53 protein-coding genes, 1 tRNA gene, 1 other RNA gene and 2 pseudogenes (1 of these 57 running past the window's edge) are annotated in these 55,348 nt (G+C 54.8%); 22 read left to right on the top strand and 35 right to left on the bottom strand.

Annotated features, from left to right (window positions below; all coding sequences use genetic code 11):
* The first annotated feature begins 144 nt into the window (after positions 1–144).
* Positions 145–951: a tyrosine-type recombinase/integrase gene (locus tag WMO46_RS11320; protein ID WP_349094396.1), complete on the top strand. Its 807-nt coding sequence runs from the start codon at positions 145–147 to the stop codon at positions 949–951.
* A 55-nt stretch (positions 952–1,006) separates the two neighbouring features.
* Here the strand turns inward: WMO46_RS11320 and mobV are convergent, their stop codons facing one another.
* From mobV to WMO46_RS11270, 10 genes and pseudogenes are all read right to left on the bottom strand, one after another.
* On the bottom strand, positions 1,007–2,557 hold the full coding sequence (mobV, locus tag WMO46_RS11315) for a MobV family relaxase (protein ID WP_349094395.1): 1,551 nt from the start codon (positions 2,555–2,557) through the stop codon (positions 1,007–1,009).
* 150 nt (positions 2,558–2,707) lie between these two features.
* The gene (locus WMO46_RS11310; RefSeq protein ID WP_349094394.1) at positions 2,708–3,736 is read right to left on the bottom strand and encodes a DUF6371 domain-containing protein; all 1,029 of its coding nucleotides are present in this window, start codon (positions 3,734–3,736) and stop codon (positions 2,708–2,710) included.
* Positions 3,729–5,228, bottom strand: a pseudogene (locus WMO46_RS11305) (DUF3987 domain-containing protein). The gene WMO46_RS11310 and the pseudogene WMO46_RS11305 overlap by 8 nt, the downstream one beginning before the upstream one ends.
* Positions 5,221–5,553: a MerR family transcriptional regulator gene (locus WMO46_RS11300; protein WP_009317663.1), complete on the bottom strand. Its 333-nt coding sequence runs from the start codon at positions 5,551–5,553 to the stop codon at positions 5,221–5,223. The pseudogene WMO46_RS11305 and the gene WMO46_RS11300 overlap by 8 nt, the downstream one beginning before the upstream one ends.
* Before the next feature lie 248 nt (positions 5,554–5,801).
* Complete coding sequence (locus WMO46_RS11295) at positions 5,802–6,479, bottom strand: hypothetical protein (RefSeq protein WP_349094393.1); 678 nt, start codon at positions 6,477–6,479, stop codon at positions 5,802–5,804.
* Positions 6,480–6,502: 23 nt separating this feature from the next.
* A complete protein-coding gene (locus WMO46_RS11290; protein WP_349094392.1) occupies positions 6,503–7,858 on the bottom strand; it encodes a tyrosine-type recombinase/integrase in 1,356 nt (451 codons plus the stop codon).
* A 278-nt stretch (positions 7,859–8,136) separates the two neighbouring features.
* Complete coding sequence (locus WMO46_RS11285) at positions 8,137–8,358, bottom strand: DUF2795 domain-containing protein (RefSeq protein WP_019150042.1); 222 nt, start codon at positions 8,356–8,358, stop codon at positions 8,137–8,139.
* A gap of 162 nt (positions 8,359–8,520) precedes the next feature.
* Positions 8,521–9,072 carry a cob(I)yrinic acid a,c-diamide adenosyltransferase gene (locus WMO46_RS11280; protein ID WP_129650153.1) on the bottom strand — a complete coding sequence of 184 codons (552 nt, stop codon included), beginning with the start codon at positions 9,070–9,072 and terminating at the stop codon, positions 8,521–8,523.
* Complete coding sequence (locus WMO46_RS11275; RefSeq protein ID WP_129650155.1) at positions 9,069–9,581, bottom strand: hypothetical protein; 513 nt, start codon at positions 9,579–9,581, stop codon at positions 9,069–9,071. The genes WMO46_RS11280 and WMO46_RS11275 overlap by 4 nt, the downstream gene beginning before the upstream one ends.
* A 5-nt stretch (positions 9,582–9,586) precedes the next feature.
* Positions 9,587–10,858, bottom strand: a complete 1,272-nt coding sequence (locus WMO46_RS11270; RefSeq protein WP_129650157.1) for a BaiN/RdsA family NAD(P)/FAD-dependent oxidoreductase — start codon at positions 10,856–10,858, stop codon at positions 9,587–9,589.
* 92 nt (positions 10,859–10,950) lie between these two features.
* Here WMO46_RS11270 and WMO46_RS11265 point away from each other — a divergent pair, with 92 nt between their 5' ends.
* The 5 genes from WMO46_RS11265 to WMO46_RS11245 all read left to right on the top strand — a co-directional run bounded on the left by WMO46_RS11265 (position 10,951) and on the right by WMO46_RS11245 (position 13,344).
* Positions 10,951–11,889 (top strand): transcription antitermination protein NusB, encoded by a 939-nt coding sequence (locus tag WMO46_RS11265; protein ID WP_129650159.1) that lies wholly within the window; start codon positions 10,951–10,953, stop codon positions 11,887–11,889.
* A gap of 12 nt (positions 11,890–11,901) precedes the next feature.
* Complete coding sequence (locus tag WMO46_RS11260; protein WP_129650161.1) at positions 11,902–12,315, top strand: DUF1573 domain-containing protein; 414 nt, start codon at positions 11,902–11,904, stop codon at positions 12,313–12,315.
* 76 nt (positions 12,316–12,391) lie between these two features.
* A complete protein-coding gene (yajC, locus tag WMO46_RS11255) occupies positions 12,392–12,712 on the top strand; it encodes a preprotein translocase subunit YajC (protein WP_044118595.1) in 321 nt (106 codons plus the stop codon).
* 73 nt (positions 12,713–12,785) lie between these two features.
* Positions 12,786–13,034 (top strand): TIGR03905 family TSCPD domain-containing protein, encoded by a 249-nt coding sequence (locus tag WMO46_RS11250; protein WP_019150035.1) that lies wholly within the window; start codon positions 12,786–12,788, stop codon positions 13,032–13,034.
* Positions 13,035–13,086: 52 nt separating this feature from the next.
* A complete protein-coding gene (locus WMO46_RS11245) occupies positions 13,087–13,344 on the top strand; it encodes a GlsB/YeaQ/YmgE family stress response membrane protein (RefSeq protein WP_019150034.1) in 258 nt (85 codons plus the stop codon).
* Positions 13,345–13,531: 187 nt separating this feature from the next.
* On the opposite strand, the gene WMO46_RS11240 is transcribed toward WMO46_RS11245, so the two are convergent.
* A tRNA-Gln gene (locus WMO46_RS11240) sits at positions 13,532–13,602 on the bottom strand.
* A gap of 143 nt (positions 13,603–13,745) precedes the next feature.
* Here WMO46_RS11240 and nhaD point away from each other — a divergent pair.
* A complete protein-coding gene (gene nhaD / locus WMO46_RS11235) occupies positions 13,746–15,092 on the top strand; it encodes a sodium:proton antiporter NhaD (protein WP_349094391.1) in 1,347 nt (448 codons plus the stop codon).
* A gap of 37 nt (positions 15,093–15,129) precedes the next feature.
* On the opposite strand, the gene WMO46_RS11230 is transcribed toward nhaD, so the two are convergent.
* Together WMO46_RS11230 and WMO46_RS11225 are read right to left on the bottom strand one after the other, a co-directional pair.
* Positions 15,130–15,957 (bottom strand): VanW family protein, encoded by an 828-nt coding sequence (locus WMO46_RS11230; RefSeq protein WP_349094390.1) that lies wholly within the window; start codon positions 15,955–15,957, stop codon positions 15,130–15,132.
* A gap of 2 nt (positions 15,958–15,959) precedes the next feature.
* Complete coding sequence (locus WMO46_RS11225) at positions 15,960–16,334, bottom strand: thioesterase family protein (RefSeq protein ID WP_349094389.1); 375 nt, start codon at positions 16,332–16,334, stop codon at positions 15,960–15,962.
* A 160-nt stretch (positions 16,335–16,494) separates the two neighbouring features.
* Here WMO46_RS11225 and WMO46_RS11220 point away from each other — a divergent pair, with 160 nt between their 5' ends.
* Together WMO46_RS11220 and ffh are read left to right on the top strand one after the other, a co-directional pair.
* Positions 16,495–17,073 (top strand): DUF4294 domain-containing protein, encoded by a 579-nt coding sequence (locus WMO46_RS11220; RefSeq protein ID WP_019150030.1) that lies wholly within the window; start codon positions 16,495–16,497, stop codon positions 17,071–17,073.
* A gap of 85 nt (positions 17,074–17,158) precedes the next feature.
* A complete protein-coding gene (gene ffh / locus WMO46_RS11215) occupies positions 17,159–18,490 on the top strand; it encodes a signal recognition particle protein (RefSeq protein WP_349094388.1) in 1,332 nt (443 codons plus the stop codon).
* Between the two features lie 335 nt (positions 18,491–18,825).
* Here ffh and WMO46_RS11210 read toward each other — a convergent pair whose 3' ends face one another.
* Entirely contained in the window at positions 18,826–19,041 is a 216-nt protein-coding gene (locus WMO46_RS11210; protein ID WP_129650169.1) for a hypothetical protein, read from the bottom strand.
* A gap of 269 nt (positions 19,042–19,310) precedes the next feature.
* Here WMO46_RS11210 and WMO46_RS11205 point away from each other — a divergent pair, with 269 nt between their 5' ends.
* A complete protein-coding gene (locus WMO46_RS11205) occupies positions 19,311–19,895 on the top strand; it encodes a hypothetical protein (RefSeq protein ID WP_349094387.1) in 585 nt (194 codons plus the stop codon).
* Positions 19,896–20,061: 166 nt separating this feature from the next.
* Here WMO46_RS11205 and WMO46_RS11200 read toward each other — a convergent pair whose 3' ends face one another.
* From WMO46_RS11200 to WMO46_RS11190, 3 genes and pseudogenes are all read right to left on the bottom strand, one after another.
* Entirely contained in the window at positions 20,062–20,373 is a 312-nt protein-coding gene (locus tag WMO46_RS11200) for a hypothetical protein (protein WP_129650173.1), read from the bottom strand.
* On the bottom strand, positions 20,339–20,674 hold the full coding sequence (locus WMO46_RS11195; RefSeq protein ID WP_242493073.1) for a hypothetical protein: 336 nt from the start codon (positions 20,672–20,674) through the stop codon (positions 20,339–20,341). Before WMO46_RS11195 ends, WMO46_RS11200 begins: the two co-directional genes overlap by 35 nt.
* Positions 20,675–20,703: 29 nt before the next feature.
* Positions 20,704–21,583: pseudogene (locus WMO46_RS11190) on the bottom strand (IS1595 family transposase).
* Positions 21,584–22,061: 478 nt separating this feature from the next.
* Between WMO46_RS11190 and era the strand changes: the two are divergent.
* From era to WMO46_RS11170, 3 genes are read left to right on the top strand one after another with little or no spacing between them, the layout of a single operon-like run.
* A complete protein-coding gene (era, locus tag WMO46_RS11180) occupies positions 22,062–22,943 on the top strand; it encodes a GTPase Era (protein ID WP_019150026.1) in 882 nt (293 codons plus the stop codon).
* Between the two features lie 46 nt (positions 22,944–22,989).
* On the top strand, positions 22,990–24,978 hold the full coding sequence (locus tag WMO46_RS11175) for a tetratricopeptide repeat protein (RefSeq protein ID WP_129650179.1): 1,989 nt from the start codon (positions 22,990–22,992) through the stop codon (positions 24,976–24,978).
* 18 nt (positions 24,979–24,996) lie between these two features.
* Positions 24,997–26,385, top strand: coding sequence for an MFS transporter (locus tag WMO46_RS11170; protein WP_026076373.1), 1,389 nt, complete (start codon positions 24,997–24,999; stop codon positions 26,383–26,385).
* Between the two features lie 68 nt (positions 26,386–26,453).
* On the opposite strand, the gene WMO46_RS11165 is transcribed toward WMO46_RS11170, so the two are convergent.
* From WMO46_RS11165 to WMO46_RS11155, 3 genes are all read right to left on the bottom strand, one after another.
* On the bottom strand, positions 26,454–27,599 hold the full coding sequence (locus WMO46_RS11165) for a glycosyltransferase (protein ID WP_349094384.1): 1,146 nt from the start codon (positions 27,597–27,599) through the stop codon (positions 26,454–26,456).
* Between the two features lie 280 nt (positions 27,600–27,879).
* Entirely contained in the window at positions 27,880–28,422 is a 543-nt protein-coding gene (locus WMO46_RS11160) for a ferritin-like domain-containing protein (protein ID WP_019150021.1), read from the bottom strand.
* Between the two features lie 72 nt (positions 28,423–28,494).
* Complete coding sequence (locus WMO46_RS11155; protein WP_349094383.1) at positions 28,495–29,223, bottom strand: acyl-[acyl-carrier-protein] thioesterase; 729 nt, start codon at positions 29,221–29,223, stop codon at positions 28,495–28,497.
* An 86-nt stretch (positions 29,224–29,309) separates the two neighbouring features.
* Here WMO46_RS11155 and WMO46_RS11150 point away from each other — a divergent pair, with 86 nt between their 5' ends.
* The 5 genes from WMO46_RS11150 to WMO46_RS11130 all read left to right on the top strand — a co-directional run bounded on the left by WMO46_RS11150 (position 29,310) and on the right by WMO46_RS11130 (position 36,081).
* Entirely contained in the window at positions 29,310–29,921 is a 612-nt protein-coding gene (locus tag WMO46_RS11150; RefSeq protein ID WP_276714534.1) for a hypothetical protein, read from the top strand.
* A gap of 144 nt (positions 29,922–30,065) precedes the next feature.
* Positions 30,066–30,779, top strand: coding sequence for a DUF2975 domain-containing protein (locus WMO46_RS11145; RefSeq protein WP_019150018.1), 714 nt, complete (start codon positions 30,066–30,068; stop codon positions 30,777–30,779).
* Positions 30,780–30,833: 54 nt separating this feature from the next.
* Positions 30,834–31,052 (top strand): helix-turn-helix domain-containing protein, encoded by a 219-nt coding sequence (locus WMO46_RS11140; RefSeq protein ID WP_026076372.1) that lies wholly within the window; start codon positions 30,834–30,836, stop codon positions 31,050–31,052.
* A 41-nt stretch (positions 31,053–31,093) separates the two neighbouring features.
* Positions 31,094–33,904, top strand: coding sequence for a M16 family metallopeptidase (locus WMO46_RS11135; RefSeq protein WP_349094397.1), 2,811 nt, complete (start codon positions 31,094–31,096; stop codon positions 33,902–33,904).
* A gap of 113 nt (positions 33,905–34,017) precedes the next feature.
* Positions 34,018–36,081 (top strand): LTA synthase family protein, encoded by a 2,064-nt coding sequence (locus tag WMO46_RS11130; RefSeq protein WP_349094382.1) that lies wholly within the window; start codon positions 34,018–34,020, stop codon positions 36,079–36,081.
* Between the two features lie 81 nt (positions 36,082–36,162).
* Here the strand turns inward: WMO46_RS11130 and WMO46_RS11125 are convergent, their stop codons facing one another.
* From WMO46_RS11125 to mltG, 10 genes are all read right to left on the bottom strand, one after another.
* Complete coding sequence (locus WMO46_RS11125; RefSeq protein WP_276759801.1) at positions 36,163–37,386, bottom strand: DUF5689 domain-containing protein; 1,224 nt, start codon at positions 37,384–37,386, stop codon at positions 36,163–36,165.
* Positions 37,387–37,404: 18 nt separating this feature from the next.
* Positions 37,405–40,251: a carboxypeptidase-like regulatory domain-containing protein gene (locus WMO46_RS11120; RefSeq protein ID WP_195496545.1), complete on the bottom strand. Its 2,847-nt coding sequence runs from the start codon at positions 40,249–40,251 to the stop codon at positions 37,405–37,407.
* Positions 40,252–40,269: 18 nt separating this feature from the next.
* A complete protein-coding gene (locus WMO46_RS11115; protein WP_281717387.1) occupies positions 40,270–41,304 on the bottom strand; it encodes an endonuclease/exonuclease/phosphatase family protein in 1,035 nt (344 codons plus the stop codon).
* A 24-nt stretch (positions 41,305–41,328) separates the two neighbouring features.
* Positions 41,329–42,552 carry a DNA/RNA non-specific endonuclease gene (locus WMO46_RS11110; RefSeq protein WP_278965702.1) on the bottom strand — a complete coding sequence of 408 codons (1,224 nt, stop codon included), beginning with the start codon at positions 42,550–42,552 and terminating at the stop codon, positions 41,329–41,331.
* A 122-nt stretch (positions 42,553–42,674) separates the two neighbouring features.
* The gene (locus WMO46_RS11105) at positions 42,675–45,146 is read right to left on the bottom strand and encodes a DUF5689 domain-containing protein (protein WP_276714539.1); all 2,472 of its coding nucleotides are present in this window, start codon (positions 45,144–45,146) and stop codon (positions 42,675–42,677) included.
* 244 nt (positions 45,147–45,390) lie between these two features.
* A complete protein-coding gene (locus tag WMO46_RS11100) occupies positions 45,391–45,858 on the bottom strand; it encodes a DUF4293 domain-containing protein (RefSeq protein ID WP_279190240.1) in 468 nt (155 codons plus the stop codon).
* A complete protein-coding gene (locus WMO46_RS11095) occupies positions 45,859–46,815 on the bottom strand; it encodes a glycosyltransferase family 2 protein (protein ID WP_349094381.1) in 957 nt (318 codons plus the stop codon).
* A 9-nt stretch (positions 46,816–46,824) separates the two neighbouring features.
* Positions 46,825–47,403: a DUF4199 domain-containing protein gene (locus WMO46_RS11090; RefSeq protein ID WP_349094380.1), complete on the bottom strand. Its 579-nt coding sequence runs from the start codon at positions 47,401–47,403 to the stop codon at positions 46,825–46,827.
* A gap of 22 nt (positions 47,404–47,425) precedes the next feature.
* Positions 47,426–48,028 (bottom strand): L-threonylcarbamoyladenylate synthase, encoded by a 603-nt coding sequence (locus tag WMO46_RS11085; protein ID WP_349094379.1) that lies wholly within the window; start codon positions 48,026–48,028, stop codon positions 47,426–47,428.
* A 90-nt stretch (positions 48,029–48,118) separates the two neighbouring features.
* The gene (gene mltG / locus WMO46_RS11080) at positions 48,119–49,132 is read right to left on the bottom strand and encodes an endolytic transglycosylase MltG (RefSeq protein ID WP_349094378.1); all 1,014 of its coding nucleotides are present in this window, start codon (positions 49,130–49,132) and stop codon (positions 48,119–48,121) included.
* 48 nt (positions 49,133–49,180) lie between these two features.
* Here mltG and ffs point away from each other — a divergent pair.
* Positions 49,181–49,278: signal recognition particle sRNA small type (gene ffs / locus WMO46_RS11075), an RNA gene on the top strand.
* A gap of 108 nt (positions 49,279–49,386) precedes the next feature.
* Entirely contained in the window at positions 49,387–50,328 is a 942-nt protein-coding gene (locus tag WMO46_RS11070; protein WP_349094377.1) for an NAD(P)H-dependent flavin oxidoreductase, read from the top strand.
* 3 nt (positions 50,329–50,331) lie between these two features.
* Here WMO46_RS11070 and WMO46_RS11065 read toward each other — a convergent pair whose 3' ends face one another.
* Positions 50,332–51,153: an NYN domain-containing protein gene (locus WMO46_RS11065; RefSeq protein ID WP_129650205.1), complete on the bottom strand. Its 822-nt coding sequence runs from the start codon at positions 51,151–51,153 to the stop codon at positions 50,332–50,334.
* Between the two features lie 45 nt (positions 51,154–51,198).
* Entirely contained in the window at positions 51,199–51,702 is a 504-nt protein-coding gene (locus tag WMO46_RS11060; protein ID WP_278818320.1) for a PaaI family thioesterase, read from the bottom strand.
* 166 nt (positions 51,703–51,868) lie between these two features.
* On the opposite strand from WMO46_RS11060, the gene WMO46_RS11055 reads away from it, so the two are divergent.
* A complete protein-coding gene (locus WMO46_RS11055; RefSeq protein WP_349094376.1) occupies positions 51,869–52,144 on the top strand; it encodes a putative quinol monooxygenase in 276 nt (91 codons plus the stop codon).
* A 182-nt stretch (positions 52,145–52,326) separates the two neighbouring features.
* On the opposite strand, the gene WMO46_RS11050 is transcribed toward WMO46_RS11055, so the two are convergent.
* On the bottom strand, positions 52,327–52,530 hold the full coding sequence (locus WMO46_RS11050; protein WP_129650207.1) for a hypothetical protein: 204 nt from the start codon (positions 52,528–52,530) through the stop codon (positions 52,327–52,329).
* A gap of 273 nt (positions 52,531–52,803) precedes the next feature.
* Here WMO46_RS11050 and WMO46_RS11045 point away from each other — a divergent pair, with 273 nt between their 5' ends.
* Complete coding sequence (locus WMO46_RS11045; RefSeq protein WP_129650209.1) at positions 52,804–53,289, top strand: hypothetical protein; 486 nt, start codon at positions 52,804–52,806, stop codon at positions 53,287–53,289.
* 45 nt (positions 53,290–53,334) lie between these two features.
* Here the strand turns inward: WMO46_RS11045 and rd are convergent, their stop codons facing one another.
* Positions 53,335–54,072, bottom strand: a complete 738-nt coding sequence (gene rd / locus WMO46_RS11040) for a rubredoxin (RefSeq protein ID WP_302587887.1) — start codon at positions 54,070–54,072, stop codon at positions 53,335–53,337.
* Positions 54,073–54,175: 103 nt separating this feature from the next.
* Positions 54,176–55,348, bottom strand: partial view of a TonB-dependent receptor gene (locus tag WMO46_RS11035; protein WP_349094375.1) — the 3' portion only. 540 nt of this gene lie beyond the right edge of the window; 1,173 of the gene's 1,713 nt are visible here — the last part of the coding sequence; the start codon falls outside the window, past its right edge; it ends in the stop codon at positions 54,176–54,178.

Raw genomic sequence — 55,348 nt, 5'->3', positions numbered from 1 at the left:
TACTTGGAATTGCAAACGGAATCTCCTCGTCAATGCACTTCTCCTCCCCTGTGGCGAGAAACTTCTCATAATAGGAACTCAAAACACTAACCACTCTCTACATTATTAGTGATAACAATTTGTTTAACTAATAATGTAAAGAATATGAACAACGAAGATTTTGAATTGTATTTGCGTCAGGAAAATATGGCGGAAAATACCATCAATGCTTATCTTTATGCCATTAAAGAGTATTATTCTAGGCATAGAGAATTGAATAAGCGCAATTTGCTTATATACAAAACTTATCTAATCGAGACCTTCAAGCCGAAGACTGTAAATTTACGCATACAGGCCATGAATAAGTATCTTGATTGTATTAAAAAGCCTCGTTTGCGATTAAAATCAGTCAAGGTGCAACAGCGTTCATATTTGGAAAATGTGATTAGTAACGCTGATTATATATTCCTGAAGAATAAACTTAGAAAGGAAGATAATCTGGCATGGTATTTTGTAATACGTTTCCTCGCTGCGACAGGTGCAAGAATCAGTGAATTGATACAAATAAAGGTAGAACATGTTCAGATTGGGTACTACGATATTTACACCAAAGGCGGCAAAATACGCCGAATTTACATTCCAAAGACATTACGCAAAGAAACAGTCGAATGGTTAATCAAGACCAATCGTACAAGTGGTTATCTTTTCCTCAATCGTTTCGGAGAGCGTATCACTACAAGAGGTATTGCCCAGCAGTTGAAGAACTATGCTGTGAAGTACGGACTAAATAAAAAGGTCGTTTACCCTCACTCGTTTCGCCACCGTTTCGCAAAGAATTTTCTAGAAAAATTTAATGACCTATCTTTACTTGCTGATTTAATGGGACATGAAAGTATAGAAACTACCCGTATATATTTGCGTCGCAGTAGTGCAGAGCAACAAGAAATTGTTGATAAGATTATAACTTGGTAGGACAACGAACCAGAGTATTGTCTTTTAGCGAAGACAGTACTCTGCTTCATTTTTGCTATCTCTTTCTTTGTCCATTTCTTTTTGTTGTAGCAAGCCTTGAAGCGTATAGCAGACACCTCCTCCTATACGCCTCTTCCTCTTCATCCGGCCTGCGATCATCCCAACGAAGGTCGGAGTCGGAATTGCCGCCACCTCCGCTACCGGAAGAGATTGCAGCGGGCATTCCTCCGGCAAAAGCATCGGCGATGGCAAATATCTTTAAGCGGAGAGAAGGGTTTGCAAACTGGTCAAGCATTGTTTCCAATGTAGATTTCAGGTCATAATTATTTTCGATAAGCGTTTTGACATCTTTTCGTAGTTGGTATAATTCTCTGTAATCCGCCAGGACATTGCGTTGGGTGGCTTCGACCTGTCGGGCTGCATCATTTCTGTATAGAGATTCTATCTTGCAGATAACCTCGGTGAACTGCTTGGCGATAAGTCTATTCTGACGTTCCACCCATTTGTCCGTGCCGAACAGGGGTACTTTCTCTGTAATTTGCGGTGGCGTGAAATCAACCTTGTGGTTACGAAATGGCTGTATAACAGAACTGGCCTTCGCCGCATCCTTTGTTATCTGTTCCAGTTCCTGCTCCTTTGCATGGAGTTTATTGGATTTGTCTTCAAGTTTTTCCTGATACTCGACAATGAGTTTCTGTATGCCCGTCTTCTGCGCTTCATACCTGTCAAGAGTTATCTTGCCGGAGGCGAGAGCTTCATCGATTTCTTTAAGCCGGTTCCTCCCTGCAAGCATTTCCCGTTCAAGTTTTCGTATCATTGTCTGAAGTCCCTTGACTGCTTTCTCCGCCTGTTTTGCCTCTTTAGCCAATTTGCGGATATAGTCTCGCTTGTGCAAATGCTGAACATTGCGCCCCTCAATACTATCACCACGTTCCAGTCCGTACTTGCTACCTACCTCTTCATAAAGTGAGGTATGCATTTCCCGAAGAATATGGCCATACTCATAACGGCTCTTACCGAACTTAGCCGACCACATGACACATTCACGTCCACTTTTGGAACGTTGTCCGACAGGAACGATCAAGGCATGGATATGCGGGCTGCTCTCATCGAGGTGAACCTGGAAGCCGATTATATTTTCCTGTCCGTATCGCCTGGCGCACCAGTCATAGATATCTTTTGCCCATTGTTCAATTTCCGGACATCGTTGGAGATGGCTGTTATCTGCACCCTTGTCCAGATTTACGGTTTGGGTTCCAAATGCCATCTCAAGTGTACGGTCATGATTGCCTCCGAAGATAAATTTCGCAAAACAATTCGGTTGAATCTTACTGTCCGGCTTGAAAGGCTTCCAACCCAACTCGGCCAGTCGTTCCTGTAAACGGACTTCAAGCGATTTCTCTTGATAGCCTAACGGATGAACTTTCCCATCGGGCCCAATCTCGAAATTCAACTTCATTCTGGTCTTGTCATAGTGATTAGTCAGATCCTGATTCTTTCTGTCAATCTTGTCGTCATTCCAACGTCGTTCGTTCTCATTCGCCTCTGCTGTGCCGAACGACTTTCCGGCTTCAACATGCATGGCCTGTTTAATATCTGTGTTCATATTGGGTATTCTTTTGATAAATGATTAATATTTGAGCTTGCTCTTTTGCCAGTCCGCTCTACGGGACAATGACCGGATTTTATTGCCACCAGGCAAAAAGTCCTTATTGCGTTATGGACTTTCTATAAATCCACGGAACAAGTCCCTTTACTATTCAATAAGTTCCAGATCCAGTTCATCAATGAGTAACTGCAATGCAGGATTACGTTGTATCATCTGGTGGAGTATCTGCCTCTTTGATGGTGAATACAGAAAGAAGTCTGCAATGTCCAATCCTTGACTGCGTTGCTCTTCATCGGATGTACATTCCAAAACATTGGACACAACAACCCGTTTGCATATTCCAGACAACAAAGCAGACTTTTCTTTCCATTGTTCGGTTACTCCTAAATCAGGGATGAGAGTAACCTCCCTGCCTTTGAGAACCTGCATAGCTTCACTATTGAAACAACCGTTCTTTCCACCTGTTGCCAGCCATATATAATCGGGGATAAAATGGCTCATTACAACGGCGGCCTTTTCGCTTTCCACCAGCATTACCGGAGATGATGAATTTTTCAGAAGATGTTCCCCATACAGGCACTGCTTCAAATGGAAATCCTGCAATTTTAATTCAGAGTGCGCCCAACTGACAAAAGCCTGAGGTTCTTTAACCCGGTGTCCTGTCTCCGCATTATAGCACATTACCTTACCAGTCCTTACCTGTCCATTTATATCTATCTGCCAGAAAACCGCTGCGCCTCCCCACTTTGAAGACGTCCCGATGCAATACATCTCAAACAATCTGGTTGCCTCATCTTCACCAAATACATGGCAGAAATATTGATACAAAGGGTTAATAGAATAATGCGACTGGCTTCTTAACAGAGAAGATAAAGGAATATACGAAGGGGCAATACATACGGATGTTTTATCTACCGTCTTATAATGAGCAGAAAGGAGTGACTTGTTAGATTCTTTATTCATTTCCAACACATCAGGATTATCCTTGAAGTATTCCTTAGGTGTGTAATGATAGCCACAACTGTTCTCGTGATCACACTTGCCGACATTACCGGGAAAGCTAATGCTGCCTTGTTCATCAATATACCTGACAAAACACCGGCTTTTACCACAGTTCGGACAAGTAGTCTTGCTTCCAGGACGGTATTTCTGTAAATGGAATCTGTATTCACTCATGGCCCTCTGATTTTAGTGTGGTTGCACTCTGCACTTTTGCACTTTGAGAAGATTGCACGGTATCTTGACAAGATGAAAGTGCAATAGTGCAAGGTGCATCAGTATTTTCTGTCATAAGTTTGCGATAGACCCCATGCTGAAGCTTTTCTATAAGAGGGTGCTTAAGCCGGCATAATTGATCAAGCGCATAATAGACGGTACGTCGGGACATATCAACTTTTCTACCGGCAATAACAGCATCTCCGGAAGTGAACCGATCTTCCAACAGAGAAAGCCACGCTTCCTTAGTTTCGCCGATACTGTTTATGACAATGGTTTCCTGAATCCTCCGGTATGTTTCCTCGTAATAATCAATCATACGGATTGCCGATTCTACGGAGTCCCGCTCAACATATTGCATATCTCCACTATCAGTAGCCCATTTCATTACCTGAAACAACAGGGCAAGACGAGCTACATGCCCATTGAGTTTCATCTTGCGGCTTTCAACATCCGCATCATCCTCAATGGCATTTACAGCATCGATAATTTCATTGTACCATTCATAAAAGTATTCTTCCGCATCATCAGACATTGTAAGGATACGGGGATTGACCGTTGTACCCTTGTCATCAAGAATACAAGGGATACTGAAAATTCTGTTGATTATTGTCCTCCATTGATTCATGATGTCAGGACGGACTGTATTCCGTTCTTCCCGTCTCCATCCGGATATCTTCCTGTTTTTGGGGTAGACAAACAGAAAACGGTCAAGCAATCCGTTGGCAAGGAACTCTGCACGGAAGACTTCCTGCAGCATATTCGTCTGTACTGAACCGATGACATTTATACATGGATTCTTGATTAGAACAGGACGTGATTCTGATTTGCGGATAATCTTTAACGGCTGTCAGCTATAGGCTGTCAGCAGATCTTCAATGAGATTGTTCTTGCTGTTGTACCTTTTGACGGAATTGAACAAAGCCAGAATTTCATCGACTACCAATGTTATCCCACGCTGATTATGCTGATGAATATTCATCATTGCCTCTGGAGTAGAATCATAAATGACAGTCGTTACAAAATGCGGTTTCTTAAGCAACTGTTCTTCCCCGTCACTTCCGTGCTTGCCTGCTGACATGGCTCTTTCATATTCGTCATATTCCTCGTTATATTTCTCATGCAGCCGGTCATCATACTCATTAATAGGCTTATATATAAAACCGAGGGGAGGAGTCTTACCAAGCCCGGGACGACCGACCAACATCATATAAAGGGATGGGCAAGTTTTCCACTCGCCCTTTATACGGATATGACAAGAGTTGCCTATTGCAGTAGCAACAGCGGAAAGAATAATAGACGCAGTATATTCCACATTGAAATTTTCGTATCTGGCAAGATTGAGGATAATCTCCTGTATCTTGTCCGGAAAGGCATCCAACGGAAGACCTGTTTCCGGAATGCCTTCTACTTCCGAACGAAGCATATTGGTCAAATGAATGGTGTCAAACATAGCCACCTCCTTCTTGTTGCGGGAGCTCATCACCAATAGCGAAAGCTTCATAATGGAAACGGCGCAGAAAGCGGTCCACGTCTTCCTGCGTATACCAGTATTTATCACCTTCACGCGAGTAGCCGAGATAACCGTTGTCTCGCAACTTTTTAAGATACTTATCTTTGATGTTCAACTTCTCCATCAAAGACTTGTTGTCATATAGACGGTGTTCGCCTTGGTGAGCCGGAGGCGGCAGTTTCTCCTGTCTCTCTACTATGCTGAGGATCTTTTCAAGCAGTTCCCTGTCGCATAGTTTCTTTTCTCCATTTAATTTTTGAGCCATAGTATATCGTCGTATTATGGCTTAACCTTCCTTATGCACACTCGGACTGTAAGCCGGGTTTACGTGCTATGATACGACTGTGCACATCGTACCAAAAGCACGGTGCAAAGGTTCAAACTCCTTAGGAATCTTGGTGTTAGAATAAATTAGATAATATGTTAGAGGTCGTGTTAGAGTTGTATATAACACGGAAGTGATGAATTTATAACCTGCTGCTTGTCAAACAAAAAAAAAGAGTAGCACATTGGCTACTCAAATAACTTGTCAATTTTTTCGGATCCTGTGGGCGCAGCTTTGTTTTTTCGAGTATGCCTTGATTGAGTCAGATCTTTCATGTTAAATAACTTATCTAATTCAGTACCCGGAAATAATTCCACCCTGCCAGGCATCCAATATGTCTTCTCATCATATATTGTTTTCTCAGGATAATCTTCGCAATAGATACGTCCGCACATATATGCAAGAAGAACTTTGTTCAAAGTCCACTCATAATGGTCATCGTCGATAATGATATATCCTTCTTCAATGGCTTTATCAAAGATCTTTCTTGCCAATTCAGTATCAAGCCGAGACGGTAAAGTCACTTTATGGTGGTCTGAAACCCTATCTTCTTGCATAGATTCAGTTTCTGCGATTTTCTTTCCCTTAATTCGCTTCTTTTGATGCAAGTCCTCTGCTGCATATATCAGCGTTATTGCACATCCGATAGCGGTACTGATTCCCACAATGACAGCCGTGCCGGTTTCTGTTCCCCAAGATGGACGAAGCACCCCTAAGCCAAGAAGGATGAGGATACCGATAATGGTAGTGAGTCCTACTCCCCAGAATACCTTACGGCTGTTTAACTTGTATATATAGGTTACAGCCAGTACAATAAGGAATCCTGCTATCAGGATACATGCAACTCGAAATGGCAATGATATCATGTTTCTTTATCTTTTCACAGTGATTATATAATCAAGTTGATTAATTCTCCGCTTAGTTTTGCCACCTCTGCCGATAGTGTTTCCGGCAGGAAACGGGCATAAACCTTCTCTGTAATATCCGTGCTGCTATGTCCGAGCAGACGGCTGACTACCGACATGGATAATCCCTTGTTCAGCACAAAAACCGCAAACGAGTGACGGGCTGCGTGCATCGAGAGACTGAACGGAAGGCCGATCTGTTCACCGACAACGGCCAGTGACTGGTTGATGCATTTCGTGGCATTGTTGCGGGCCTTGTACAGTGCCTCCGCATCATCCAGATCCAAAGTCTCTTTTACAAGATTGAACACATATCGGCATCCCTCACGTTTTTCCCGCCATTGCTGTAATATATGTAATGCCGGGTCAGTGAGCGGTATGACATGCCGTTTGTTTGTCTTTATCATAATCTTCCGTAACTCTCTCCTTGCGAAGTCAATATGTTTCCATTGCAGGGTCATCACATCCACTACACGGAGCCCACAGGCATGGAACGCAAAGAAGAACATCTCCAGAAATTCTTTCCTGCGCGGTTCTGTACAGGTCTTGTAATATTCAAGCAATGCCACCATCTGTTCCTTACTTAGACTTTTGCCGTCAAACTCTGCTTCTTCTTCAGAAAGCGATACCTTAGTCACAATGCGCATATCCTGAATCCTTGCATTGACGGCAGGTTTCATCATGCCCATTTCACAGGCGTATGCACATGCTTTTAATATCGGAGTCAGAGAGTGATTGATAGTGGCATCACTGTTCTGCTTGATTTCCCTGCGCCACGATATATAACTGTCTAACAACTCCGGAGTCATATCGCCTACATAAATGCTGTCAGAACGATAGGTTCCCTGTCGGGTAGCCCTCAGGAATGTCTGGAATATATTCATGCAGCTCTTTCCGTTTTCATACCGGCTCCTTCCGATTCTGTTTCTTGCATAGTCTGAAGAAAGACGTTCCAATGTAAACTCCACGAAGTCCTTTCCTTGGTCACGACGTGCAAGCGGTTTGTCCGCAAGAAAGCCGGATACGACATCAACGGTTATCTGATTAGGATGCTTTTCGTTATACTCGGCAAGTAGCGAATCTATACGTTCAACACGTGCCAGTAATAACTGGTTAAGTCGTTTGGATTCACCGCCATGACTTGCACGTATTTCACCCCGTCCCTGATTGCCGTTCTGGTTCCAGTCCGCAACCTTGACAAAGACATTCGTTGTCTTACGGATTACCTGCCTGTTCCAAGTGTATTCCAACTCGACAGGATAGGCTTTTTCCTTGTCAACCACTTTCGGCGTGCGAAGGCGGTATTTGCCTAATGGATATAGTCTTTTCGGTCTTCCCATAAAACTTTTCTGTATTTTAGAACAACATACCTATTACTCTTAACTCATAGAAGAATGAATATATTCAGCCGTGCGCTTAACCCAATCACATACTCATATATTCCTGAGGAGAAACAAAGGTAATGTATTTTAGACAAACAAAACCGGTTTTTTAAGAAGAAAAACCGCAATTTAGACAAACAAACCGCACTATAAAGCACCATAAAACACCAACGCGACAAACAAATTACCTTTGTTCATCGCGTTGATATTTAATTATTTAACTAGTCCGAAGGGCGTCAATATTCCTCCTCGTTGAAGAAAAAGTCGTCTTTCGAAGGATAGTCGGGCCAGATGTCTTCGATGGATTCGTAGATCTCGCCTTCGTCTTCTATCTCCTGCAAGTTCTCGAGCACCTCGAGCGGCGCTCCCGAACGCACCGCGTAGTCGATCAACTCCTCTTTGGTGGCAGGCCAGGGGGCGTCTTCGAGCTTAGAAGCCAGTTCAAGTGTCCAATACATAGTCACAAAGTTTTTAAGTTCCCAAATATCAACCGGTTAAAAGCCCGACAGGGCTCTCGACCCAGTATGACTGATTTGCAAAAGTATAAAAAAATCGAGAAAAACAAAGAAAAAACGACAAAACATCGTTACTGCACACGCATACTTTTGCAAATCAACGATTTAAGGAATCCACAAAACCTCCTTCACCTCATAATGAGCCGTCAGCGTGCGTCCGAGCAGGTAGAAATAGTCCGAAAGACGGTTCAGCCAGACCAGCACCGACGGTTCGACGCCGTATATCGCATCGGCCCGGAGCGCCGCGCGTTCCGAACGCCGGCAGACGGTGCGGCAGACATGGCACAGCGACACGGCAGTATGCCCGCCGGGGATCGTGAATTTGTCGATGGGCTGCAACGCCTCCTGCATGGCGTCGATGCGCCCTTCGAGCCACGTGACGACCGCAGGGTCCAGCGGAGCCACCTTGCCGCGCCCCGACTCGCCCGTCGCCAGCAGGGCTTCGACGGTCATCAGCCGCGAAAGAATGCGGTTCAAATCATCGACGCAAGCCGCCAGCGCGTCGTCCGCACGCAGGTTGTCGGCCAGCAGGGCCGTGAAGGCCGCCAGTTCGTCCACTGAGCCGTAAGCCTCGACCCGCTCGTCGGTCTTGAAGACCCGCTCGCCGCCGATCAGCGAAGTGGTCCCTTTGTCGCCTGTCTTGGTGTATACCTTCATATCCGAAAGTGTTGTTTTGGCAAATGGTTGTTGAAAATCAGCAGGTAGCCGCGGTTATCGACCGTCGTCGAACGGTGCTGCGCAACGATCTGGGCGCACAAAGCCTGCCGCACGCGACCGTCGTAGGGCGACATCACGGCCACGGTGTGTCCCGCTTCGCCCGCCTCGCGCACCAGCGCCAGCGTCTCGGCCCGCGACCTGTCGCGCGTCACCACGCACAACTCCGCATCCGCACGATTCAGGCCAAAGGTCTTGTAACCGCAGTGAATCGCCAGGTTTTGCAGCTGTCCGGCACGACGCCGAGATACGCCCGCAGCCGTCAGGGAGTCGTAAACCATCCGGTCGCCCGGAAGCAGCCCGTCGTGCATGAACACCTCGCGCACGATGTCGTAGACGAACGGCGAATGCACCCCGTGCCCGCGGAAATAACGGGCGCGGGAGAGCCGATTGCGCAGCTCTGCGACCCGTCCGGAGAGCCGGAGCGAAAGAGGATAGCGGCCGAGCCTCATGGTACCTATTTCTTGAGCATACCGGCCAGACGCCCCGTCGAAAAGGCGATCTGGAGGTTGTAACCGCCCGTGTTGGCATCGAGGTCGAGCACCTCGCCGGCGAAATAGAGCCCCCTGACCTTCAGCGACTCCATCGTATAGGGATTCACCTCGTCGCACCGCACGCCGCCGGCCGTCGTGACGGCGTATTCGAACGGCGCATAATCCGTGATCGGGAAGGTCAGCCCCTTGAGCGTCCGCACGAGGCGCGTGATCTGCTCTTCGGTGAGTTTGCCGACATAGCATTTCGAATGGATGTCCATCTCCTGCGCCAGCGGCATCACCAGCGGTTTGGGGACCAGCTTGCGCAGCAGTTCGCCGAAGAACTCCGTCGGTTCCAGCTCGGCCAGCTCGCGGGCGATGCGGTCGCGCAAAACCTCCTCCGTAAGCGCGGGTTTCAGGTCGAGCGTCAGCTTCACCCGCCGGCCGTCGATCAGGGCGTCCACCGCATCGCGGCTCATGCGCAGCGCCACGGCGCCCTCGATGCCGCGGTCGGAAAAGCCGATCTCGCCGAACTCCTCGCGCACGGGTTCATTGTCTATATATAAGGTGGCGCGCACGTTGCGCAACAACACCTTGTCGAGGTAACGGATCTGGGCGTGCGACGAAACGAGCGGCGTCAGCGACGGGCGCAGCGGCTCGATCGTATGGCCCAGGTCGGCGGCGAAGGCATAGCCGTCGCCCGTCGATCCGGTCGCGGGATACGACACGCCGCCCGTGGCGAGGATCACCTGCGCGCACTCCTCCTTGCGTTCGAAACCCCGCTTGTTGATATATTTCACGCCGAAGACCCGGTTTCCGAGGGTCATGATCTCCGTGACGCGCGTGTCGTAGATGATCTTGACGCCGTTTTCGAAGCAGTATTCCAGCAGGGCGTTGGCGATGTCCCACGCCTTGCCGCTCTTGGGGAAAACCCGCTCGCCGCGCTCGATTTCGAGCTTCACGCCCGCGCGTTCGAAAAACCGGATCGTCGCACGGTTGTTGAACTCGGCGAACGCCTGCGCGAAAAAGCCGGCGTTGGTGCGCACCTGCTCCGCAAACTCCTCGGCAGGCCGGGCGTTGGTGACGTTGCAGCGGCCTTTGCCGGTGATGCGGACCTTGCGGCCCGACTTCTCCATCTTTTCGATCAGCAGCACACGGCGCCCGTTGCGCGCCGCGGTGCCTGCGGCCATCATGCCCGCGGCGCCCGCCCCGACGACGATAACGTCATACGGCTGTCTTTCTTCCATTTGTTCCATACGGGTGCAAAGATAGGGATTTATTTCTTTCATTCCGGAAAAAAATTCCTATCTTTGCGGCCGTTGAAACCGTTCCAATCGTTCTAAAAGATATGTTGAGCAGAAGATTACTTCGTATAAAGGTCGTCAAGGCGCTGTTCGCCCACCTCAAGTCGGGCGCCGACAACATGATCGCGTCGGAAAAGACGCTCATGGCATCCGTGGACAAAGCCTACGACCTCTATTTCCAGATACTGACCCTTCCCGTGGAGATCGCGCGCTATGCCGAACAGCGTCAGGAACTGGCCAAGCAGAAGAAACTGCCGACATTCGAGGACCTCAACCCCAACACCAAATTCGTGGACAACGCCGTGATCCGCACCATCGCCAACAGCGACGCGGTGAACGACCATATCGCCGCCCGCAAGCTGGGATGGGCGAAATACCCCGAGCTGATCCGCACGCTCTACACGCAGCTCACCGAGAGCGACTATTACAAGGATTACATGCAGCGCGAAGAGCGCCCGTTCGACGAAGACAAAAAACTGCTGGAGGATTTCTTCAAGGAGCTCCAGAGCTGCGAGGCGCTGGACGACGTGCTGGAAGAGATGTCGATCCTGTGGAGCGACGACCTCCCCTATATCATCATGATGATCCTGCGCACGCTGTCGGGACTGCGCGTGTCGCACACCGAACTGCGGGTTCCCCCGAAATTCAAGAGCGACGAGGACCCGGCGTTCGTCAAGACGCTGTTCGAAAAGTCGCTGGTCAACTACTCGGTCTATCAGGACTACATCGAAAAGTTCACCTCGAACTGGGATGTCGAGCGCATCGTCTTCATGGACAACCTCATCATCGGCACGGCGATGGCTGAGCTGACCTCGTTCCCGTCGATCCCCGTGAAGGTGACGCTCGACGAGTGGATCGAGATCTCGAAATACTACTCCACCCCCGGCAGCAGCACCTTCATCAACGGCGTGCTGGACAAGATCGTCGAGTCGCTCACCGCCGAGGGAAGCATCAAGAAAGCGGGCCGCGGCCTGATCGAATAACCCCTTTCAGCTATGTTCCGCGCGTTGGCCATCCTCGTCCCGGCCCTCCTGACGGCAGCCTGCGGCACACGGCCTCAGACGACCGAACGCAAAGGCCGAATCATCGCGCTTACGGATTCGGTTCTCACCGCGGGAGGCACCGACACCGTGCGTTTCGGACGCCTCGGCTCGGGCGAGATCGCCCAGCTACGGATCTGGCTGGCCAACGACGCGAGCCGTCCGGTGGCCGTCGCCTCCTACCGCCGCAGCTGCGGATGCACGTCCCTCGAATTTGATTCCCAGCCCATTGCGCCGGGAAACGCCCGGCAAGTGACGCTCACTTTCGATTCGCGCGGCGAATGGGGCTGGCAGCTCAAGACTTTGGACATCTCGCTGGCAGGCGCACAGCAACCCCTGCGGCTGTTAGTGGAAGCGGACATAAAATAAATCCTTGTTTATTCGGCAATAATTCGTACCTTTATGCCGTTCACTGAAATAAACACTTAAAAACAGAATAACAATTATGATCAATTTTCTTCAGGGTGCGCCCATAGAACCCCAGCCGGGTTTCATGCAGCAGTACAGTTTCATCATTATGATCGGCCTCATGGTGCTGGTTCTCTGGCTCTTCATGTGGCGTCCCGAGGCCAAGCGCCGCAAGCAGATGCAGGAGTTCCGCAACGGTCTGAAAAAGGGTGACAAGATCATCACCGCCGGCGGTATCTACGGCGTCGTAAAGGAGATCAAGGAGACCACACTGCTGATCGAGGTTGACGGCAACGTCACGCTGCGCATCGACAAGAACATGGTCGTAGCCGACAATTCGGACCTCCAGCGCCAATAGGAGTCGCCGACATATCACGAAGAGCTGCAATGCCTTGCAGCTCTTTTCGTTTCTTTCGTCACACGGATAGCTTATGATACGGAAAATAACCCACGCCTGCGAGGGAACCTGCTCGCGGCAGATCGAGATCGAAGTGGAGGACGGCATCGTCCGCAGCGTCGCATTCACGGGCGGCTGTCACGGCAATCAGCAGGGCATTGCGGCGCTCGTGCGGGGAATGAAGGCCGCGGAGGCCGTGGCCCGGCTCGAAGGCATCGACTGCCGGGGCCGGGGCACCTCGTGTCCCGATCAGCTGGCAAAAGCGCTGAAAAAGGCTTTGTGAACGGTTCGGGAACGAATTTTGCAGCGGGTCGTGCGTTCTAAAACGCACGACTATGTATTTTCTATGGTATTTGCTCCTCGGCCTGGCGGCCGGATGGATCGCCAACCTGATCGTCAAGGGAGGCAGCTCGGGACTCTTCGTCAATCTGATCGTCGGACTTATCGGCGGCGTACTGGGAGGCTGGATATTCTCGCTTTTCGGATGGGTGCCCGTAGGCACGCTGGGCAGCCTGGCCACGGCCGTCATCGGCTCGGTCGTCCTGCTGTGGATCGCGGCGCTCGTCTCGCACCGCAAGGTACGCGAACAGTGATTTCATGTTGCGGCGCACGCCTTCGACGCAACACGCGCCGTTTCGACCGGCAGCGCAATGACCCTGTGCCGAAACTCCTTCGGAGATACGATAAAAACGGATGCGGTAACCTGCGCAAACGCATTACCGCATCCATTTTTATTGAGCCTTGCGGCTTTTGCCGCAGCGTCTATTGCCGCTGCGGTCGTTGAGCTGCCGGGATTCGAACCCAGAACGACAGAACCAAAATCTGCTGTGTTACCATTACACCACAGCTCAAACATTCGCTCGAAAGCGACGGCAAAGATATACAAAAAATCGCAAATTCCAATCCAAAAAACAAAAAATGCCCCTTCCGGCAACTCCGGCCTCCGGTATTTTATTAACTTTGCAATTATCGGAACTTCAATGATGCGCACAGAATGATAACGACAATGATTCTGCTCTTCGTGGTGGGCTATCTGTTCATCGCGCTCGAACACAAGACGAAAATCGACAAATCGGCCGTCGCGCTGCTCATGGCGGGAGCCATCTGGACCGTTTTCAGCCTCCTGGGCAACGACCCCGAAATCCAGCACGAACTGGTCGATCAGCTGGGCGACACCTGCGAGATACTGGTCTTCCTGATCGGCGCCATGACCATCGTGGACCTGATCGACAGCTACGAGGGATTCGGCGTCATCACCGACCACATCACCACGCGCAACAAGCGCAAGCTGATGTGGCTGCTCGCAATCATCACCTTCTTCATGTCGGCCGCGCTGGACAACATGACCACCACGATCATCATGGTCATGCTGCTGCGGCGGCTGATCGCCAACAAAAAGGAGCGGTGGATTTTCGCCGGCGTGATCGTCATCGCCGCCAACAGCGGCGGCGCCTGGTCGCCCATCGGCGACGTGACGACCATCATGCTGTGGATGCGCGGCAACGTCACGGCCGGAAATCTGATCGCCGCCCTCTTCCTGCCGTGCCTGGTGTCGGTGATCATCCCCACGGCCATCGCCAGCCGCTACGTCGCCGACAGGCCGGCGGCTCCGGTCGGCGCCAAGGCCCTCGCAACAGGATGTCCCGAGTGTATCGGGCCGCGTCTGCGCAAGTTCATCCTCGTCGTGGGCGTGCTGAGCCTGCTGTTCGTGCCGGTCTTCAAGAGCCTCACCGGACTGCCGCCCTACATGGGCATGATGGTTTCGCTGGGATTCATGTGGATACTGACCGAGATCATCTACGACCGCAAACGCAGTATCCGCAACATGGAGGAGTCGATCCAGCCGCGCGTGGCGAAGGTGCTGAAACACATCGACATGCCGACGATCCTCTTCTTCCTCGGCATCCTGATGGCCGTAGGAGCCCTGCAAACCGGAGGCGTGCTGACCGACATGGCCGACTGGCTGGACAAGAGCGTACACGAGGTGTTCACCATCGCAGGGGCCATCGGCCTGCTCTCGTCGGTGGTGGACAACGTGCCGCTGGTGGCCGCCTGCATGGGCATGTATCCCGTAGCCGACGCCGCAGCGGTGGCCGCGAGCGCCGATCCGGCCTTCGCGCAGAACTTCGTGCAGGACGGACTGTTCTGGCACCTGCTGACCTACTGCGCCGGCGTGGGCGGAAGCCTGCTGATCATCGGTTCGGCGGCGGGCGTCGTGGCGATGGGGCTCGAAAAGATCTCGTTCGGATGGTATCTCAAACGCATCTCGCTGCTGGCCCTGGCCGGTTATGCGGCGGGCATCGCGGTGATCTGGCTCGAACACCTGATCGTCAGACTTTAGGCGAAAAAGAGCGGGGCTGCGGCCCCGCTTCTTCGTTTCACGGCTTTCCGGACGTTTCGGAGAGGAACGGCGAATACATCATCAATGCGTCGTTGCGGGTAATGTACTGCACATCCACACAGCGGCCCTTGGTGTCGTAAACCTCGCGGAAAAGTTCGTTGTGGCGACTGTAACCGCCCCACCATTCGTTCTTCATGCAGTGGCCGCGCTCGACGACGCGGTAGGCGAACTCAGGACGCCGGTCGGCCCGCCACTCCCCTTCGAGGCACTCCTCACCCACGGTGACGTGGAGCCGGAAAGTAGTCTGCGTGTCGTTGCGGATCATCAGGTCGCGGTAGGGATAGACACACGTGGCTCCGCTGCCGAAAGGCTGCGTGCGGCCGCTGTCGGGAAACACGTCATAGGAGTGGCGGTAACGTTCCACGACGGTCAGAGGCGTGTGGAGCGTCATCCAGAAGATCAGGTTCGACAGCTGGCACAAGCCTCCCCCGACGCCCGGACGGAAGGTTCCGCAGAAGAGGACGATGCCGTCGAGATACCCTTTGCGGCGCGTCGGACGCCCGATCAGCCGCCAATAGCTGAACGTTTCGCCGGGACGCAGAACCACGCCGTCGAGACATGCGGCGGCCAGGCGGAGGTTGACGATCTTGTTGTACTGGTATTGCATGTCCACGTCTTTCAGCTTGCGCAGAAGCGGCGTGCGGTGGCGAAAATGCAGGTGGGGACACCCCGGAGCCGAGGCTTTCCGGGCGAAGCGAAGTCCGCCGAAGTACCACGTTCCATAGCGCAGGAACGTATACCAAAGGCGGCCGCACCAAAGGCGCAGCCGCGAACGTTTCAGCGGTCGGGGCGTGGACTGATCCACGGTCAGCCGAGTTTGGCCATGAACCTCGCGCGGTCCACGACGTAACGGATGTGGATGCCCTCGCCGATCATCCCCTCGGCGTCGCGGGCCCCGACGTTGAAGGTCAGCTTGCGGCCCTCGACCTCGGTCAGCACGGCCGTGGCGGTGATCTCCGCCCCGAGCCCCGAGGGTTTGATGTGCGTGACGTTCATCTCGGCGCCGACGGTGGTCGAGCCTTCGGGCAGCTCGGAAGCCACGGCCGTCATCGCGGCGTTCTCCATCAGCGCCACCATCGCGGGCGTGGCGAATACGTCGAGGTCGCCCGACCCCATCGCGGCGGCCGTATTGCCCGGGACCACGGTCGCGGCGCTGCGGGCGGAAAGTCCTTTTTCAAGCATAATAATCGTTTTACGGGTTTCGTTTTTGCGATAAATAATTACCTTTGTCGCAAAGATGGTGCAAGCCGGGAGCAGAGCCAAATCTATTTGAGCCATGCCGAGGCGACGCCTATCCAAGCGAAAGTTTATCTTTCGCAAAGGTACGATTTTTCCGCCGACAATGAAAAAATGGCTGTTTCTGCTCGCTGTCCTATGCGTCGCCGCGCTCCCCGAGGCGCAGGCGCAGGGCGGGCGCGGCTTCTGGCATCAGGAGTGGACGGTCGAGAGGGGCGATTCGATCCCGCTGGTCCACATCCTGCCGGTCTATGTCTTCAGCCGTCCGGTGGACCTGCGGCGCTACCGCCGGCTGGTGGACGCCGTGAAGAAGGTCTACCCCATTGCCAAAATCGCCCGGGCCAAGATGGCGACGATGGAGGCGGAGCTCACGCGCCTGCCGACCAAGAAGGCGCAGAAAGAGTATATCAAGCAGGTTTACCACGAGATCAAGGAGGAGTACACCCCCGTGCTGAAACGCATGACCCGCACGCAGGGCCGCGTGCTGCTGAAACTCATCGACCGCGAAACGGAATACACGGCCTACGAGGTGCTGAAGGAGTTCCGGGGCGGCTTCGTGGCGGGATTCTGGCAGGGCGTCTCGAAAATCTTCGGCCAGGACCTCAAGTCGCAGTACGACAAGGACGGCGAGGACCGGATGATCGAACAGATCGTCATTTATTACGAAGCCGGGCTGCTGCGGTGACTCCCGGCCGAAAGTTACAACGCAAATTTGCGGCATTTGCCCGTTTTTTATTACCTTTGTTCCCCGAAACAAGCCATAAACAACCATGTTTGAAAATTTAACGGACAAACTCGAACGGTCGTTCAAAATCCTCAAGGGCGAGGCCCGCATCTCCGAAATCAACATCGCGGAGACGCTCAAAGAGATTCGCCGCGCGCTGATCGACGCCGATGTCAACTATAAGGTCGCCAAGAGCTTCACCGACGAGGTGAAACAGAAGGCGCTGGGCCAGAACGTGCTCAAAGCCGTCAAACCGGGGCAGATGATGACCAAGATCGTGCGCGACGAGCTGGCTCAGCTGATGGGCGGCACGGCCACGGACATCCGGCTGGAGGGCACGCCGGCCGTGATCCTGATCGCGGGTCTGCAAGGTTCGGGTAAGACCACCTTCTCGGGCAAGCTGGCCGCGATGCTCAAAAGCAAGAAGGGCCGTCAGGTGCTGCTGGTGGCCGGCGACGTTTACCGTCCCGCGGCCATCGACCAGCTGAAAGTGCTGGGCGAACAGATCGGCGTGGAGGTCTACACCGAGGAGGGCAACATGAATCCGGTGCAGATCGCCGAAAACGGCATCCGGTACGCCCGTCAGCACAACTGCAACGTGGTGATCGTCGATACGGCGGGACGACTGGCCGTGGACGAGGCGATGATGCAGGAGATCACGGCCATCAAGGCCGCCGTGAAACCGTCCGAAACGCTCTTCGTGGTGGACGCCATGACGGGTCAGGACGCCGTGAACACCGCCCGGGAGTTCAACGAACGGCTGGATTTCGACGGCGTGGTCCTCACGAAACTCGACGGCGACACCCGCGGCGGTGCGGCCATCTCGATCCGTTCGGTGGTCGATAAGCCCCTCAAATTCATTTCGAGCGGCGAGAAGATGGACGCCCTGCAAGTGTTCCACCCCGAGCGCATGGCCGACCGTATTCTGGGCATGGGCGACGTTGTGTCGCTCGTGGAGCGTGCGCAGGAGCAGTTCGACGAGGAGGAGGCCCGCAAGCTGAAAAAGAAGCTGGTCAAGAACCAGTTCGACTTCAACGACTTCATCTCGCAGATTCAGCAGATCAAGAAGATGGGCAACCTCAAAGACCTGGCTTCGATGATTCCGGGCGTGGGCAAGATGCTCAAAAACGTGGACATTCCGGACGACGTGTTCAAGCAGACCGAGGCGATCATCTCGTCGATGACCCCTGCGGAGCGCGAGCATCCCGAGATCATCAACGCCCGCCGCCGCGAACGCATCGCCAAGGGTTCGGGTACGACGATGGCCGACGTGAACCGCCTGATGAAGCAGTTCGAGGACACGCGCAAGATGATGAAGACCGTCGCCGGCGGCAATCTGAAGATGCCCAAAATGCCGGGCGGCATGATGCGGCGGTAAATCCGGATTACATCGAATTCAAAAAAAGGAGTACCCGACAAGTACTCTTTTTTTATGTCTTCTCTAAACCGTTCAGTTCTCTCTATCGCAATTATACGTTATTCACACCAACAGTAATTTTAATCCCCGGAAATTTTCTACATTTGTGTAAACAATAATTGTAGCTATGGAAGAAATCCGAACCGAAGACGTTGTTTGTCTTACTTTTGATAAAAACAAAAGATTCATTGTAGAAAAAGTGGACCCATATAGTTCTACAATATTAGTATCTTATTTTAGTGACTATCATCAGAAACTTGTTAGCTGTAAAATCGAAAAACGCTATATTACAAAAGTTAAGGCCGATAACGAAGCGCATCGACAATGATCTTGTTGACATAATAGCTTTTTATTTCTTTTTCATCAAAAGAAAGGGAAGTTCCATAAGGAGCGGTAAGTTTCTTGGAGTTTCTGAATACAGGAACTCCAAGAAAATAAGTTGTGGTTACCAATTCCGAGAATTTTTCGTTTACCTCAATAAATTGAGTTTTCTTTTCAACTAATGCTTTCATAATTTTTTGAATTTTAATTTAGTTTTGTAAATTTGCTGTGACATATTAGAATAGCGAACGCTATTGTTTTTGGGTGAGAGAAAACGACCAATTTAATCATAAGCCCCGAAGAACAATAAGTGGTACGCTCGCGTTTTGCGTGGGCTTATACTTATTTGGGGCTTTGGCGCTTGGTCGTGCCACTCTCACCGATAAGAAGCCCACGCAATTTTTGTGTGCAAAAACAATAGCTTGGGAAAGACATTGTTTAACCTCAAATACACACAAAAATGAAAAAGAAAATTACGGTAATGTTAGCAACCCTTTTCTTGGGTGGAATTAGTGTGATGAACCCGGTACAAATTGTATGCGCTGGTACGTTATCGCAACAGGACAATGCCAATACTGCGGACAAAGAACCGCAAACCGCGGCTGAGAAACGTAAAGCAATGCTTACTCCTGAATTTTATACAAAATTCTTAGGAGCCTATTTTTTCACCATTTCTACCATAGAAAAAGAATTTGAAGTTAAACCCGTGCGTATTGTAGGATTGACATTTTTCTATGATTTCGGGACTTGCTTCGTTGGTATGGAAGCTAACAAAGAGGGCGTTGTAACACAAATGACGCTAAGGTTGTATGCCGACAAAGCTGTGGAGTTTATACAAAAGGCTATTGATTACGGCTATAAGTATATCTCCGACGGCAAGGAAGTAAACGTGCGTACTGAATCCGATATACTTTCCGATGTTTATGCGTTTAAGGTAAAGCGTTACCGTAAAAAAACCGAACACGGTAACGTCTATTTAGAAGTCTCTACAAATAAGGAGAACATTAATGAATACGCAATAGCAATTTATAGAAGTGCTAAGTAATTTGTTGTGCAATGAACGGCTGTATAAATGTATTCTTGTTCGTGCTATTTATCGTACTACTGTTTTTCGGGCCGGTAGGTTGGATTATAGCAGTTGTCTTATTGATAATAATGTTGCAAAACAGTAAGAAATGATTGAGAACGGAGCTACATTTAGTAGCTCCGTTTTATTTGATTTTTGATTTGGAAATATATTCTCGTTTCATTGTCTCCATCACTTCAAGGTGCATTAGGTATTCTTCGAAATCATTAATAGATAAATCAGTATCTTTTAACGATATTTTTATCATTTCTCTCGTAAGAATTGCCTTGTTAGGAATACGAACGTATTTATCTGGTTGGTCTGGTTTTGTAAGTTCGGTATAGTCCAAGATCATTTCTATTTTCATTTTTCCAACATAATCGTTGAGCATTAGAAAATCAATAAAAATGTCTGTGGCAAACTCAGATTGTTTTTTCGGCTCTTGGAAGTTCGACATCTACGGATATGATTAAGGGTTCAATAATCGTTACTTCGAATATACGCTCGGTTTCTTGTAACATATATTCGTCTGTAAAGATAGGAGGAATTGCGGAATTTTCCGAAATTTCCCATCCCCAATTTTTCATATTTTGGTATGCAAGCCGATTTTGTAAATCACGAAGTAGTATTTTCTTAAATTTCTCTACTACTTCCGAAACACTATTCCCGAATGCACAAAAATTATTCGTTGCCGGACAATAACTTGCATAGGTGTCCCATCTCGCAGGTTCCGGGTGACGGAACACCACGAGTTTCACAGAAACTCTCATAATATTTTTAGATTAAATTAAACGATGTCCGCGTATTTTACACGGATATTATTTCTATGAACTATTTTCCTGAATTTTGTCTCCGGTAGATTATCGCGTGTGTTATAGTTAAACTCAAATTCTGCGCAATACTTACCCAAATGTTTTTTACTTGGTCGATGATAAGTACCTAATAAAGTTCGTTTCAAATGAGACCATGCTCCCTCAATGGTATTTGTATGCACCTGACCGCGGACATATTCCTTTCGCTTGTGTTTAACAACCTTGTGTGTATAATCATCACGCAATTTATTGTAAGCTGGCCATTCATCACTCATTATGCAGGAACCCGGTGTAACTTTCCTACGGATGATTGGGTCGAGTGTTTTTCGCTTTGCGTTCTCCACTGGTGTAACCGTGATGTTACCCTTACGTTCAACGGCTCCAAACACAGCTGACTTTTCAGCGCCACGACCACGTTTCCCTTTGTGGCGACCACCCACATAGGTTTCATCACATTCCACAATGCCTTGCAGTTGTTTTTCCACTGCGTGGCAGTGCGAAAGGCGGATTTTGTGTAGTAAATGCCATGCTGTACACTGCGTTACACCAATAATTTTTGCCAATTCGCAACTGGAAATACCTTTCTTTGACGCTGATAATAGGTAAAAAGTCAAAAGCCACTTCTGCAACGGTATGTTGGAGCCTTCATAAATAGTGCCCGTTGTCACCTGAAACTGTTTTTGACAATGGGCACATTTGAATAGTTTGCCGTTTTTATACCGAATAAATCTTTTGTTGATTTCCGCAGTATGGGCACGTCGGTACATTATTCCATAACTCTTGTTCGAGAAATTTTCGGCATGCTTGGTCGTCAGGGAACTGTTTATTAAAGTATAACAAGGTAAATTTTGGCATATTTCACTATGTTTTATAATGCAAGATAGTGAAAATCTTCGACTTATCCAAATTTATCTATGATTTAGCTTAGGTGTGAATAACGTATAATTGCGTAACGAGAATAACGACAATAAATGTTTCTTTCATTTTCATTTTTTTGAACCTATTCTTCATATAAGACCATAAAAAAACGCGGACAAAATCTGTTCATCCGCCTTCGAGGTCTTGGACTACCTAATAGTAAGATGAAAGAAATGCCCGCGCCGTAAAACAGCACGAGCATCAACTTTAATTCCTTACTATCGCCGAAAGTGTCCAAGTTTCGAAGGCAAGAAGAAAAGCCGATGCGCTTATATATGTCGTTGCCGCCGTGGCGGCATTAAAAATCAAAAGTTTCTACCGTTCCATAGGCAGCCCGATTTTGGTATATTGTTGAGCAAATATAGGATAAATTCGATAAAAAACCTATCTTTGTTGCTCAAAACAGCATATTCCAATGCACAAATCGGGCTTCGTAAATATCATCGGCAATCCCAACGTGGGCAAATCGACGCTGATGAACGCACTGGTCGGCGAACGGCTTTCGATCATCACCTCCAAGGCGCAGACCACGCGCCACCGCATCATGGGCATCGTCTCGGGGGAGGATTTCCAGATCGTCTACTCCGACACGCCGGGCATCCTGAAACCCTCGTACAAGTTGCAGGAGTCGATGATGAAGTTCGTGACCGGGGCCGTGACCGACGCCGACGTGATCCTCTACGTGACGGACACGGTCGAACGGAGCGACCGCTCGGCCGAGATCATCGAACGCATCAGCCGGAGCGGCATCCCGACGATCGTGGTCATCAACAAGATCGACCTTTCGACGCCCGAAGCATTGGACGCGCTGGTGGAGAGATGGCAGGCGGAGATTCCCGGAGCGCGGATCGTCCCGGTGTCGGCCAAGGAGAACTTCAATGTCGAGGGGCTTTTCAGAACCATCCTCGAACTGCTGCCCGAAGGCCCGGCGTTCTACCCCAAAGATACGCTCACGGACAAGACCCTGCGCTTCTTCGCCTCGGAGATCATCCGCGAGAAGATCCTCAAATTCTACGACAAGGAGATCCCCTACTGCTGCGAGATCGAGATCGAGAGCTACAAGGAGGAGCCGGCCATCGACCGCATCGCGGCGACGATCTACGTGGCCCGCGACTCGCAGAAAGGCATCCTGATCGGCCACAAGGGCGAGAAACTCAAGAGAGTGGGACAGACGGCCCGCGAGGATATGGAACAGTTCCTCGGCAAGAAAGTCTTCCTGCAACTCTTCGTCAAGGTCAGCGACGACTGGCGCAACGACGAACGCCAGCTGCGCCGTTTCGGATACGAACAGGAATAATAAATCGAACGGAAAGGCCGTTAAAAAAGCAAACGAAAATTCGGACATGCGGAAATTCATCTTCGGAATCATACTGGGAGCCGCCCTGCTGTGCGGCATGAAGGCGCGCGCACAGTACAACCGGGAGTATTTCTTCTGGATGGGCCGTTCGTCGATGATGAACAACGACTACCAGGAGGCCATCCGCACCCTGAACACCCTGTTGCGATTCGACGAGGACGCCTTCGAAGGCTATTTCCTGCGCGGCATCGCCAAATACAACCTCGACGACCTGCTGGGCGCCGAAGCCGATTTCTCGACCGCCATCCGGCTGAATCCCGTCTACACCCAGGCATACACCTACCGCGCCATCACCCGCTCGCGGCTGGGCAACTACGACGACGCCTTGCAGGATTTCCGCGAAGCGATCGAATTGCGCCCCGACCTGCCCGGCCCCTATTACAGCCGCGGCGTGACGCGCCTGCTGAACCAGCAGTTCAAGGAGGCCATCGAGGATTTCGACAAGTTCATCCGCCAGGAGAACAAGGTCGCCGACGCCTTCATCTGCCGGGGCCTCAGCTACCTGCATCTGAAAGACACCACGCGGGCCTACGAGAATTTCAACACCGCGATCCGCACCAACCGCGAAAATCCCAACGGCTACAACCGCCGCGGATCGCTGCACCTGCAACAGGAGCAGTACAAGGAGGCCGAAGCGGATTTCAACAAGGCCATTTCGTGCGACTCCACCTATCTGCTCTCCTATTTCAACCGCGCGCTGGTCTACAACGCCACCAACCGCCCGATGCAGGCGCTCGCGGATTTCGACAAGGTGATCCAGCTGGATTCGACCAACTCGCTGACCTATTTCAACCGCGCCATGCTGCGCACGCAGATCGGCGACTACAACCGCGCTTTGGAGGATTACGACAAGGTGGCGCTCTACTCGCCCAACAACGTGCTGGTCTACTACAACCGGGCGGGCGTCTACGCCCAGCTGGGCGAGATCGAGCAGGCCGTGGCGGACTATACGTCGGCCATCAAGCTCTATCCCGACTTCGCCAACGCCTACATCTACCGCGGACGCCTGCGCGAATACCTGAACGACCCGCAGGGCGCCAAGTCCGACCGCGCGATCGCCCAGCAAAAGATCGCCGAATACCGTTCGCGCCTGAGCGACAGCACCTATTCGATCTACGCCGACACCACGCAGCGCTTCGACCGCCTGCTGTCGTTCGACAGCAAGTTCGCGGGCGGCAGCTTCGACCGCATCACGGGCCACAACGGCGGCCGCGAGGAGATGCGCCTCCTGCCGCTGTTCAAGTTCACGCTGATGCGCGCCGACTCCCTGCCGGCCGTCAAACCCTACCACCTGCAACGCGTGGAGGATTTCCGCAAGCGCATCGACAACGAGTACCTCACCCTCTCGTGCCGCGAAAGCAACATCCCGGCCGACTCGCTCGTACTGCTCGACAAACAGTACGTACAGGAGCTCAATGCGAGCAACCCCTCGTGGACGGTGCTCTTCGAGCGCGGCGTCACGCAGTCGCTCATCAAGCAGTACACCAACTCGGTGAACACCTATTCGTCGGCCATCGAGCTCAATCCGTCGAACCCGTTCCTCTATCTGAACCGCTCGACGACACGCGCCGAGATGATCGACTTCATCTCGTCGATCGACAATTCGTACCAGCGGATCACGATCGACTCGGACCCCGCCAACCGGCTGAACAACAATTCGAAACGCACGTACAGCTACGACGAGGCCGTAGCCGACCTGAACAAGGCCGTCAAGCTCTTCCCCGATTTCGCCCACGCCTACTACAACCGCGCCAACCTGCTGGCCCTTTCGGGCAGTCTGCCGGAGGCTTACGAGGACTATTCGAAAGCCATCGAGCTGAACCCCGCATTCGCCGAGGCGTACTACAACCGCGGTATCATCCAGATATTCATGAAAGACACCCGCAAGGGCTGTCTCGACATCTCGAAGGCCGGCGAACTGGGCATCCTCGAAGCCTACGAGGTGCTGAAACGCTACGCACAGCCGGAAAACTAACTCAAACAACACAGATAAATGTCAGAAACTATCCAACGCAAACTCAACGATTCGCCCGTGGCCCGATGGACGGCGTTGTTACTCATCGCATCCACGATGTTTTTCGGCTACATGTTTGTCGATCTCATGTCGCCGCTCCAGAGCATGATCGAGGCGCAGCGCGGGTGGACGCCCGACGTGTTCGGCATGTACGGCAGTTCGGAATTCATCCTCAACGTCTTCGGATTCCTCATTCTCGCGGGCATCATCCTCGACAAGATGGGCGTGCGGTTCACCGGCCAGCTGTCGGCGTCGCTGATGTTCATCGGAGCCTGCCTGAAATACTACGCCGTGAGCGACTCGTTCGCGGGTTCGGGGATCGAAATGTGGCTCAACTCGTGGTGGAGCTCCTTCCCCGCATCGGCCAAGCTGGCGTCGCTGGGCTTCATGATCTTCGGCTGCGGCATGGAGATGGCCGGCATCACCGTGTCGAAAGCCATCGCCAAATGGTTCGAAGGCAAGGAGATGGCTTTGGCCATGGGACTCGAAATGGCGATCGCGCGCGTCGGCGTCTTCGCAATCTTCTCGATCTCGCCCTGGCTGGCCGACATGGCTCCCGCGACGGTCGTGCGCCCCGTGGCGTTCTGCACCGTACTGCTGCTGATCGGCCTGCTGACCTTCGTGATCTTCTCGGTCATGGACCGCAAGCTGGACAAACAACTCGGCCTCAACAGCCGTGGCGGAGGCGGCAGCGAGGAGGAGTTCAAGGTCAGCGACCTGAAATTCATCCTGAGCAGCAAGGTGTTCTGGATCATCGCATTCCTCTGCGTGCTCTACTACTCGGCCATCTTCCCCTTCCAGCGCTTCGCCACGAACATGCTGGAGAGCAATCTCGGAGTCTCGGCGCAGACCGCCGCCGACATCTTCCGCTGGTTCCCGATGGGTGCGGCGGCCATCACCCCCTTCCTGGGCCGCTACCTCGACCACAAGGGCAAGGGCGCCACGATGCTCATTCTCGGCGCGGTGCTGATGATCGTCTGCCACCTGACCTTCGCGTTCGTGCTCCCGGAGTACCCGAGCAAACCCATCGCCTATGGTTCGATCGTCCTGCTCGGCATCTCGTTCTCGCTGGTTCCGGCGGCGCTCTGGCCTTCGGTCCCCAAGATCGTGGAGACGCGCTATCTGGGTTCGGCCTATTCGCTGATCTTCTGGATTCAGAACATCGGACTGTGCCTCTTCCCGATGCTCTTCGGATTCGCGCTCAAATACTTCAACGCCAACCGGGCCGCCGGAGCACCTTATGACTACACGCGCCCGATGCTGATCTTCGTCGCATGCGGCGTGCTGGCGATGCTGCTGGGAATCTGGCTCAAAGCCGAGGACCGGAAAAAGAAATACGGGCTGGAACTGCCCAATATCAAGAAGTAGCCCAAGCTACACCCCGAATAAATGAAGAAGAGGAGCAGTCCTGCGATGCAGGACTGCTCCCGTTTTTATCACCGCCCGGCAGCGACCTTTTCGTAGAGCTCCGCAATGCGGCTGCACATCTCCTCCCACGAAAAGCGGCGGCGTTCCTCGACGCAGTTTTCCCGGAAGCGTTGAAGCGTGTCCCCTTCGTACATCCGTTCGATGGCGCCGGCAACCCCTTCGGGCGTGGGTTCGCAGACATACCCCACCCGGCCGTCGGGCACGATCTCGGCCAGTCCCCCGACCTTCGTGACGACCATCGGCACGCAGAACTGGTAGGCGATCTGCGTCACGCCGCTCTGCGTGGCGGTCTTGTAGGGCTGTACGACGAAATCGGCCGCCGAAAAGTAATATTTCACGTCGTCGTCGGGAATGAAACGGTCGTGCAGCAGCACCTCTTCCTGCAAACCGTTGTCGGCGATCTGCTTCAGATAGGGTTCCTTCGCGGTGTAGAACTCCCCCGCCACGATCAGCCGGCGTCCTTCGGTCCGCCCGGCGCGTCTGAGCCGCGCCCACGCATCGAGCAGCAGATCGAGACCCTTGTAGTCGCGGATCAGTCCGAAAAAGAGCGCATAGCGGTTCGCAGGGTCCAGTCCCAGCCGCACGCACGCCTCGGAACGCTCGACCCGTTCGCCGAAATTCTCGAACAGCGGATGCGGCGAGAACAGCGCCGGGGCATCGGTGTAGGCTTTCAGCTCGCCGCGGACCTGCTCGGACATATAGACGAACCCGTCCACCGAACGCAGGTAGTAGCGGTTGAACGATTTGTCGGTCAGGTGGTGTTCGTGGGGCTCGACGTTGTCGATCTGGCACAGGACTTTCGTGTGGCCGTTGCCGCGGGCCAGCCGGGCGATGGTGCCGAAACAGGGCGCCATGAAGGGCGTCCAGTACTTCATCAGCACGAAATCGGGACGCTCGCGCCGGATACGGCGGCCGACGCGCAGCCAGTTCAGGGGATTCATCGTATTGACGCACCGGCAGATGCGCAGATCGGCGGGCGGCGGCGTATCGACCGTCTGGCTCTCGCCGGGGAACAGCAGCGAGGGATATTGCAGCGTAAATGTCTTGATATCGACCTCGTTGCCCCGCCGCTGGAAGGTGCGGGCCATGATCTCCATGATCGACGCCAAACCGCCCCGGTAGGGATGCGCAGGTCCTAAAATCGTTATTTTCATATATACAAAAGATAGTAAAAAGTCGGCCTATGCCAAAACCGAACCGCATCCGATCCGGCAAAACCTTTCGGCCTCCTAAAAGCGTCGTAACGACGCCAAAGATAGTAAAAAGTCGGCCTGCGCCAAAACCGAACCGCATCCGGTCCGGCAAAACCTTCCGGCCTCCTAAAAGCGTCGTAACGACGCCAAAGATATAAAAATACCGGGACGGATGCAATTCAGTTTTGCATCCGTCCCTGTAAAACGGTCCGGCTTCCTAAAAGTGCCGTTACGGCTCCGGCTATTCGCCGCCGCCCGGGTGTCCGAAGCTCTTCGACGTGCGCTTGCTGCCGGCGGCCGACTGCAAGGCCAGGTACTCTTCGCCGTAGTCCAGCAGGTTTTGCAGCTCGGTGCGGAAGGTGTCGAGATGCTGCTCCTCTTCGGCGATGATGTCCTGGAACATCTTGTGCGTCACGGCGTCCTTGTGCTCGGCGGCCAGGCGCGAAGCCTCGTTGTAGCTGTCGATCGTGCTCTGCTCCAGCTGCATGGCCATCCGCAGCATCTCCTTGACCTCGGTGACCTGCTTGGTGCGGAACGAAGCGTTCATGTCCACGTCGCCCTGCAAAAACAGGATGCGGTCGGAGAACTCCTCGATATGGCGCATCTCGGCGATCGAGATCTCGCGCATGATCTTCGAAAGATACTGGTAACGGTCGTCCTCGAAATGGGTGTGGAAATACATGTACTGCAACGAAGTTGCGATCTCCTTGCCCACGGCATCGTTCAGCAGGTCGATGCTCACCTGATACTTGTTCTGTGTCTGTGTCTTAGTCGCGCTTTCCATAATGAAAAAGGTTTTGCCGCCATAGCTGCAAAACCCGTTCCACAAGCCGCCGACGCGACACGCCGCCCGGACCTATTTCCATTCGATAGAGGCACGCACGGCCGCAGCGCCCTCGGCCGAGATCTCGAACAGCGCCGAATGCTCCCGCTGCTCGCACCCCACCGTCAGCGTCTGCCCGAAACGGCACTCTTTCAGGAAATGGATGTCCAGCCGCACGGGCGCCTCCCGGGTCAGCATCCCGACGGGAAGCATGTCGAGCATCATCTCGATATAGCGCATCGTATTGACATGGCGGTTGAAGTCGATGTCGCTGTACACGACACGGTGGTCGGCGGTCTCCGTGGGATTCACCTCGCGGATCTTGCGCGGTTTGTCCGTCGGGGGAGCGGCATCGACGACAGCGTCGGCATGGGCGTCGCCCACCCACGAAAGGTCGATCGCCGAGCGGCTTTGCAGGTCGATCATCGCCCACTGCGTCACGGCCCGGCCGAACTCGCGCCCCGAAGCCGTGTCGGTCAGCGTGAAATTACGTGTCGAAAGCACACGCCCGTAGTCGCTGATCCACGTCGCAACCTCGTAATCGGTGTACTGCACGGGCCGGGAATCGAACTCCACGGCCATACGCGAAAGCACCCACGAGTGGTTGTCGGCATTCAGCGCATCGACGCCGAAGCCTTTGCCGTGGGCGTCGATGCCCGCCGTATTGAGGATCGCAGCCCCCAGCGAGGAGATCGTCGCCCGCAGCATGAAATCCACATCCTGAGGCTCGACCCGGTAATCATAGCGTGATTTTTCTGCCATTCGCTTGCATTTTAGCGTTTCATGCAGGCAAAGATACGATTTTTTTGTATATTTGTTTCTGATATTAACCCTTAAACCTGTTAGTTATGGAAATGAAGCAACTCGATTTCACGGAAACCTTCAAAGACGCCATCACGATCGGCATGAAGAACGCACCTTCGGTCATTGCGGCCGTCGCCCTGTTTCTGGTCACGATCTGGATTCCCTACATCAACATCGGAACCTTCATCGCCATCACCCTGCTGCCGACGCAGCTGGCCAAGGGCGAAGTGATCAACCCGCTGGGAATCTTCGACAGCAAGTACCGCCGCTACATGGGCGAATTCCTCATCACCATGGGCCTGATGGTCATCCCGACCTCCATCGCCTTCCTCTTCATGTTCGTCCCCGGCATCGTGCTTTCGCTCGCCTGGACGCTGGCCTACTACTTCCTGATCGAGAAGGGCAAGAACCCCATCGAGGCCATCCGCGCTTCGAACGACGCCACCTACGGCAGCAAATGGACGATGTTCGCCGTGGCACTCGTATTCGGCATCGCCGCCGTTATCGTCCTACAGATATTCAACGTGATCTGCGGCATGATCAACGTCGGCTTCATCACGTTCATCGTGATGTTCGCCCTGATCGTGATCATCATGTCGGTCGGCATGGCCATCAACGCTTCGTACTGGAAACAGCTGAAAGACAACGTGGCGTAACCCGTCCCGAATCCCTGCAAAGACGGCACTGTGTGCCGTCTTTTTTCGGCCCCTTCAATCATTTTTATCGAAAAACGATAAATATTATTTGTTTTTCGAAAATATATGGTATATTTGCAGAAGTAAAAACCAAAAGAAAGAGAGATGCAAAATAAAAAACCGCTCCTGCAACGTCTGCTGGTCATCTACATCACGTTCTTCATCGTACTCGTGGCAAGCGTCGCGCACGGCATCCTGCCCAATTTCACACGGGGTGCGGCCGAAGGCGTCGAGATGGGCAACGACATTGCCGAGAAGTGGAAATCGGGGATTCCCCGCATGATCTACATGCTGAGCGATATCCAGATCACGGAACAGCCCGGGAACACCCTCGCAATCACGTCCGCCCCGGGCGTGGAGATCAGCGCGAGCGTCAAACGGCTCGGGCTGATCGTCGAGCAGGACGCCCCGGGCGCTTCGCCGCTGGGGCTGGCATTCCGCTCGGTGGGCGGCAGCGCATGGCTCTATGCGCTGGTGATGCTCGTGCCGCTGCTCTACCTGGGGATCATCGTGCTGATGTTCGTCATCATCCACTCGCTGCGCCGTTCGATCCGCGAGGAGCGCACGCTCGACAAACGGAACGTCTGGTATCTGCGCACCATCGGCCTGCTGACCATCCTCGCCGAGCTCATCAGCGACACCGTGAACTGGGCCATGAACAGCCGCGCCGCCGAACTGCTGGCCGGAAGCGGATACACCGTGAACACGGAATTCCGCATCTCCTACGCTATGATCATCATGGGTATTCTGATCCTCTTCGCCGCCGAGGTCTTCGCCGTCGGCCAGAACCTGAGCGAAGAGCAGAAATACACCATTTAACAGAAGGAACGACATGCAAATGATACGAACACACAAAACGAGAGGGAGGAATTTATGGCGATAATCATCAACATAGACGTAATGATGGCCAAACGCAAGATGTCGCTCGGCGAACTGGCCGAACGGGTCGATATCACGCCCGCCAACCTCTCGATCCTCAAAAACGGGAAAGCCAAAGCCATCCGCTTTTCGACGCTCGAAGCGATCTGCCGCGAACTGGAGTGCCAGCCGGGAGACATCATCGAATACCGTCCGGAGGAACCCCGGGAATAAGAAATTCAAACCAACAACGAATATCCATGAAAAGATTGATGATGCTGGCCGTTGCGGCGTTCGCCGCCGCCGGGGCCGCAGCACAGATGAACCAGCCGATCCCCGCGGACCCCGAGCTCCGCACCGGAAAGCTGGAGAACGGGATGACCTACTACATCCGTCACAACGAAAAGCCGAAGGGACAGGCCGATTTCTACATCCTGCACGACGTGGGAGCCATCCAGGAGAACGACTCCCAGCAGGGACTCGCCCACTTCCTCGAACACATGGCTTTCAACGGCACCAAGAACCTCCCGGGCAAGCAGCTCACGGAGTATCTGGAAACCGTGGGCGTGAAATTCGGCGCCAACCTCAACGCCGGAACCAGCTGGGACCAGACGATCTACAACATCTCGGACGTACCGACCTCGCGCGAAGGCATCATCGACTCGGCGCTGCTGATCCTGCACGACTGGTCGCACTTCATCGCCCTGGAACCCAAAGAGATCGACTCCGAACGCGGCGTGATCATGGAGGAGCTCCGCACGCGCGACGGCGCATCGTGGCGTTCGACGATGAAGCTGCTGCAAGCGCTGGGCAAGGGCACGAAATACGAGCACCGCAACCTGATCGGCTACCTCGACGGCCTGAAGAGCTTCCGGCATAAGGAGCTGGAGGATTTCTACGCCCAATGGTACCGTCCGGACTATCAGGCCGTCGTCGTCGTGGGCGACATCGACGTGGACGCCGTGGAGAACAAGATCAAGACGCTGATGGCCGACATTCCGGCACCCGCCGCCGCCGCTTCGCAGAAAGAGACCATCGTGGTCCCCGACAACGAGGAACCGATCGTGAGCATCTTCACCGACCCCGAAATGCAGGGCACGAAGGTGCAGCTCTTCATCAAGCGCCCGGCGCTCCCCGAGCAGCTGGCCAATACGGTCGTCGCCGAGGCCAACAACGTGATCGAAGCCTATATGACGACCATGGAGAACGCCCGCCTGCAAGAGATCGCCATGCAGCCCGACGCACCGTTCCTCGGCGCCGGCATGGGCACGGGCGACGTGATCGGCATCATCCCGACGCTCAACGCCACGGTATTCGTTGCGATGACGCAGGACGGCAAGCTGGCCCGCGGCTTCGAGACGCTCTGCACCGAGCTGGAGAGGGTCCGCCGCCACGGCTTCACGCAGGGTGAGTTCGAACGCGCCCAGGAGAACCTGATGCGCCAGGCCGAACGCACCTACGCCAACCGCAACGACCGCCGCAACGGCGAGTTCGTGCAGACCTACCTGAACAATTACAGCAAGAACACCCCGATGCCCGACGCCGAGACCGAATGGCAGCTCGACAGCATGCTGATCAGGATGCTCAACGTCGATGCCGTCAACGCCTTCGCCGCGCAGACCATCACCCCGAACAATCAGGTCATCATCGTCACCGCCCCCGAGAAGGAGGGGCTCGCGGCGCCGACCGCCGAAGAGCTGCTCGCCATCCGCGACAAGGTGGCCGCCGGCGAAGTCGCCGCCTACGAGGACAATGTGGTCAAGGAGCCGCTGATTCCCGAAGGCACCGTTCTGAAAGGTTCGCCCGTGAAGAAGACGGCCGAAGACGCCGAACTCGGCACGACGGAATGGACGCTGGCCAACGGTGCGAAGGTCGTCGTGAAACACACGGATTTCAAGGCCGACGAGGTGCGCATGAGCGCCGTCGCCAAAGGCGGTCTGTCGGTGCTCTCCGACGGGGAGTTCTACATGGGCGAGATGATGCCTGCCGTGAACTCGATGTCGGGCGTCGGCAAATTCCCGGCCACGGAGCTCAAGAAGCAGCTTTCGGGCAAAACGGCGTCGGTGCAGCCTTCGGTGGAGAACTACGCCAGCGCCATGAAGGGTGTCTGCTCGCCCAAGGACATCGAGACGATGCTCCAACTGCTCTACCTCAACTTCACGCAGCCGCGCTTCGACCGCAACGACTACGACAACCTGATCAAGATGCTCCGCTCGCAGCTGGAGAACGCCCGCACGAACCCCGACTACCTGATGCAGGAGAAGGTGATCGACGTGACCTACGGCCACAACCCCCGCCGGCAGATGATCTCGAACAAGATCATCGACAAATTCGACTTCGAGCGGCTGCCCGCCGTCTACGCGAAACTCTACCCCGGCGCCAACGGATTCGTCTTCACGTTCGTGGGCAACATCGACCCCGAAACGCTGAAACCTCTCGCGGAGAAGTACATCGGTTCGATCCCCGCCGCCAGGAAGCCCCTGAATTACGTCGATGACAAGGTAGAACCCGTCAAAGGCGAGGTTGCGGAGGAGTTCACCGCCCCGATGCAGCAGCCGAAGGTGTCGGTGGTTTACTACTTCTCGGGCAAGATGCCCTACACGTTCAAGGACAAGGTGGCCCTGACGTTCCTCACCCAGGCGCTCGATTCGCGCTACCTGATCTCGATCCGCGAGGAGAAGGGCGGCACCTACGGCGTAAGCGTCCAGGGTTCGACGGAATACATCCCCCGCGAGACCTACGACATGACCATCTCGTTCGACACCAACGAGGAGATGGCCGACGAGCTGTGCGAAATCGTGATGAAAGAGATCGAGGAGATCGCCGCGAACGGCCCCAGAAGCGAGGACATCGAGAAAACCCGCGAGTTCATGCTCAAAAGCTGGAAAAACAGTCTGGAGATGAATTCGGGATGGATGAACTACATCCAGGCCAAATACGGCTCGGGGCTGGACTACGTCGGCCAATACGAGCAGGCCGTCCGCAACCTCACGAATGCCGACGTGCAGGCCCTCGCCAAAAAGCTCCTCGCCGACGGCAACCTCGTGAAAGTCATCATGCGTCCGGCAAAGGAAAAGGAAAAATAGAACAATTTTTCAAACCGATCAGAGAAGGCAGCCCCGAAAGGCTGCCTTCTCCGTTAGCCGGAATAGCCGAAAATGGTTAACTTTGTCAACCGAAACAACCAACACGCTTTATCATGCAAAAAAGTATCCGGCTGGTCTCCGGCCTCTACATCAAGCTCGCGCTGCTGACGGCAGCCGTCGGCTTCGTGCTGCGCATCGTACTCCTGTTCAACGCCCAGACGACATCGCTGGACTTCTCGTTCGGCGAATGGCTCGAAATATTCCTGTTCGGGGCCGTGAACGACCTCTGCGCCGCGACCGTGGGCTTCGTCTTCCTGTGGCTCTTCATGCTGAGCGTCTCGCGCACCAAGTACACGAAGCCGTGGGGCTGGATCATCCTCGCCCTGCTCGCGGCGGCATTCTGCTACGTCGCGTTCTTCAACACGATCTTCGACGAATACGGAAGCGTCGCACCCCGGATCGCCACGTGCGTCCTGGGCTACTGGGCCGGCAGCTTCGCCCTGCGGCTCTTCCTGCCCGAGGGATTCCGCAACCACTGGACTACGGTGTGGTTCGCGCTCTTCGTCGTCCTTTACGTGGGCGCCATCGTCTTCAACGGCATCAGCGAATATTTCTTCTGGAACGAATTCGGCGTCCGCTACAACTTCATCGCCGTCGATTATCTGGTCTACACCAACGAGGTGGTGGGCAACATCATGGAGTCCTATCCGGTCGTCCCGATGACGCTCGGCATCGTCGTCGTCACGCTGCTCATCACGTGGTACCTCTTCCGCCGCGACCTCGTACAGGCCGAATACCTCAAAGGATGGCGGTGGAAAGCCGTCGTCGCCCCGGCCTACGTCGCGGCGCTGTTCGCGGCGATCGGCCTGCTGAACTTCAACACCCGCTTTCAGGACAGCGGAAACGTCTACGTCAACGAACTGCAAGCCAACGGGCTCTACAAGTTCTACGACGCCTTCGTCAAGAACTCCCTCGACTACGAACAATTCTACATCACGCGTCCCGAAGCCGAGGCCGAAGCCTTCGTCCACGGCGTTTACGGCAGTACGGGCGACAACCTGCACGCGGTAAGCGCCGGGGGGGGGTCGGAAATCCGCCGCAACATCGTGCTCGTCACCATCGAGAGCATGAGCGCCTCGTACATGGAGCGTTTCGGCAACACGGAGTCGATCACGCCGGTCCTCGACTCGCTCTACCGGCTGGGCATGGCCTTCGACCGCGTCTACGCCACGGGCAACCGCACGGTGCGCGGACTGGAGGCCGTGACGCTGTCGCTCCCGCCCTGCCCCGGGCAGAGCATCATCAAACGCCCGAACAACGCCGGAATGCACTCCACGGGAGCCCTGCTGCGTGAAAAAGGCTACAACGTGACCTATTTCTACGGCGGCAACAGCTATTTCGACAACATGGAGACCTTCTTCTCGGGCAACGGATACGACATCGTGGACCAGAAGAGCTATTCGCCCGAAGAGATCACCTTCGCCAACATCTGGGGCGTCTGCGACGAGGATGCCTACCGGAAAGTGATCCGCACCCTCAGCGAGCAGTCGCGGGACGGGAAGCCTTTCTTCGCCCACGTCATGACCGTCAGCAACCACCGCCCCTTCACCTACCCCGCCGGGAAGATCCGCATCCCCAACGACTCGAAGACCCGCGCGGGCGGCGTGCTCTACACCGACTACGCCCTGGGGCAGTTCCTGGCCGAAGCGTCGAAACAGCCGTGGTTCGACAATACGATCTTCCTCATCACCGCCGACCACTGCGCCTCGAGCGCGGGCCGCACCGAAATCCCGCTGCACAAATACCACATTCCGGCGCTGATCTTCGCCCCGGGATTCGTGGCCCCGCAGCAGATCGAGGGGATCGTTTCGCAGATCGACCTGATGCCCACCCTGCTGTCACTGCTCGACATGGATTACGATTCGCATTTCTACGGCCGCAGCATCTTCGATCCCGATTACGTCAACCGGGCCTTCATCGCCACCTATCAGGACCTGGGCTATCTCGAAGGCGACACGTTCACCATCCTGTCGCCCGTGCGCCGCTACGAGCAATACCGCGTGGTGCCCACCGAGGAGAATCCCCACAACCTCGAACCCGCCGCGCAGACCGACACGACGCAGCTCGACCGGGCCGTCTACTACTACCAGACCTCCTGCAAATGGCACAAGCGCTGAGGCGCCACCCATACCTGCACGAAAAAACTGCGGTCCTCCGAAGCTGGAGGACCGCAGTTTTTTTCAGAATCCGCGACGGGATCATTCGCCCGTATAGTCGTCGCCACCGTTCTTCACGGGAGGATCGTAGGACGACGCCGGCGTCATCCGCTCGATCTGCGCCTCCGTCAGCAGGTCCTCCGTCTTGAAGGCGAGGTCCTCGATACGGCTCACCGAAATCTGATACTGGGCGTAGTTCCACTGCGTGCCGTAAACACCGTAGATGCCGAGCACGTCGCCCACGGCCCCGTCCTTCGGAATGGGCTTCATGGCGAACTGCGAATAACCGCTCGTGCGAACTCCGTAGATGCCCGCTTCAGCCGTAGACGTGGCGGCGTCGTTATAGGAGATCAGCACCGAAGCATAGAGGCGCACGTTGTCCCGGTTATAGGCCCAACGGTACCACGCACCGAAACGGGGCGTTCCCCAGTCGGTCACGATCCAGCTCGGATAGGGATTCTCGCTCGAACTGGACGAGGTACCGCTTTTGAGAGGCGGATTGGTCACCCCGTCCTGATTCGGATAGCCCGCATAGCGGACCTTGATCCCCTTGAACCGCACCAGACGCCCCAACTGATCCTCGCCCAGCGAGGTGTAGTTCGAAGCGTCCACCTCAAGGATGTCCGAGGCTTCCAGCGGCACGTACTCCCCGGCGAAGACATTCAGCTTGGCGACCCGCGGATTGTCGAGATTCGAGTTGGCGTAGTATTTGTGCGTGCCGGCCGTGTTGATGCCGTCCGACGGAGCGCCGCCGATCGAAAGCATCATGCGGTAGTTGCCCAGATAGAGGCCGTCGAGGCGCACATAGACCCACTGGCTCTTCATGTTGTCCAGATCGAGCAGGTAATCGAGGTAAAGGCCGTTGTAGAGCTTGAGCTCGATGGCGGCCGTACCGTCGTAGATGTAGAGCGACTTGTAGATGTTGCCCTGACGGTCGCTGCTGATGACCTTGCCCTTGATATACTTATCGGAAGCATCGGGACGGCCTTTGAGGCTGATGAACTGCGCCTCGTCGGGCGTGAGATCGCCGAATTTCAGCGTCTTGGTATTCTCCCAGCCGTTGTTGTTCGTACCCGTGCCGGAAATGCCGCCGAAAGCCTCCGTAAACCAGCCCTTGACCGTCTTGATCGAGACCTGTTGCAGCCCCAGCTGCGCCATGTCGTCGTCGGTGTAGAGCTTCCGCGGCCCCGGGGTATCGAAATCGTTGTAGCATCCTGCGGCCAGAACGCCGACAAGAAGTGCAAATGCTATTTTAAGACTTTTCATAATATAATCTCTTCTCGGTTAGAAACGGAAATAGACGTTCAGGTAATAGGTCGTACCGAACAGGTAGAAATACTTCGAGGGGAAGCGGCCGTAGATGTAATCGCCGCCCTCGCCGCGCACCTTGCTCATGCGCATCTGCTCGTAGCCGCCCGTGCGGATGTCCTGATCGTTGAGGATGTTCTTTACCTCGAGGCTGAATCCCAGCATGTAGTTGCGGTGGATATACCAGTTCTTGCCCACGTTGGCGCTGAGGGTGTAATACCCGCCGAACTTCTCCTGATTGCGGATCTTCTTCACCGAAGCGATGGCCTGCGCCAGCGTTTCGACGTTCGGTTCGGGCTTCGACACCTCGGCGATGATCTGGTTGGTGTAGTACTCCGTAGCCGTTGCCGTGCGGTAGAGCGGGTTCATCGAGAGGTAGAGATCGTCGTAGTAGTTGAAATTCACGCCAGCGAACCAGTTGCGGGGTCCGCGGTAGTCGAGACCGACGTTGATGGCCAGCTGCGGCGAACTTTCCACATGGAAGCCGTCCCAGTTGACCTTATCCTTCAACACGATCTTGTCCATGTTGTCCACCGTCTGCACGAAGTTGGGGTTCGACGTGTAGGTGTACTCGCCCCAGCTCACGGCGCCGACGACCGAAAGCCCCTGCCATACCGGAACCGAAAGGCCCAGTTCCACGCCGTAGTGCTCCTTGTCGATGCCGCTCATGGCGAAGTTGGTGAACGAACTGCGGGTATCGTCGTAGAACGAGATGACCTTCGACTGGTCGGTGATCGTCGTGTAGTATCCCGAGAGACGCGCCTTGATGTAGGGCAGATTGAGGTTGTAGGTGAGGTCTACGCCGAACACCTTCTCGGCCTTCAGGCCCGGAGTGGTCGTGTTGCGCGTGCGCGGCGACACGAATGCCGTGGCGAACTTCGGAGCCTGCTGCAAGTAAACCGCATTGGCTTCGAGCGAATGGGCGCCCGAGAACTTGTAGCCCAGCGAGAGTTTGCCCTCGTAGGTCAGGTAGTCGAGCTTCTTCGAATCGCCTTTCGAATTGTTGGGGAACAGACCCTTGCGCCACATACCCTCGCGGTACATCTGCGAATAGCCGACCGATCCGGCGACACCCAGCGAGAAACCGCCGATGCCCCACGTATAATTGGCCCAGGCGTTGGTTTCGAGCAGGTGCGCCCGGTAGTAGTAGCCGTACTTGTCGCCGACGCGGGCAATGCGGGCGTGACCCGTAGCCCAGTAGTAATCCAGATCGTTCTGGTAAGCCTCGGTGCTGGCCATGTCGCGCTCGGCGAACTTGTCGATGTCGTACCAATAATCGCCGCCCAGCAGGTCCTTGACCTCCGAATAGTAATTCGTGCGGTTGACGCGCAGGTTGGCGCCGCCGACGATGCGCATGTTGTTGCGCATGTTATGCTGCACGTTGACCGCCAGGTTGTAGTCCAGCTGGTCGGTGTGACGCTCCTCGATCATGTAGTTCGAACGGTACTGGTTGCCCATCAGTTTGGACAGTACGGGGTCCGTATCTATGTATTGGTTCTTGTGGAAGAAATCGTCGTAGTCGAGCATACCGTCCCATACGCCGGCCGCCATGATGGCATCCTGCAAATAGAAATAGATCGTCTGATCGGTGGTGATGCCCGGCACGATCTGCGTGCCGTCCGATGAAGGCATGTAGCGGTAGTAATCGCCGCGGGGGTCCGCACCGCCGTTCCACGTCAGCGCCGAATAGCCGTTCTTACCGAAACGCAGCGCCGTGGCGGCGTTCAGGCGCGTGTTCTCCGACATGTCCCACGTGTAGTTCAGCATCACGATCGGTTCGTGGGTATTGCGCACGCGCGAGTTGCGGAGCTTGCCGGCCTGATAACCCACGTTGGGATTGTAGTAGTTGTTGCCGAACAGGCGGTAGGCCTCGTCGGTCGATGCCTGCTGGGCTCCGCGCTCCGAAGGCGACGCCATCAGCGTAAGGCCCAGACGGTGGTTGTCGCCGAAGAGCTTCTCGGCCGAAGCGAAGTAGGAATAGGAGTTGTAATAAACGCCGTCCACATAGCCGTTGCCGCCCTGACGGGTACCCACCGAGAAGGCATACGACCAGCCGTTGTCCAGCTGTCCCGAACCGTAGGAGACCATCGCCCGGAAACGGTACATCTGGTTGCCGTTCGACACGCTGACCCGGAAGCCCTTGCGCATCTGCGAAGCGCGGGCGTTGACGTTGGTCATGCCGCCGATGCCGCCGATGCCGAAGTCAGCAGCTTCGAGACCCGTATAATTCTCCTGATTGCGCGTGGCGTCGTTCAGACCGCTCCACAACGACCAGGGGCCGTAGCCGGTCATGGCGTCGTTGAAGCGGATGCCGTTCAGGTAGATGTCCGAATACTGCGAATCGTAGCCGCGGACGTTGAAGCGCATTTCGCTGAAACGATACGACGCAATGTTGTTGAACAGGTCCTTCGACGACGAGAGCGACGAGGGCAGCGCCTGCGTGTCCGACGACGAGGAGTCGTTGTCGAACTCGGCGAAGATCGCGTCGTCCAGCACACCGCCGGCAGGGCCCGTCGGAACGATGATGACCTGCCGGAGATCCTTCACGTTCCGGTTGTCCACGCGGACCATCAGGTCGAGCGGCTCGAACTCGGGAGTTGCGAACGACAGCGTGTAGTCACCCTTGGGGAGGTTCTCGATAACGAAATTGCCGTCTTTGTCGGTCATGACCGTCAGTCCCAGACTTTCGATCTTCACCCGTACGTTGCTCAGTGCCACGCGGCCGTTGCGCGAGACCACCTTGCCGCGGATGCCTCCGTCCTGCGCATAGGACGTGAAGGTCACGGCGGCGAGCATCAGAATAAGTAAAATTTTGAGTTTCATACAAATATTTTAGCGTGTTTATTTGGCAATGTAGATATAGACCGGGAAGTGGTCGCTGAAACCGCCCTGAAAGTCGTTGCCGACGAACGTGCGCAGCGGATAACCCTTGTACTGGCCCTCCTTCTGGATCATGTAGGGACGGCGGAAAATGCCCCCGTAGAATTTCGACTTGCCGACGGGCTGGATTTTCAGTTCGCCGGTGGAGCCCGTCGCCAGGTTCTCCGAAACGACGATGTTGTCGAACAGATTCCACGCATCGCGGTAGGCCAGCGTGCCGTAACCGGCTTTCAGCAGGGCGATGAAGGGATTGAACATGTCACCCGCTTTCACGTCCTTGATCTTGCCCTTGGCGCTCAGCCCCTCCACGACGCTGGCGTCCGTGGCGTCGTCGTTCAGGTCACCCATCACGACCACCTTCGTAGCCGGATTGGCCGCCATCACCGAATCGACGATGTGCTTCACCTGGCTGGCCGCAGCCAGACGCTTGGGGTCCGAAGCCTCCTTGCCGCCCAGCCGCGAGGGCCAGTGGCTCACGAGGAAGAAGAACGGCTCGTTCTCGATCGTGCCCCACATCGTGACGAAATCGCGCGTCTTGAAGTTCGGCATTTCGGGCATTTTGAACGGAATGGCCGCGCTGCCTTCGAGTTTGAAAACGTCGGGACGGTAGTAGAACCCAACGTCCACGCCGCGGGCATCGGGCGAGTCGTAATGTACGATGCGATAGTTGCCGTGCGCGAGTTTCGGCTGTGCGATCACATCCTCCATCACCGAGCGGTTCTCGATCTCCGAGACGCCGATCACGACGGGAAAATCCTTGTCCTCGGCGGCGATGTCGAACAACACCCGTTCGAGGTTTCCGATCTTCTTGGTGTACTTGGCCGTGTTCCACTTCTTGGGTCCTTCGGGCGTGAACTCCTCGTCCAGCACCCCCGGTTCGTTGATGGTGTCGAACAGGTTCTCGAAGTTGTAGAAGACCACTTTATAGGGCTTCTGCGCAAAGCATGCCGCCACGATGAGGGAGGCAAACAGTCCTGTCAAAAGGATTTTCTTCATAACGATATGCAATTAAGGTCCTTATCAATAAATTCCCGGCCAGTCAGCAATATTTTTCTGTTTTTTGACCGCATCGGCAACGTCGGGATCGAGGTTTTGGAAGAACTTGAAACCCGTCTGCTCCTCAATATATTCCACCGTGCAGGCCGCCGCGGCCGTGCCCGTCGCGGCTCCGGCCGCATCGTTGGTGAAGATGAAACCGATGGTCTTCACCTCGTCGGCCGCAAGCTCCCAAAGCTCCTTATGCAGGTTGCCCGTCTGCTTGAGCAGCACCTTCCAGCAATGCGACGGCACGGTGATCGGGCCGTTGGCGTTGGGAATCGTCGTCGATTTCTTGAAGCTGGCGCCCGTCACCACATAGAGCGTGTCGTAACGCACTCCGCTCGGCAGCGGTCCCCACTGACGCACCTGCCCTTCGAGCCGCGCCCAAACGCCTTGGTTGAACGCGCTGTTCTGGGGCATCATGTTAGTCGCATAATAGGTCATCCGGTTGGCCGCATAGTTGTTGTAACGTGTGGCCTGGGGCAGCATGTGCCCGCGGTCGTACCCCCGCTGTCCGTAACCCGAGCTGATGTTCTGCTGATCGGCCGTCGGAATTACCGGCAGCTGGTCGTTCGGATCGTAACCGAAAGCATTGACCCGCGACAACTGGGGCGCCTCGTAAAGGGCATAAAAGACCGGATAGGCCACCCATTGCGAAACCCGCGTCTTTTTGTCGTAGCAGACCGTGAAATTGCGGACATATCCTCCTGCGAAATATTTATTGCCGACCAGCGTCGTGTTGTAGGTCTTATAAATATAGTTGGCGTCCTCGCGGTATCCGGGCAATTCGCCCCATGCCCGGTCGTACTCCGGAGTTGCGGAATAGGGCATCTGCCACAGCCGCAGGGTCACGGAATAACCGCCGGAATAGGTGACGGATATTTCCGCCGCGCGGTACTCTTCGGTGCTGTTTTCCTCCAGGTAGAGAGGCAGCGCCTCTCCCACCGCACCGCCCGCAGCCGTCGCAAGCCGTGACGCCGGATCGAACGAACACCACTCCTCGCCCGCCGCCAGTACGATCTTCGCCCGGAAGGTCTGCCCCTTCGGGCCCTGGGTAAGGAGCCTGTCCGTTGTGGTTATACAATTCACGGTTTTTGCTTCGAGTTGCGCCAGGGGTTTCACACCTCCGTCGTCATCGTCGCTGCATCCCGCGAAAAGGACAAGCATTGCCGACCATGCAATGTATAGCAAGCCCGTCTGTTTCATGAATTTCACCATGCAAAAATAGCTAAAAAAGGCCACGGTCCTCGGACCTGTTTAGAAACCAAACTCTTGACGGGGTTTTATCCCCGCCAAGAGTGGTTTGTTTTCAAAGTCAGTTTCCTTGACTACTTTTTATAAATAATCTTTATTGATTTCACATAAAGAGAATAGTTCGAATTGTTATAGAGCTTGAAATAGCTATATCCTTTACCAGAAACATCGAACGTATCCGTGAAAGACCAGAGAGATTCGGCGCCTATTCCCTCTGCTGCGGGTGCAGCTTCATTGGTCGAAGGGTTCTTCTCGGTACCGAAATACATATGATATCCAGGCTTACTAGCCGATTTGCTATTCTGGCAAACAACCTCAATCGAAATAATCTCCCCGAGTGTCGCCGTATTCAAAATGAAACCCTGCTTAGCAGCACCATCTTTATTGCCTTGGAATTGGAGCACAGAATAATTATAAGTGCCTTCCGCACCGTTCCCCCGAGTAATTCTAGCGCCAGCAAAATCAATCAAGTTAGTATTCCACGTATACCAGGTAGACTCGACTGCAACATCCTGCGATCCGTAATTAGAAGTGCCCAACTCTACTGCCCCGGATTTCCCGCTGACAATACCGTTAATATCCAAGGTAATAATCGCTGCACCGCTGGGAAGAGCATATTCTTGCGACAAATCAATAGTAGCAAGTATATTCCCATCCACCTTTGCCACCAGTTTACCCGCCAAAGCAGCGGAAGTCGTATTGTTGCCTTTGGCCTTGACTTCGACGGTAGTAGCGGTAACCGTACCTACTGCGAAATAGTCGGCGCCCTCGGAAATTTCGAACGTAGGATTGCCCGAAACATTCATGGCAACATATTCCACCGTCTGAGCAAGGGGATTTTCGGCTGCGAATGCAGACGGAGTCGAAGTGAATTTCACGACAGGATCGGTCGATGCAAGCTCGATCTTGTCGGCAATGATGTTGAAATATTTGGACGTGTTGGTATAAACATACCAGCCCGTTACTTTCACGGCCATTCCGTCATAAATAGCTGCATTCAACGACGCCGGAGCATCCAGAAGCGAACCGGTCTGTTCTCCCGTATAATCCGAGAAAGCAACGTTATAGAAATTACCCGACTTCGTCAGCTTACCGGTTACGGTAATGTATTTCAACGGCTTGGTATTGTCAATCTCAGCACCGGCAACCACTTGAGGCGCAGGAACGGTAATCGTACCGGTTCCGGTTTCTTTGGTCACCTCGGCGGCTGCGTCGAACTGGAGTGCAGTCTTACCCTCCATACCTTTCGCATAGTCAGCGACAGCACCCGACACAGTCACCAGATCACCGACGGCAACCGACTGCTCCGTAGTCTTGTAAACACAAATGTAACCCGTTCCGTCGCCGATAACGAAGCTCTTCGCACTGACACTTACAACCGTAGCCTTTTCGATGGTGTAGCTGCCGGCAGCAGTGATCTCGCTGATCTTCGTAGTGGTGGTCTCCACTTCGAAAAGCGGCTCGGTCATACCTTTCAAGTCGTCAGCATTGCGGGGCGAGACATTGCCCAAGTTGTTATTGATGGAAACACAGCCTTTGATATTGCCCGAATTATTGGGAATCTCGATTGCCGAAGCCCAATCTTTGGTATAAGAGCCGAACGACAGCGAGAACGACCCGCCGGTACGGGTCACGAACGTATGATTTGCATAGCCGGAGCTGACATTGTAATATTTCTGCCCGATGATGTCGGCAACAGGCTGCGAATAAACCTGCACGTACTGCGACTGATATTCTGCCAATTTGGAAACATCCTCGACAGCAATGGGTGCCGGCGTATTGTCGTTCGAATCCAAAACCGTAATTGTCGGATCGGCTGTTGCATCCGTGAAGTTCACCTGACAGGTTCCGAAATAGGACTGCTGCGAACCGCCTTTGAGCTCGAACTGAACGATATTGCCCATCTTGGCAACGGTATTCGTTCCTTTCAGACGAATGAACAGACCGGCACCCGGTTCAGTCGTGTCGTCGGCGATCATGAACGACTTGTTATTGATGTTATTACCGGCAACGTCCGAAACAACGATACCTGTAACAACCATCGACTCCGTAATTTCGGTTGCAGAATTAGGGAAAGTCAATTTGTCGCGGATTTCCTTTACATTGGTCGTAATAGTCGTCGAACCGGCACCGTTCTGCTTAACGGTGATCGTGGCCGTCTTGGGAATGGGAATACCCTCGAAACTGCCGTTCGTAAGCAGTTTAGCGGTAACCTGACGCTCGGAGTTGCTTGCGGCACCCTCCCACGGATCTACGGTGAAAGTCAGCGTCGTTTTACCCTTGCCGCCCGTCTCCCTGCTGGGATGGCACCAGGAGGAAGCCGTCTCGTCGTCGAAAGTCAATGCCCAACTGCCGGTCGAAACGACCTCGATGGCATCGGTAGTCCCACCGTCGAGTTTCACGGCGACAGTAGCCGAAGCCTCGCCGTTCACGGTGATCGACGGAAGCCCGCCTTCATCGTCCTTGTCATCGTCCGAGCAGGCGCCGAAGGTAGTGATCGCCAACGCCGCGCAGAACAATGTTTTCCATAAGTTTACTGCTTTCATAGAGTTTAGTGTTAATTAAAAAATAATTGTATGTAGCCAATATAAATTTCAATTCATTACATAATGCCAATATTATGTCTCAAAGATAAAATTTATTTCCGGACCTGCAAAGTTTGTAACATTCTTTTAATAACCATATCGGTCCATTTTATCTCGTTTTTCTCCGCGCGCCTCATTCGCCGGGGATAAAAAGACCCGGAACGCACCTTTCGGCACACCCCGGGTCCAGTCGGATGCGGACAGATCAACGGATTCTGTCGGCCGCGCGCACCAGCAATTCGTCGCGGAAAATAGCCCGGGCCGCCAGGTATGCGAACAACAGGCAGACCAGCGGCAATGCAATGGCGGGCTTGAATCCCTGCGTGTGGAACGCCAGGTCGGAAAAGACCCGCCAACTCAGAAAATAATAAACGCCCTCCATAGCCACGCAGCCCAGCAGCAACACGATCTCGACCACGCAGAGTCGGATTTGCAGCAGCCGGCGGCGGAACAGGAAAATCGTGACCAACGGCAGCGCGCAGGCCAGCGCCAACACCGTTCCCATGTAGACCGCAGGCTGTACGGCCTCGCCTTCGGCCGTCTTCAACGCAAAGGCATAGAGTCCGAACTCCCCGGCGTCACCCGCGAACCATGCCAGAGGCGCAAAGAGCGTGCCGGCCATCAAAGCCGTGACAATCAGCAGATAAAGCGTTTGGATTCGTTGTATCATCATTTATAAAGTTTTGTCGATCAGATATTTGTTCCGCTCGGAGGAGTTTCTGTTGATAAGTTCCCCCAAAAACCCCGCCAAAAAGAGCTGGACGCCGAGAATAACGGCCAGAATCGCCAGATAAAACAGCGGCTGGTCGGTCACGGCGCGCAAAGGCAGGTCGTGGAACTGTTTCCAGAGTTTTTCGGCGATGATCCACACCGTCGTTCCGCCGCCCAGGAGAAACATCAGCGTCCCGAGGCTGCCGAAGAAATACATCGGCGAACGCCCGAAATGCGACATGAACAGCACCGAGATCAGGTCGAGATAGCCCTTCACCATCCGTTCGACGCCGAATTTGGAATGCCCGTACTTGCGGGCGTGGTGATCGACGACCTTTTCGCCGATGCGGCGGAACCCGGCCTGCTTGGCCAGGATCGGAATGAAGCGGTGCATCTCGCCGTAGACCTCGATGGCCTTCACCACCTTGCGGCGGTAGGCTTTCAGCCCGCAGTTGAAATCGTGGAGCCGGATGCCCGACACGCTCCGGGCCGTCCAGTTGAAGAATTTGCTGGGCCAGCGCTTGCCCACGGGATCGTGACGCCGTTTCTTCCACCCCGAGACCAGATCGTAACCCTCTTCGAGGATCATGCGGCGCAGTTCGGGAATTTCGTCGGGCGAATCCTGCAAATCGGCGTCCATCGTGATGACCACCTCGCCCTCCGCCGCCGCGAATCCGCAGTAGAGGGCCGCAGACTTGCCGTAGTTGCGGGCGAAGCTGATGCCGCGGACGGCCGGATAGCGCTCTTTGAGCCCCTCGACGACCTCCCACGAACCGTCCGACGAACCGTCGTCGATCAGAATCATTTCGTAGGAGAAGCCGTTTTCGCGCATCACCCGATCGACCCACTCCGCCAGTTCGGGCAGGGATTCCACTTCGTTGTAGAGCGGCACTACGACCGATATGTCCAATCTATCCATACGATGCGACTACTCGTTGGAGTCCTTGCCGAAGGGTTTCGGAGCACGTGCGATCACCCCCGCAATGATGAGGCCGAAAACAACGCCGAAGAGCAGGCTGCTCCACACACCGCCCCAGACCGTTTTCAGCATCGAGGGCGCCGGCGAGTTCTGCAATTCGTTGACGATCTGAGAAAGCATCCCCTCCATCGACGAGGAGGCGCCGCCCATCCGCGAGAAGAGCCCCGTCATCCACGAAACGTAATGGTCGATGTAGTTCGCATAGCCCACGATCAGGTGCAGGTAAACCGCCTGCACGACGCCCACGATGATGCCCGCGAAACCCGACACGGCCAGCAGAAAGCCGTAGCCCTGCCCGAAAGAGAAACCCTCGTCAGCGGTGTAAAGCTGCGAACGCCGGCGCGTGTAGCGGTGCAGCAGGTAGTAGTGCACGGCCGCCACGGCGAAAAATTCGAGGAGCATCAGATAGAGAAACCCCGTGCCGCTCGTGAAAAACACGCTGTTCTCCAAGACGCTCGACACGGCGAGTATCAGTCCGATGACGGCGCCGCATTTCGCGGCTTCATTCCAGAAATTGTTCTTATCCATTTATATCGTCAATTTGATCCGTCTATTGCAAATCCCCCTTGCCCTCGCGCAGGATTTCGGGTTCGTCGCCCGTGAGGTCCACCACGGTCGTGGGCACGTTGTCGCCGATTCCGCCGTCGATGACCAGCGCCACGTCGCTGCCGTAGCGTTCGTGGATCAGCTCGGGATCGGTCGTGTACTCCACCACCTCGTCGTCGTCCTTCACCGAGGCCGTGATCATCGGGCACCCCAGCGCCCCGACCACCGCGCGCGCCACGCCGTTGGCCGGAATGCGGACGCCGATCGTGCGGCGCCGTTCGAGCGCCTTGTCCGGAATACGTGCCGAAGCCGCCAGCACGAAGGTGAACGGTCCGGGAAGATTCCGCTTCAGAATCCGGAACACGGCGTTGTCCACCCGGCAGTACTCCGCGACCTGGGCGATATTCTCGAAGACCACGGTGAATGCCGCCGAACCTTTGCCCTTGATGCGGCGCAGTTTGTCGATAGCCTTCGCCGAACGCAGCGAACAGCCGAAGGCATAGACACTGTCGGTGGGATAGATGACGATCTCATCCCGCTCCAAAAGGTCCACGACCCGGTGCAACTCCTTCTCCGAAGGGTTCTGTTCGTAAATCTTGGCAAGCATGGGACGACAAAGATACGAATAAGCGAGCGCAATGTCAAATTTATTTGAACATTGCCGAGCGGGAGTATCTAAGACGAAGTCAAAGATACATTATTTGATCTTGCGGCGGTTCAGTTCGGCGCTGTATGCCCGGGCGTTGGCGTTGTGCTCGCTCAGGGTCCGTGCGAAGTTGTGATAGCCGTCGAACGTGGGCCGCGCACAGAAGAAGATGTAGTCGTGCTGCTCGAACCCGAGCACGGCGTCGATGGCGTTCTTCCCGGGCATGCAGATCGGCGAGGGAGGCAGGCCCTTATTCACATATGTATTATAGGGCGACGGATATTTCAGATGCTTGTAAAGGATGCGCCGCAGTCCGAAATCCTGCATGGCATACTTCACCGTGGGATCGGCCTGCAGGGGAATGCCTTTGCGCAGGCGGTTGACATAGACGCCGGCGATGCGGGGCATCTCGTCGGTCTTGCGGGTCTCCTCGTAGACGATCGACGCCAGCGTCATCACCTCCAGCCGGCTCAATCCGCTGCGCTTGCGTTCAGCGTCGCGCTCCGGGGTCCAGAAACGGTCGTATTCGCGCTTCATGCGCTTCACGAACTCCTCGGGCGTCACCGTCCAGTAAAACTCGTAGCTGTCGGGAATGAACATCGAAAAGAGCGTCACGCTGTCGAACCCGACCTCGGCGGCCAGCTCCTTCGAGGTCAGCGCCCGCATGATCGCCGCGGAATCGGCGTCGATCTGCCGGGCGAGCTTCTGCGCCAGCTGCGCGGGGATGCGCACGTTATTGATCGTCACCCGCACGGGCGTCTGCATCCCCAGTTTGAGCATGCGCGCCACCTCGATGACGCTCATGCCGGGTTTCAGCACATAGTGCCCGGGCTTGAACGTCCGTTCCAGACCGATCCGCCGGGCATAGGCCCCGAAAGCGCGGCGATGCCGGATATGGGGCAGCAGCGAATCCAGCGCCTCTCCGTATTCGGCCCGGCCGCTCACGTAAAGGTCGTGCTCCGCGGCCACGGCATTTCCATAAAACTGCTGCCGCACGGCGACACCGGCCGCAACGACGACGACGAACACCCCCAGAGAGATCCGGAGCAATGTTTTTTTAGACATTCCGCAAATTTTTTTGCAAAGATATAAAAAATTCCTACTTTTGTGCCCGGGTGAGTCTTATACGACCAGCTCCCACAGAATCCCCCAGGCGAGGAATCGAGCAAGGGTATGTGGTCGTAGCGGTGCGATGTAAGTAGCTCACCCTTTTTTCTATAACGGTGCCTCGATCCGACGGGTCGGGGCACCGCTTTTCTTTGAATATCCCCGCTTTGGAAAAATAATTGTATCTTGCCCCGCAGAAAACCGAACGAACGATGGAAAACAGAATCACGACCCTTTTCGGCATCCGCTACCCCGTCATCGCGGGCGGGATGGTGTGGTGCAGCGGCTGGCGGCTGGCCGCCGCCGTCAGCGAAGCCGGCGGACTGGGGCTGATCGGCTCCGGCTCGATGACCCCCGAACTGCTGCGCGAACACATCCGCAAATGCCGCGCGGCCACCTCCCGCCCCTTCGGAGTCAACGTGCCGCTGGCCTATCGCTATACGCCTCAGCTGATGGAGGTCATCGCGGAAGAGCGCGTTCCGGCGGTCTTCACCTCGGCGGGCAGTCCCGCGACCTGGACCGGACGCCTGCACGACGCGGGCTGCCGCGTGGCGCACGTGGTGTCGAGTTCGAAATTCGCGCTCAAAAGCCGCGATGCGGGGGTCGATGCCGTGGTGGCCGAAGGTTTCGAGGCGGGAGGCCACAACGGCCGTGAGGAGACGACGACGATGGCGCTCGTTCCGCAGGTGCGGCAAGCCGTCGATCTGCCGCTCATCGCCGCGGGAGGCATCGCCACAGGGGCCGGCATGCTGGCCGCCTTCGCCCTGGGCGCCGAAGGGTGCCAGCTGGGCACCCGCTTCGCACTGTCGCAGGAGAGCTCGGCCTGCGAGGCGTTCAAGCGGCGGTGCGTGGAGGTGCAGGAGGGCGACACGATCCTGACGCTCAAAAAGGCCATACCGACACGCCTCGTCCGCAACGGCTTCTGCCGCACGGTCGAGGAGGCCGAGAGCCGCGGCGCCACGGCGGAGGAACTGCTCGCGCTGGTAGGCCGCGGACGCCCGAAACGGGGTATTTTCGAGGGAGACCTCGACGAAGGGGAGCTGGAAATCGGACAGATCGCCGCGCTTATCGACGACCTGCCTTCGGCCGGCGACATTCTCCGCCGCCTCGTCACCGAATATGAAACCGCGCGCGGAAACCTCCGCCCGCTCTGACCGCTATCCCAGCCGGTTGCGGACGTAAATCCGCTGCTGCTCGGTCTTCATGTCCACCGCGTCGGAGAGCGCCCGGATCAGCAGCGACAGTTTCTTGTAACCGTAGTTGCGGGGGTCGAAATCGGGCATCTTCTTCGACAGCACGCTGCCCACGTCGCCCAGCGAAGCCCAGCCGCTGTCGTCGGCAGCGTCGTCGATGGTGTTCTCCAGCAGCGTGCGGAACTCGTCGTCGAACGGCCGGATGATCGTCGAGGCGTGCCCCGCATCCTGTGCCGGTCTCTTCTCCCCGGCCGACTCCGCAGCGGGTCCGGCCGGCGTCTCGGTTTCGGCGGGCTTCTTCGTCCCTACCCTCTTCTTCGCAGGAGCCGCTTTCTCCGGCGGAGGCGTCAGCCCGAGAATCTCGACGTAGATAAATTTGTCACACGATTTGATGAACGGCTTCGGCGTCTTCTTCTCGCCGAACCCCAGCACCTCCTTGCCCGATTCGCGGATGCGGCTGGCCAGACGCGTGTAGTCGCTGTCGCTCGACACGATGCAGAATCCGTTCACACCCTCCTTGTGCAGGATGTCCATGGCGTCGATGATCAGCGCCGAATCCGTGGCGTTCTTGCCCGTCGTATAGGCGTACTGCTGGATCGGCGTGATGGAGTTCTCCAACAGCACCTCTTTCCAGGCGGCGAATTTCGGGTTGGTGAAATCCCCGTAAATCCGTTTTATCGTCGGCGTGCCGTAGTTGGCGATCTCATCCAGAATATCCTTTATCTTGCGGTGCGAGATGTTGTCGGCGTCGATCAGCACGGCGAATTTTTTGTCGTTCAGTTCCATACAGGTTCAATTAATAGTGTAAGATACGAAAAAATCCCGGAAGGATCAACTTTCCGCCTCTTCCAACGGGTTCCGGTCGTCCTCCCCGACGCTGCAATCGCAGAAATGAAACTCCCGGCGGGCCTTCTCCTTAGGAAACAGAAAATAGACGCAGACGGCCTCGGTGCACAACTCGCCGCGCACGTCGCGGATTTCCACGGCGATACGGACGATATTGCGCCGCTGCTCCTCGACGCGGGCCCGCAGGACGATGCGCCCGCCAGTCGTACGGATCGGCTTATGGTAGCGGACCTCCATCCGGGAGGTCACCCCGCTGGTCTGGAATTTCCGGAAAACGACCCAGCTGCTGATCTCGTCGGCCAGCGTCGCCTGGATGCCGCCGTGCAGCGTGTCCACCCATCCCTGGAACTCCGGGCGGGGGTTCCACACGCTCACGATGTCGTCCCCGTCCTCGTAAAACTCCATCCGCAGCCCCTGCGGACTGTGCGGATCGCAGCCGTAGCAATGGTAGCCCTCCATGCCCTCCCACGGATTGAAAATGCGTTTCATAGTCTGTCTGCTTGCGTTTTTCGCAAAATTAACGAATTATTTCCGCCCGCGGAACATCCGCGCCGAAAAAACGGCCCGAACGGAGCATGAAGTTGCGGCCGCGGGTTTCAATATCCGAAAAAATTCCGTATATTTGTAGACAGCCAAAATCAAAAACGAGAAAGCAATGATACGACTCAATGTATTTATCCGCACGACGGAGAGCAACCGCGAGAAACTGGTGCGCACGGCCAAGGAGCTGGCAGCCGCCTCGCTCAAAGACGAAGGATGCGTGGCTTACGACCTGTTCGAAAGCGCCACGCGCAACGACGTTCTGATGATCTGCGAGACCTGGAGCGATGCCAAGGCCCTTGCGGCCCATGAACAGGCGTCGCATTTCACGACCCTCGTGCCGCGCATGCAGCAGCTGGGCGAGATGAAGCTCGAAAAATTCGTCTTCTGATCCGCTCCTCCGGGCATGAAAAAACCTCCGCAACCGAAGTTGCGGAGGTTTTTCGTTTAGGTAACTATACAACAATACCCTTACCGCTAAAATCAGCGTCATTTTATCCACAAAGTTAGGAGTTTTACGAGATGATAATGGAAATGGATAGCCCATAAACTCGAAAAAGATGGCCCTTGGATTTATATGGAGTCATTAAATATTCCCTCTAATTCTTGAAGTAAAGCCGGGTCTTCGATTTCTTCTAATTCGGCTAATTGATGCACTTCCCTACGCCCATCACTTTTTAACGTATCTACCATCATAGTCGAAGTTATATCGCAAACTCTAAAAATCTCTTCACTATTAGATTTTAACTTAACAAAACAGCCTTGTATAATCCCCATATTGTGCAATTTTTTTACAAAAAAATAAAAAATTCCGTATCTTTGCCAATATTAAGGAATGTGCCTTATACTCGTTGAAATCGCCAATCTCACCGAACGTATATACAAGGCACAGCAAACGTCCATACTCGTGGGCTGTTTGTCTGTGTGTATATACAGGTGTTTGGCGATACCTAACGAGAACACGAGGACGACAGCCCACTTTCCGTTTAATTAAACATTGTAAAATTTTCCTATCGGCTGTACGTGGAAAAATCGTTAAAATTCGCCATTATGAAAAAGATTTTTATCTTAGTTGCTTGCGCTGTAATGCTATGCGTAGATGCGTTCGCTCAAATTAATTTTTGGAATAAAATTTTTAAGACGAACAATTTTCAGGAAGCGTACACAATACTTTACGCTAACAAATGTAATTTCTACGTTAAGACCATTGATTACGATCAACACGATGGAACGTCGTATGATCAAATGGTAGGAATGAAAGGTGGTACAGTGTTCGTCGTAAAGAGTAATGCTATCGGTAGCAATAATTTGAAGTCTGTTTCAGTTACAGTAGGTGAAACGACTTTCGAGGCAGTAAATAAAGAATTAAGTCAATTGGGTTACAAAAAGTTCAGCGATCGAATAGAAACTGAAATGCTTTTCGGACGAAGTTTTTCTTGCAGAGTGGTCAGATATTGGTATGGTAATATTGTGGTCAAAGTAAAGATTTACAATGACGCACCCGGAACATACCAAATAAATTTTTCATGGAAATAAATTAGGGCGCAATATGCGCCCTAATTCAGTCATAAGGTTTTTCGTTTACTCCTCGATCGCCTCGAAATCGGACTTGTAGAGTCCGCAGATCGGGCAGGTCCAGTCGTCGGGAATCTCGTCGAACGGCGTTCCGGGAGCGATGCCGGTCTCGGGATCGCCCTTGGCAGGGTCGTAGACGTAATCGCAGGCCGTACACTTGTACCGCTTCGGGATACAGCGGTCGGCGACCTTCTGCCAGTCGATCAGCTCCCAGAAAGCGGCCATGAACTCGGCCCGGCGGTTGCGGTAATCAATATAGTAGGCGTGCTCCCAAACGTCGGCCGTCATCACCGGACGCAGACCGTCAGTCATCGGGTTGCCGGCGTTCGACTTGGCGACGATCGACAGCTTGCCGGCCTTGTCCATCGCCAGCCAGGCCCATCCCGAACCGAAAAGCCCCACGGCAGCCTTGGTGAACTCCTCCTTGAAAGCCTCCACCGAACCGAACGCCTCGGTGAGCTTCGCGGCCAGCTTCGCAGGCATGGGCTTCTGAGCAGGAGTCAGCATCCGGAAAAAGAAAGTATGGTTCCAGGTCTGGGCGGCATTGTTGAATATGCCGCCGTCGGCCTTGCGGACGATCTCGTCGAGCGGCATCTCCTCGTAAGGCGTACCGGGGATCAGCTTGTTCAGGTTGTCCACATAGGTTTGCAGGTGCTTGCCGTAGTGGTAGTCGAGCGTCTCTTTGCTCATCTTCGGAGCAAGCGCTTCCAATGCGTAGGGAAGCTCAGGCATCGTGTGTTTCATAGTCGTGTGCGTTAATGAATTAAACTTGTCCGAAGTTAGCAATAATTTCCGTCGGCCCGTCACGCCGAGCCGAAAATGATCATCATTAAAACGAATTCAGCCCTCAGAAGTTGGCCTTGATGCCGACCGTGAAACCGGCACCCTGCTCGGGATACCACGGATACTCGTAAAGGTCGCGGTCGGCGAGGTTGCGCCCCTCGGCAAAGAGCGTCACGCGCCCCGAAACCTTCCAGTCGAAATTCACCCGCAGATCGACGGCGAAGGGCGCCTTGAAGGAATTCAGCACGACGGGCAGCGCGCGGATGCCAGCGGGATCATACGCATAGGCGGACCAGCGGCGGACGCCCTGCATCAGCGCCTTCACCCCGAACGAGATCTTGCGGCCCTCGTAGGCGACACCGACGTTTCCGGCAATCGAAGGCGCTCCGTTTTTCAGGTCCGTTTCGTCGTTGTAAAGACAGCCGTGCACCGCCAGGTCGAATTTCAGCACGCTCACGGGCCGGTATTCGATCTCGCCGTTGAACGATGTCACGGTCTGGCGCGCCGTCACGGGAACGAAAGCACCGAAGAACCCGGCGTTTTCGGGATCGTCGGACCAGAGGGCCGTCCAGAAGAGCCGGTTGTCGTGAATCGAGACGCCCGCATAGAGGCGGTAACTGAAGCGGCTGCGCCACAGGCTACCGCCCACCCCGAGGCGGAAATCGTAATCGACCGAGCTCTTATCGAGCCACGTCGAAGCCGTCACATAGGGATTTTGGAGCGTCAGCGACCGGAAATCGTTCGGTTTCACGGCGCCGTCGGCCTCGAAGAAGGGCCGCAGCCCCGGCGTCCCGAGGTTGAAATCGAGCCGGGCATAGGGAATCACGTAATTTTCGGCATCCGCCCCCTCGATCTTGTCGTGGTAGTAGTCGGCCCCGACATCGAGGCGCACCACCCCGCCCGCGAAGCCGTAGCGCAGGGCGGCATGGATCAGCTGCTGGGTGTTCTCCGAGATGGATTTCTGCCCGGCCAGCCGCTCGTAGCCCGCTTCGAGCGAAAAGCTGCTGCGGCCGAACCCGCGGGCGATCTTCGCCCGGGCCTCCAGCGATGTCTGGTGGGCCTTCTCGCCGTAACCGGGCCAGTCGGAGTGGTCGAAGAACATGCCGCCGCCCAGCGCGATTTCGAAGTTCGTGCGGCCGAGGTCCTGAAAATCGTCCCCGAAACGCACGGCGACATGCGCATCGCCGTAGTCGTTTCTGTCGCCTGCTCCGAATTCCTGTTCGAGCCCGGCAGGGGC

Origin of the sequence: Alistipes intestinihominis, assembly GCF_040095975.1 — a bacterium.
Taxonomy (GTDB): domain Bacteria; phylum Bacteroidota; class Bacteroidia; order Bacteroidales; family Rikenellaceae; genus Alistipes; species Alistipes senegalensis.
This window is presented reverse-complemented; position numbering and strand designations above follow the sequence as displayed.

What these genes read in the sequence shown, in the direction of transcription:
- WMO46_RS11280 (WP_129650153.1), bottom strand. Translation starts at nt 9,072, where the DNA reads ATGAAGGTATACACCAAGACAGGCGACAAAGGGACCACTTCGCTGATC.
- WMO46_RS11110 (WP_278965702.1), bottom strand. Translation starts at nt 42,552, where the DNA reads ATGAAACAGACGGGCTTGCTATACATTGCATGGTCGGCAATGCTTGTC.
- WMO46_RS11285 (WP_019150042.1), bottom strand. Translation starts at nt 8,358, where the DNA reads ATGTATTGGACACTTGAACTGGCTTCTAAGCTCGAAGACGCCCCCTGG.
- WMO46_RS11320 (WP_349094396.1), top strand. Translation starts at nt 145, where the DNA reads ATGAACAACGAAGATTTTGAATTGTATTTGCGTCAGGAAAATATGGCG.
- WMO46_RS11160 (WP_019150021.1), bottom strand. Translation starts at nt 28,422, where the DNA reads ATGGAAAGCGCGACTAAGACACAGACACAGAACAAGTATCAGGTGAGC.
- WMO46_RS11205 (WP_349094387.1), top strand. Translation starts at nt 19,311, where the DNA reads ATGAAAAAGAAAATTACGGTAATGTTAGCAACCCTTTTCTTGGGTGGA.
- WMO46_RS11245 (WP_019150034.1), top strand. Translation starts at nt 13,087, where the DNA reads ATGTATTTTCTATGGTATTTGCTCCTCGGCCTGGCGGCCGGATGGATC.
- WMO46_RS11065 (WP_129650205.1), bottom strand. Translation starts at nt 51,153, where the DNA reads ATGGAACTGAACGACAAAAAATTCGCCGTGCTGATCGACGCCGACAAC.
- WMO46_RS11100 (WP_279190240.1), bottom strand. Translation starts at nt 45,858, where the DNA reads ATGATGATACAACGAATCCAAACGCTTTATCTGCTGATTGTCACGGCT.
- WMO46_RS11120 (WP_195496545.1), bottom strand. Translation starts at nt 40,251, where the DNA reads ATGAAACTCAAAATTTTACTTATTCTGATGCTCGCCGCCGTGACCTTC.
- WMO46_RS11310 (WP_349094394.1), bottom strand. Translation starts at nt 3,736, where the DNA reads ATGAGTGAATACAGATTCCATTTACAGAAATACCGTCCTGGAAGCAAG.
- WMO46_RS11200 (WP_129650173.1), bottom strand. Translation starts at nt 20,373, where the DNA reads ATGTCGAACTTCCAAGAGCCGAAAAAACAATCTGAGTTTGCCACAGAC.
- WMO46_RS11295 (WP_349094393.1), bottom strand. Translation starts at nt 6,479, where the DNA reads ATGATATCATTGCCATTTCGAGTTGCATGTATCCTGATAGCAGGATTC.
- WMO46_RS11085 (WP_349094379.1), bottom strand. Translation starts at nt 48,028, where the DNA reads ATGCTTGCCAAGATTTACGAACAGAACCCTTCGGAGAAGGAGTTGCAC.
- WMO46_RS11175 (WP_129650179.1), top strand. Translation starts at nt 22,990, where the DNA reads ATGCGGAAATTCATCTTCGGAATCATACTGGGAGCCGCCCTGCTGTGC.
- WMO46_RS11150 (WP_276714534.1), top strand. Translation starts at nt 29,310, where the DNA reads ATGGAAATGAAGCAACTCGATTTCACGGAAACCTTCAAAGACGCCATC.
- WMO46_RS11060 (WP_278818320.1), bottom strand. Translation starts at nt 51,702, where the DNA reads ATGAAACGCATTTTCAATCCGTGGGAGGGCATGGAGGGCTACCATTGC.
- yajC (WP_044118595.1), top strand. Translation starts at nt 12,392, where the DNA reads ATGATCAATTTTCTTCAGGGTGCGCCCATAGAACCCCAGCCGGGTTTC.
- WMO46_RS11220 (WP_019150030.1), top strand. Translation starts at nt 16,495, where the DNA reads ATGAAAAAATGGCTGTTTCTGCTCGCTGTCCTATGCGTCGCCGCGCTC.
- WMO46_RS11135 (WP_349094397.1), top strand. Translation starts at nt 31,094, where the DNA reads ATGCTGGCCGTTGCGGCGTTCGCCGCCGCCGGGGCCGCAGCACAGATG.
- WMO46_RS11090 (WP_349094380.1), bottom strand. Translation starts at nt 47,403, where the DNA reads ATGGATAAGAACAATTTCTGGAATGAAGCCGCGAAATGCGGCGCCGTC.
- mobV (WP_349094395.1), bottom strand. Translation starts at nt 2,557, where the DNA reads ATGAACACAGATATTAAACAGGCCATGCATGTTGAAGCCGGAAAGTCG.
- era (WP_019150026.1), top strand. Translation starts at nt 22,062, where the DNA reads ATGCACAAATCGGGCTTCGTAAATATCATCGGCAATCCCAACGTGGGC.
- WMO46_RS11095 (WP_349094381.1), bottom strand. Translation starts at nt 46,815, where the DNA reads ATGGATAGATTGGACATATCGGTCGTAGTGCCGCTCTACAACGAAGTG.
- WMO46_RS11125 (WP_276759801.1), bottom strand. Translation starts at nt 37,386, where the DNA reads ATGAAAAGTCTTAAAATAGCATTTGCACTTCTTGTCGGCGTTCTGGCC.
- WMO46_RS11300 (WP_009317663.1), bottom strand. Translation starts at nt 5,553, where the DNA reads ATGGCTCAAAAATTAAATGGAGAAAAGAAACTATGCGACAGGGAACTG.
- WMO46_RS11055 (WP_349094376.1), top strand. Translation starts at nt 51,869, where the DNA reads ATGATACGACTCAATGTATTTATCCGCACGACGGAGAGCAACCGCGAG.
- WMO46_RS11170 (WP_026076373.1), top strand. Translation starts at nt 24,997, where the DNA reads ATGTCAGAAACTATCCAACGCAAACTCAACGATTCGCCCGTGGCCCGA.
- nhaD (WP_349094391.1), top strand. Translation starts at nt 13,746, where the DNA reads ATGATAACGACAATGATTCTGCTCTTCGTGGTGGGCTATCTGTTCATC.
- WMO46_RS11290 (WP_349094392.1), bottom strand. Translation starts at nt 7,858, where the DNA reads ATGGGAAGACCGAAAAGACTATATCCATTAGGCAAATACCGCCTTCGC.
- ffh (WP_349094388.1), top strand. Translation starts at nt 17,159, where the DNA reads ATGTTTGAAAATTTAACGGACAAACTCGAACGGTCGTTCAAAATCCTC.
- WMO46_RS11115 (WP_281717387.1), bottom strand. Translation starts at nt 41,304, where the DNA reads ATGAAGAAAATCCTTTTGACAGGACTGTTTGCCTCCCTCATCGTGGCG.
- WMO46_RS11260 (WP_129650161.1), top strand. Translation starts at nt 11,902, where the DNA reads ATGTTCCGCGCGTTGGCCATCCTCGTCCCGGCCCTCCTGACGGCAGCC.
- WMO46_RS11165 (WP_349094384.1), bottom strand. Translation starts at nt 27,599, where the DNA reads ATGAAAATAACGATTTTAGGACCTGCGCATCCCTACCGGGGCGGTTTG.
- WMO46_RS11050 (WP_129650207.1), bottom strand. Translation starts at nt 52,530, where the DNA reads ATGGGGATTATACAAGGCTGTTTTGTTAAGTTAAAATCTAATAGTGAA.
- WMO46_RS11270 (WP_129650157.1), bottom strand. Translation starts at nt 10,858, where the DNA reads ATGGAACAAATGGAAGAAAGACAGCCGTATGACGTTATCGTCGTCGGG.
- WMO46_RS11070 (WP_349094377.1), top strand. Translation starts at nt 49,387, where the DNA reads ATGGAAAACAGAATCACGACCCTTTTCGGCATCCGCTACCCCGTCATC.
- rd (WP_302587887.1), bottom strand. Translation starts at nt 54,072, where the DNA reads ATGAAACACACGATGCCTGAGCTTCCCTACGCATTGGAAGCGCTTGCT.
- WMO46_RS11130 (WP_349094382.1), top strand. Translation starts at nt 34,018, where the DNA reads ATGCAAAAAAGTATCCGGCTGGTCTCCGGCCTCTACATCAAGCTCGCG.
- WMO46_RS11225 (WP_349094389.1), bottom strand. Translation starts at nt 16,334, where the DNA reads ATGCTTGAAAAAGGACTTTCCGCCCGCAGCGCCGCGACCGTGGTCCCG.
- WMO46_RS11045 (WP_129650209.1), top strand. Translation starts at nt 52,804, where the DNA reads ATGAAAAAGATTTTTATCTTAGTTGCTTGCGCTGTAATGCTATGCGTA.
- WMO46_RS11155 (WP_349094383.1), bottom strand. Translation starts at nt 29,223, where the DNA reads ATGGCAGAAAAATCACGCTATGATTACCGGGTCGAGCCTCAGGATGTG.
- mltG (WP_349094378.1), bottom strand. Translation starts at nt 49,132, where the DNA reads ATGTCTAAAAAAACATTGCTCCGGATCTCTCTGGGGGTGTTCGTCGTC.
- WMO46_RS11265 (WP_129650159.1), top strand. Translation starts at nt 10,951, where the DNA reads ATGTTGAGCAGAAGATTACTTCGTATAAAGGTCGTCAAGGCGCTGTTC.
- WMO46_RS11105 (WP_276714539.1), bottom strand. Translation starts at nt 45,146, where the DNA reads ATGAAAGCAGTAAACTTATGGAAAACATTGTTCTGCGCGGCGTTGGCG.
- WMO46_RS11250 (WP_019150035.1), top strand. Translation starts at nt 12,786, where the DNA reads ATGATACGGAAAATAACCCACGCCTGCGAGGGAACCTGCTCGCGGCAG.
- WMO46_RS11275 (WP_129650155.1), bottom strand. Translation starts at nt 9,581, where the DNA reads ATGAGGCTCGGCCGCTATCCTCTTTCGCTCCGGCTCTCCGGACGGGTC.
- WMO46_RS11145 (WP_019150018.1), top strand. Translation starts at nt 30,066, where the DNA reads ATGCAAAATAAAAAACCGCTCCTGCAACGTCTGCTGGTCATCTACATC.
- WMO46_RS11210 (WP_129650169.1), bottom strand. Translation starts at nt 19,041, where the DNA reads ATGAAAGCATTAGTTGAAAAGAAAACTCAATTTATTGAGGTAAACGAA.
- WMO46_RS11140 (WP_026076372.1), top strand. Translation starts at nt 30,834, where the DNA reads ATGGCGATAATCATCAACATAGACGTAATGATGGCCAAACGCAAGATG.